This is a genomic window from Pseudomonas sp. KBN10P06128 (assembly GCF_037574945.1).
Classification (GTDB): domain Bacteria; phylum Pseudomonadota; class Gammaproteobacteria; order Pseudomonadales; family Pseudomonadaceae; genus Pseudomonas; species Pseudomonas aeruginosa.
In genome coordinates this window covers 5,339,606-5,393,288 of record NZ_JBBELR010000001.1, presented here as the reverse complement: position 1 = coordinate 5,393,288, position 53,683 = coordinate 5,339,606, and the positions used below count along the sequence as shown (strand labels likewise).

The following is a 53,683-nucleotide window of genomic DNA, read 5'->3' as shown; positions in this document are numbered from 1 at the left end:
GGCTGGTAATCGTTGAGCTGGCGCAGCAGGACCTCGGCGGTCTGCGGCGAACTGAGTGCCGGCTGGCTGAGCGCCGGGTTGGCGATCAGCCGGCCGATGGTCTGCATCGCCTGGGGGGCGACGCTCTCCTGGGAAATCCAGTAGGCGGCGCTGATGAACGCCAGGTTGGCCACCAGCAGCACGGTGGCCAGCAGGATCAGCAGGGCGGCGAGCAGTTTCTGCCCTACGGGCAGGTTGTCGAGGCGCTGGCGCAGGTTCATGGGCTCTGGCGGTCCGCGGCGAAAAGGAATGGCGGGCAGGGTAACGCGCTTTAGCGGTCGGGCAAACCGCGCTGGCGCAGATGGGCCTGGAGGCGGGCGAGCAAGGTTCCCAGGCGCGGCAGCGGTAGTCCCAGGCGCTGCCCATGCTGGCAGGCGTAGCCGAGCAGATAGCCGATTTCCGTGCGCCGGCCGCGGGTGACGTCCTGATGCATCGAGGAATAGTTGGCCGCGGTGGCGTCGATCACCGCCCGGACATCCTCCAGCAGGCTCTTGGCGGCGGCGTCGTAGCCGCTGGCGTGGAGCAACTGGCCGAGTTCGTCGCAAAGCGCGGCGATCTCTTCCGGGTGCTGCCGCAGGCCGCCGTTGCGGCAATCGTGGAGGACGGTCAGCGGGTTGATCGCGCAGTTCAGGGCCAGCTTGCGCCACAGGCGTTCGAGGATGTCGTCGCTCCAGCTGTGCGGGATCCCGGCCTGGGACAGCTGCGCCAGCCAGGCGGGGGCGCTTGTGTCGCGCGGATCGCCGAGCCAGGTGTGCCCGCGGCCGGCGAAGACCACGCGGAAATCGCCATCGCGGAACGCGCCTTCGGTGCTGGAGGCGAACAGGCAGCGGCTGCGCGGCAGGCGGGCGGCGACCGCCTGCTGGCTGCCCAGGCCGTTCTGCAGCAACAGCAGTTCGGCGTTGCCGGCTAGGCGATGGGCCACGCTGGAGGCGGCTTCCTCCGCGTCGTAGGCCTTGCAGGCCAGCAGCAGGCGCTGGATGGGTTGCCCGCCGTCCGGGGTTTCCGCGGCGATCGGGTAGAGGCTGGCCTGGCCGTCTTCCACCAGGCTCAGTCCGCCGGCCTGTTGGTAGCGGCGCAGGCGCTGGCGGTCGCGCAGGATCAGGCGGACGGGCAGGCCGGCGCGCCCGAGGCGCGCGGCCCAGAGGCTGCCGAGGCTACCGGCGCCGAGGATATGCCAGGTCATGGTGGCTACTGCGAATGGCTGACGATAGAGCGAAGTCTAGCGCAGTGCCGGTAGCCGGCAGGTTGCGATCCTGCCGCTGGCATAGGCATCGGGCAACAGGGCCTCGGTGCGCTGCAGCAGTTCGTCGATGCCCAGTGGCAATGCCCCGCTGTCGAGGCCGAGCATGGCGATGCCGGCTTTCAGGCTGATGAAGCCTTCGCTGGTCTTGAAGGCCTTCAGGTTGAGCCCGTCGTGCAGCCGCTTGAAGCTGCTCGACGAGCATTCGTGCAGGTCCTCCACCAGGGTGATCAGGGCGAAATGCTGCTCGTCCAGGCGCACCAGCACGTCCAGCGGCCGGACCAGCTGTTGCAGGCGCCTGGCCACGCCGAGCAGCAGCTCGCGATGGAAGGCCTCGCCGTGCCGCTGGCGCAGGACCGGTGCCTCGGGCATGCCGACCAGCAGGTAGCACAACGCTCCACCGCGGGTTTCCACCTGGCGCAGGCTGTCGGCCAGCTTCTGGCGCAGGTAGCGGGGATTGCCGAGGCCGGTGAGGGTATCCACCAGGTTGCGTTCTTCCATCCGCGCGATGTTTTCGGTGAGCAGGCGGTTTTCCACCAGCAACCGTTGCAGGGTGTTGCACAGGCGGTCGGCTGCGTAGATGCGTGGCACCAGTTGCTCGTTCATCGCGGCCTTGCTGACGAAGTCGTCGACGCCGCGGTCGAAGGCCTCGCCGAGGACGTTCTCGCCCTCCTTGCCGGTGAGCAGGACGATGTAGGTGTAGTGGTTGATGCTTTCGTCCAGTTGGCGGACCCGGGCGGTCAGTTCCAGGCCGTCCATCTCCGGCATCAGCCAGTCGGCCAGGAGCACGCTGACCGGGCGTTGTTCGAGCTGCTGCAGGGCCTCGCTGGCGCTGCTGGCGAAGCGGATGTCCTGGTAGCCGGCCTGGCTGAGGGCGCGGCCGATCATGGCGCTGGAAAACTTGGCGTCGTCGACGACCAGGATGCTGAGATCGGGGTTGGGCATGAACGGACTCGAGAAGAGGATGGGCGCCGGTACGCTGCCGGCAAGGGCCCGGTTCGTCGCGGGAGGCCGGGTCCCGGCCGCGATCGCGCGCGCCATCGGGAAGAAATCGTCGGTCTCCGCCACACCGGCGGGCATTCGCTCGCGAGGGCTCGGTTATAATGGGCGGGCATTTTTTACCGTCAAGCCAGGCGCGGTTCCGTCTGTGAACCCTGTCGCGCCGTCCATCTGGAGAGATGACATGCCTTCGTTCGACGTGGTGTCCGAACTGGACAAACACGAGTTGACCAACGCCGTGGACAACGCCATCAAGGAACTGGATCGCCGTTTCGACCTGAAAGGCAAATGCAGTTTCGAAGCCAAGGACAAGTCGGTGACCCTCACCGCCGAAGCCGATTTCATGCTCGAGCAGATGCTCGACATCCTGCGTTCCAACCTGGTCAAGCGCAAGGTCGACAGCCAGTGCATGGAGATCAAGGATGCCTACCCGTCGGGCAAGGTGGTCAAGCAGGAAGTGAACTTCCGCGAGGGCATCGACAAGGACCTGGCGAAGAAGATCGTCGGCCTGATCAAGGAGCGCAAGCTCAAGGTCCAGGCCGCCATCCAGGGCGAGCAGGTGCGCGTCACCGGCAAGAAGCGCGACGATCTGCAGGAGGCCATCGCCCTGCTGCGCGGCGAATCCCTCGGCATGCCGCTGCAGTTCACCAACTTCCGCGATTGACGAGGTTTTTCGGAACCTCTCGCCATCCCGGGCATCGCAATAGGGAGTAGCGCCGCTGCGACCTCTCCCGCGTTGTCCGCCCCTGTCGGCGCAGCGTCGGTTCGTCCGCGCTGCGCCGATTCGTATCCAGGCCCGGGAACGTCGGCCCACGGCGTCCGGGCAGGAATCTTCAAGCCCGTCCCGTTTCCGTTGCGGAAGGGAGGGGTGTTTTTTCGAGAAATGGAGGTAATGCATGGAATTGAACTACGACCGACTGGTGCAGCAGACCGAGTCCTGGCTGCCGATCGTGCTGGAGTACAGCGGCAAGGTCGCCCTGGCGCTGCTGACCCTGGCGATCGGCTGGTGGCTGATCAACACCCTGACCGGCCGGGTCGGCGGCCTGCTCGCCAGGCGCAGCGTCGACCGCACCCTGCAGGGCTTCGTCGGCAGCCTGGTGAGCATCGTCCTGAAGATCCTGCTGGTGGTCAGCGTGGCTTCCATGATCGGCATCCAGACCACCAGCTTCGTCGCCGCCATCGGCGCCGCCGGCCTGGCCATCGGCCTGGCCCTGCAGGGCAGCCTGGCTAACTTCGCTGGCGGCGTGCTGATCCTGCTGTTCCGCCCGTTCAAGGTCGGCGACTGGATCGAGGCGCAGGGCGTGGCCGGTACCGTGGATTCGATCCTGATCTTCCACACCGTGCTGCGTAGCGGCGACAACAAGCGGATCATCGTGCCCAACGGGGCGCTGTCCAACGGAACGGTGACCAACTACTCCGCCGAGCCGCTGCGCAAGGTGATCTTCGACGTCGGCATCGACTACGACGCCGACCTGAAGAATGCGCAGAACATTCTCCTGGCCATGGCCGACGACCCGCGGGTTCTGAAGGACCCGGCACCGGTGGCGGTGGTTTCCAATCTCGGCGAAAGCGCGATTACCCTGTCCCTGAGGGTCTGGGTGAAGAACGCCGACTACTGGGACGTGATGTTCATGTTCAACGAAAAGGCCCGCGACGCGCTGGGCAAGGAAGGTATCGGCATTCCCTTCCCGCAGCGGGTGGTCAAGGTTGTGCAGGGCGCGATGGCCGACTGAGGTCCGTACGATCCACGAAAAAGGCCGGCGAATGCCGGCCTTTTTCATTCTTGCCTCAGTGCTGCTCGGCGTTCTGGTGGCCCGGCGCCGGCGTCTCGCTGGACGGCGCGCGGCGCAGCCACAACCAGCCGATCAGCAGCAGGGTGGGAATGCCCATCACCGCGGTGACGTAGAAGAAGTGCTCGTAGCCGAGGCTCTCGACCATGGTTCCGGAGTAGCCGCCGATGAAGCGCGGCAGCAGGAGCATGGTCGAGCTGAGCATGGCGTACTGGGTGGCGGAGAACTTCAGGTTGGTCAGGCTCGACAGGTAGGCGACGAAGGCCGAGGCGGCGAGGCCGCCGCTGAAGTTGTCGAGGGTGATGGTCATCACCAGCATCAGCACGTGCGGCTCGAGCGCCATCACCAGGCTGATCACGTCATGGCTGGGCAGGGCCTCGGCGTGCAGCGGGCCGAGCTGGGCGAGCATGGCGAACAGCAGGTTGGTGGCAGCCGAAGCGGCACCGCCGATGAACAGGATGGAGAGGATGCTGAAGCGGGCGATCAGCACCCCGCCGGCGGCGGCGCCGATCAGGGTCATGAGTACGCCGAAGACCTTGCTGACACTGGCGATGACTTCCTTGGAGAAGCCCATGTCGATGTAGAAGACCCCGGCCATCACCCCCATCACCGTGTCCGACAGGCGATAGGTGGAGATCAGGCCGAGCAGCAGCAGGGCCTGCCAGCGATAGCGCTGGACGAACTCGGTGATCGGCGTCAGCACCGGGGCCATCAGCAGGCGTCCGGGTGCCGACAGGCAGGACGCGGCGATCAGCAGGAACAGCGTGCCGCGCGGCCAGGCACCGGAGTAGTAGGCGCGGCACATGGCGGTGACGGTGACGAGGAGGATGATCAGCACCATCACCGAGACCGCCTGGTGGACGAAATCGAACAGCGGCACTTCCTTGCCGCGCGCCGCCACCAGCAGCGGCCTGCGCACGGTGGCGAGCAGTTCGCGGACCGGGCGAATCTGCTGGCGTCCCCATGGCGACAGGCAGATCCCCATGAGCAGCGCGTAGAGGCCGGCGCGCGGCCAGGCGCGGTCGAGGAGGGCGGTGATCATCGCCGGCAGCGAAATCAGCAGGATCAGCAGCAGGAGCACCGAGAGCAGTTGGTGGTTGAAGTCGAAACGCGACGGATTGACGTGGATCGGCACGTCCACCGCCGGCTCGCGGATCAGCAGGCTGGTGACCAGCCCGGGCAGGATCAGCAGGGCGAACAACGCATAGGTCAGGCCCCAGGCCGACTGGCTGTAGTTGAGGCTGGTGGAGCCGAACCATTCGGCGAGAATCAGCGCGCCGGCGCTGGCCAGCAGGATCGCCGCGCGGTAGCCGGTCATGTAGCAGGCAGCGAGGGCGGCCTGGCGGCTATCCTCGGCGATTTCCAGGCGGTAGGCGTCGATCGCGATGTCCTGGGTGGCGGAGGCGAACGCCACCAGCAGGGCCAGGCCGATCAGCCAGGGCAGGTGGCTCTGCGGATTGCACAGGGCCATGCCGAGCAGTCCCAGGGCGATCAGCACCTGCGAGAACACCAGCCAGGAACGGCGCCGGCCGAGACGGCCGACGAAGGGCAGGCGCCACTGGTCGAGCATCGGCGACCAGACCCACTTGAAGGCGTACACCAGCCCCAGCCAACTGGCGAAACCGATGGTATCCCGCGCCACGCCGGCTTCGCGCAGCCACACCGACAGGGTGTTGAACACCAGCATGGTGGGCAGGCCGGCGGCGAAGCCGAGCAGCAGGAGGGCCAGGCTGGCGGGAGACTTGTAGGCGACCAGGGCCTCTCGCCAGGATTGCTGAGTCATGGGGTAACCGTTCCGCAAAAAATAACGCGCACTCTAACCGCTCTACTTCGCTGTAAGCCAGCCATGCCGACGTATGTCCACCCTGTCGTTGTGCAGGAGAACGCCTTCCTCGCGCAAGCGTGCGCGTTGTTCGCGACCGCCGGGACTGTCCGCCGGCAGGCTGATGCGACCGCCGGCGGCGAGAACCCGATGCCAGGGCAGGCGGGTATCCACCGGCAACTGGCTGAGCGTCCTGCCGACCCAGCGGGCGGCGCGGCCTAGGCCGGCCAGTTCGGCCAGTTGCCCGTAGCTGACCACCTGCCCCGGCGGCACCTGCGCCAGCACCAGGTACAGGGCCTCGCGGCGCGCCTGGGCACTTGCCGGGTCGCTGCCGGCCCAGGCATGCTCATCGGTTTTCCCTTTCCTGTCCGCCTTGTGAACGCCCATGTCGCTCAGAGCCCTCTGTTCAATCGTCGTGATGCTCCTGGCCGGCCCCGCGCTGGCCGACACCGTATGGCTGGACAACGGCGACCGCCTGTCCGGCGAGATCGTGCTGATGGACGGCGGCAAGCTGGCGCTGAAGACCCGTTATGCCGGCCAGGTGCTGATCGATTGGAAGGATATCGACACCATCAGTTCCGACAAACCCCTGCTGATCAAGCAGCAGGGCGTATCCGGGCAGCGTAGCCGAACCCTGGAGGCGGCGGGCAAGGGCATGGTGCGGATCGTCGATGGCGGCAGCCATACCGTCCCGCTGGCCAGTATTCGCCAGATGGTGCCGCCGCGACCGCTGGTGGAGGACCTGGTCTGGGAGGGCAATCTCGACGTCAAGCTGGATAGCAAGCGCAACGACAGCGACAAGGACGAATGGAAGCTCAAGGGTGATACCCGGCTTCGCCATGGTGCCTGGCGCCACGTGCTGGCGGGGGAAGTGGAGCGGGAAAAGAAGGACGGGCGCAAGGTCGAGGACAACTGGGAGCTGGACTACGACCTCGATCGCTTCTTCGACGAACACTGGTTCTGGCGCGGCAGCTATTCGCAGAAGCACGATGCGATCGACAACCTGGAGCGCCAGAGCGCGCTGGGAACCGGCCCCGGCTACCAGTTCTGGGACGACGAACTCGGGCGTTTCGACCTGGTCGCCGAGATCAGTCGCTGGCAACTGGAGTGGCGCGATCAGCCGCGCGAGGATTTCACCTCCTATTCGCTGGAGTGGGACTACAAGCGGCTGCTCGCCGGCACCCGGCTGGAGCTGTACAGCAAGGGAACCGTGCTGGTTCCCGGCATCGAGCGGATCGACTACCTGCTCGACAGCGAATACGGCCTGCGCTATCGCCTGAACAGTTGGGCGCGTCTTTCGTTCCTCTATGAACTGGACCAGTTGCGCACCGAGGGGGGCACCCAGTCCGACCGGCATTACCTGATCGGGGTCGGCGTCGGCTGGTGATGCGGCTCACCTTTCGGTCGATCCGGCTGAACTTTACCGCCCGTGCCCCGGTCCTTGCTCTGCCGCCCGGCATTTGGATAATGCCGGCCTCTTCGAACCCAACTCAGTTGATTTGTGCTCATGTTGTCGAGAATCCTGCTGTGCCTCGCTGCCCTTGCAAGTTCCACCTCTGCCCTTGCCGATACGGTCTGGATGAAGAACGGTGACCGCCTTACCGGCAAGATCACCCTGTTCGACGGCGGCAAGCTGCTGCTGAAGACCGACTATGGCGGCGACATCACGCTCAAGTGGGACAAGATCTCCACCTTCGAGAGCGAGCAGAACCTGCTGGTCAAGCAGGATGCCGAGACCGGCGAGCATTCCAAGGGCATCAGGGCCGCCGGGCCGGGCCAGGTGACCCTGGTCAATGGCGAGCCGAAGACCGTGGAGCTGGCCAGCATCCAGCAGATGATGCCGCCCAAGCCGATCCTCCAGGACTGGGTATGGAACGGCAACGTCGATTTCTCGCTGGACCGCAAGCAGGCCGAGAACGATGTGTCCGACTACGACATCGATTTCAAGACCAACGCCCGCCACGGACTCTGGCGCCACAACGTGCAGGGCGAGTACAACCGCGAGAAGAAGAACGGCCTGGTCAGTACCGACAATTATTCCGGCCAGTACGCGCTGGACCGCTTCATCGACGACCACTGGTTCTGGCAGGGCCAGGTCGCCTACAAGCGCGACATGATCGAGGACCTGGCGAAGAAGCGTACCGTCGGTACCGGCCCTGGCTACCAGTTCTGGGACAACGAGCTGGGCGCGTTCTCCATCGCCACCCTGGTCAACCGCAACGACTACGAGTTCGCCGACGGCGAGAAGGAACACTTCTATTCGTCGAGCTTCAAGTGGGACTACAACCGCTACCTGCTGGCCAAGCAGTTCGAGCTGTTCACCAACGGCGAGGTCAGCAAGCCGCTGCAATCCGGCCTGGACTACGAGCTGCAGACCGAGGCGGGGATCCGCTACAAGCTGACCAGTTGGGCTTCGCTGAGCATGAAGGCGGAATGGGACAAGTTCAGCGGCAACGACGGCAACGTCAACCAGCGCCGCTATACCTTCGGCCTCGGGGTCGGCTGGTAAGCCGGCCTGCACGAAAAAGCCCCGCGATAGCGGGGCTTTTTCCTTGCCGGGCCGGGGCCTACAGGCGCAGGCCGCCGTCCAGTTCGAGAACGCGGCCGGTGTAGTAGTCGTTCTCAAAGATGTAGGCCACCGAATGGGCGATCTCCACCGGCTTGCCCATGCGCTTCAGAGGGATGCCGGCGGTCATCTTCTCCAGCGCCTCGGGTTTCATCCCGGCGGTCATCTCGGTCTCGATGAAGCCCGGCGCCACGCCGGCCACGCGGATGCCGTAGCGCGCCAGTTCCTTCGCCCAGACCACGGTATCCGCGGCGACCCCGGCCTTGGCTGCCGAGTAGTTGGCCTGGCCCATGTTGCCGGCGCGGGAGATCGAGGAAATGTTGACGATCGCGCCTTCGTTCTTCAGCTCGATCATCTTCGCCGCCACTTCGCGGGTGCAAAGGAACACACCGGTGAGGTTGACGTCGATCACCGATTGCCATTGGGCCAGGCTCATCTTGCTCAACTGGCCGTCCTTGACCTTGATGGTCAGGCCGTCGCGGAGGATGCCGGCGTTGTTGACCAGGCCGTTGATCGCGCCGAAGTCGCTGGCGACCTGGGCCACCATGTGGGTAACCTGTTCCTCGTCCGCCACGTTGCACACGTAGGCGCGAGCGTCGCCGCCGGCGGCCTTGCAGGCAGCGACGGCTTCGTCGAGACGTTCGCGGTTGAGATCGACCAGGGCCAGCCTGGCGCCCTTGCCGGCGAGATATTCGCCCATTGCCCGACCGAGCCCCTGGCAGCCGCCGGTGATGATGATGACCTTGTCTTTCAATTGCATTGCTTGGAACCCCACGAGCAGTTTCTGGAAGCGGACCTTGCCGGCACCTGCGAACGTACTTTGATATGCCCGTCCGTTTACGACGGATTCTATGCAAGGAGTCATAAATTGAGCGTTGAAGCTGCAAAGAATGCCCGAGAATTGCTGCTCAAGGAATACCGTGCGGTCCTTTCCACCCACTCGAAGAAATGGCCGGGCTTTCCCTTCGGCTCGGTGGTTCCCTATTGCCTGGATGCCGAAGGCCGGCCGCTGATCCTGATCAGCCGGATCGCCCAGCACACCCACAACCTGCAGGCGGACCCTCGCTGCTCGATGCTGGTAGGCGAGCGCGGCGCCGAGGATATCCAGGCTGTCGGCCGCCTCACCCTGCTGGCCGAGGCGCGGCAATTGGCGGAGGAGGAGGTCGCCGCGGCGGCCGAGCGTTACTACCGCTATTTCCCCGAGTCCGCCGACTACCATCGGGTCCACGATTTCGATTTCTGGGTGCTGCAGCCGGTCCAGTGGCGTTTCATCGGCGGTTTCGGCGCGATCCACTGGCTGGCCGCCGAGCGCGTGCCGCTGGCCAATCCGTTCGCCGGAGAAGCCGAGCGCGGCATGGTCGAGCACATGAACAACGACCACGCCGCCGCCATCGCCCACTATGTGGAACTGGCCGGACTGCCGGCGCATGCCGCGGCGCAGCTGGCGGGAATTGATACAGAAGGTTTCCACCTGCGCATCGGCCAGGGCCTGCACTGGCTGCCGTTCCCCGCCGCCTGCGGCAACCCCGGGGCCGTGCGCCAGGCGCTGGTGCAACTGGCCAGGGCCGAGCGCTGGCCGACCGTCGAGCCGGAGCAGGGTTGAATTCTTCCCCGGCTGGCGCCAACTACTGGTGGTACCGGGGGCAAACGGGCCCCGCCAAGGACTCTGAAATGCGCGCTTTCCTCTTTCTGCTGTTGCTCTTCCCGCTGGTCGAGCTGGCCGTCCTGATCAAGGTCGGCAGTGTCATCGGGGTCGGCTGGACCCTGTTCCTGATCGTCGCCAGCGCCTTCATCGGTGCCGCATTGTTGCGCGTGGCCGGTGTGGCCACCGCCTGGCGCGCCCGCGAACGACTGGCCCGTGGCGAACTGCCGGAGCAGGAAATGCTCGAAGGCCTGTTGATCGCCGTCGGCGGCGGCCTGCTGATGCTGCCGGGTTTCATCAGCGACATCTTCGGCATCCTCTGCCTGATTCCTTTCACCCGTCGCCTGATGCTCGGCGGCCTGCGCCGCCGCGTCGAACAGCAGGCGCTGCGCCGGCGCGCCTTTGCCGACGACCTGAACGCCCGCTACGGACAGGGTCCGTCGCGGCCGAACGTCATCGAGGGCGAGTACGAGCGCCGCGATGATTCGCGCAACTGAAAAAAATTTTCACTGCATGCCCTTGAAATGGCTTGTGGCGACCTTATGTAACGGTCACCGCAAGGTCCCTGCCACAAGGGCAGGCTGTCTTACGCGGCTCGCACGTCGAGTCGCAACCCGGCAACGCCGGCTTCAACAAAACCCGCCGGACTTCGATCCGGCCGTTGGAAACCACTGTTTGGGAGAGTTACGACTATGAAGCTTCGTCCTCTGCATGATCGCGTCGTTATCCGTCGCAGCGAGGAAGAGACCAAGACCGCAGGCGGCATCGTGCTGCCGGGTTCCGCCGCCGAGAAGCCGAACCGCGGTGAAGTGGTAGCCGTAGGTACCGGTCGTGTACTGGACAACGGCGAAGTGCGCGCTCTGGCAGTGAAGGTGGGCGACAAGGTGGTCTTCGGGCCTTACTCCGGCAGCAACGCCATCAAGGTCGATGGCGAGGAACTGCTGGTGATGGGCGAGTCCGAAATCCTCGCCGTCCTGGAAGACTGATCGGTCTCACCACTCCGTTTTCACCGAATTCGATTTAGAGGAAAGAGAACATGGCTGCCAAAGAAGTTAAGTTCGGCGATTCCGCTCGCAAGAAAATGCTGGTCGGCGTGAACGTGCTGGCCGATGCCGTCAAGGCCACCCTCGGCCCGAAAGGCCGCAACGTGGTTCTGGACAAGTCCTTCGGCGCTCCGACCATCACCAAGGATGGCGTTTCCGTCGCCAAGGAAATCGAGCTGAAAGACAAGTTCGAGAACATGGGCGCGCAACTGGTGAAAGACGTTGCCTCCAAGGCCAACGATGCTGCCGGTGACGGCACCACCACCGCGACCGTCCTGGCCCAGGCCATCGTCAACGAAGGCCTGAAGGCCGTTGCCGCCGGCATGAACCCGATGGACCTGAAGCGCGGTATCGACAAGGCCACCGTGGCCATCGTCGCCCAGCTGAAAGAGCTGGCCAAGCCCTGCGCCGACACCAAGGCCATCGCCCAGGTAGGCACCATCTCCGCCAACTCCGACGAGTCCATCGGCCAGATCATTGCCGAAGCCATGGAAAAAGTCGGTAAAGAAGGCGTGATCACCGTCGAGGAAGGCTCGGGCCTGGAAAACGAACTGTCCGTCGTCGAAGGCATGCAGTTCGATCGCGGCTACCTGTCCCCCTACTTCGTGAACAAGCCGGACACCATGGCTGCCGAGCTGGATAGCCCGCTGCTGCTGCTGGTCGACAAGAAGATCTCCAACATCCGCGAAATGCTGCCGGTGCTGGAAGCCGTCGCCAAGGCCGGCCGTCCGCTGCTGATCGTCGCCGAGGACGTCGAGGGCGAAGCCCTGGCCACCCTGGTGGTGAACAACATGCGTGGCATCGTCAAGGTCGCGGCCGTCAAGGCTCCGGGCTTCGGCGACCGCCGCAAGGCCATGCTGCAGGACATCGCCATCCTCACCGGCGGTACCGTGATCAGCGAAGAAGTCGGCCTGAGCCTGGAAGGCGCTACCCTGGAGCACCTGGGCAACGCCAAGCGCGTCGTGATCAACAAGGAAAACACCACCATCATCGATGGCGCCGGTGTGCAGGCTGATATCGAAGCCCGCGTCCTGCAGATCCGCAAGCAGATCGAGGAAACCACTTCCGACTACGACCGCGAGAAGCTGCAAGAGCGCCTGGCCAAGCTGGCCGGCGGTGTTGCCGTGATCAAGGTAGGCGCTGCCACCGAAGTCGAGATGAAAGAGAAGAAAGCCCGCGTCGAAGACGCCCTGCACGCTACCCGTGCGGCGGTGGAAGAGGGCGTGGTTCCCGGCGGCGGCGTAGCCCTGGTTCGTGCCCTGCAAGCCATCGAAGGCCTGAAGGGTGACAACGAGGAGCAGAACGTCGGTATCGCCCTGCTGCGTCGCGCCGTCGAATCGCCGCTGCGCCAGATCGTGGCCAACGCCGGCGACGAGCCGAGCGTAGTGGTCGACAAGGTCAAGCAGGGTTCCGGCAACTACGGCTTCAATGCTGCTACCGGCGTGTACGGCGACATGATCGAGATGGGCATCCTGGACCCGGCCAAGGTCACTCGTTCCGCTCTGCAGGCTGCGGCCTCCATCGGCGGTCTGATGATCACCACCGAAGCCATGGTTGCCGAGATCGTGGAAGACAAGCCGGCCATGGGCGGCATGCCTGACATGGGCGGCATGGGCGGCATGGGCGGCATGATGTAAGCCGACCGGCCCCTGTGGTTGGAAAAGCCCCGCTTCGGCGGGGCTTTTTTTATTCCTCAGCGCGGGCAGTCCTGGCGGTAGCCCGGCAGCTCCTTTGCCGCCGGTTCGCAGGCCAGGCGCAGCGCCTGCTTCAGGTCGTCGGGCAGAGTGGCGCGGCTGATCGGCCGCCAGTGCATGCGTTCGCCGAAATAGCGCGCCCAGTGGAATTCGATGAAATAGCTCTGCCGATCCTTGTCGAAGGCGTTCTCGTCCTCGGCGTAGCCGGCCAGGGCGCGGTAGGGATCGTCGCCAAGCCCGGCGAGAGCGTCCGGCAGCGCCTCGGGCGGGATCTCCGCGCCACGCGCATCGTGCAGCCAGACCCAGTGGTTTTCCTGCATCTTCTTCCAGAAGTCGGTGGCCTGGGGTAGCCGGCCGATCACCTTCACCGGTACGCCCTGTTTCGGGTCCAGGCGCCAGAGCGCGCTACTCAGGTGATGGCGATCGGTGAGGTAGAAGCGGCCGCCGGGGCCGATCACCACCGGAATCTCCTTCTTGCGCAAGTAGCGCTCGAGAGCCTTGGGCTTCTTCCCGGCGAGCTTGGCCTGGTCATCCTCGACCTGCAGCAGGCCGACATTCTGCTGGGTCGGGTGGAGGGCCGCGAGCGGCAGCTCGCACCAGCTACCGACAGAGGTTTGCGGCGAGCAATCCTCGGCCTGGGCGGTGGCGGACAGGAACAGGCAGCAAAGCAGCAGGGCTGGGCGCATGGGGGACTCCGGCGAAGGAAGGGGAAAGGTTCCCTAGACTGGCACGCTTCGGGCGATCCGGCGTACTCCGGCCTTTGATAGGTGCCTCGCTTTGTGCCAATCTTGCCGACAGGAGATGGCATTCCTCCTTCAACCGCCCCTGGGGCTGATGATGCCTACGCATGAACCTGGAAAGGCGCGTAGGCGCTCGCCTGCCGCCTGTCCGAATCGCTCCTACAAGGACAGGACTATGTGGAAATCCATTCTCGCCATCGCCCTCGGCGCCGCCCTGGGGGCGTTGCTGCGCTGGTTCCTCGGGCTAAAGCTGAACAGCCTGCTGCCCAGCATTCCCCCCGGCACGCTGCTGGCCAACCTGGTCGGCGGCTATGTCATCGGCGCGGCGATTGCCTATTTCGCCCAGGCGCCGGGCATCGCTCCGGAATGGCGGCTACTGATCATCACCGGGTTCTGCGGCGGCCTGACCACTTTCTCCACCTTTTCCGCCGAGGTCGTCAGCCTGCTTCAGGAGGGCCGCCTGGGCTGGGCCGCCGGGGCCATCGCGACGCACGTCAGCGGCTCGTTGCTGATGACTCTGCTGGGGTTGTTCTCGATGAACTGGATGCTGGGCAAATAGCGCAGCGGGAGGACCGACCATGCAAGGCTATCAACTGACCTTCATCACCCAGCAGGGGCGCTGCCACCAGGGCCAGCCGATCTGCGACTGGCTGCTGCAAGAGGCGCGCCGCCTGGGCGTGCGCGGTGCCACCGCGTTGGCTGCCAGCGAAGGCTTCGGCCAGAGCGGCCGGCTGCATTCGATGCATTTCTTCGAGCTGGCCGACCAGCCGCAGGAAATCCTCATGGCGGTCGATCCCGAGCAGGCAGAACGGCTGTTCGAGTCGATCCGCCAGGCCGGCGTGCGGCTGTTCTACATGAAGGTGCCCATCGAGTTCGGCGTGCTGGGAGCGGACGAACCGTCTCCCTGAACGCGGTTTTCGTCGGCGCCGCCGTTGCGCTGTCCTCGCTTCTCCGGTCGGTAGAGCATCAGGCGGTACAGGCCGAGGCAGATCAGCCAGTCGAACAGCATCGTCCACAGGTTGTGCGAGAGGAAGTGCGCACCTTGCAGCATGCGCGACAGCGACAGCAGGCAGCCCATGGCGAAGGCGAAGGCCAGGGCGTAGCGCGCCAGCCTGGGCTTGCGGTCGCGCAGGGCGAAGAACAGCGCGAACAGGACGAATCCGGACGATGCGTGCCCGCCCGGCCAGCAGCGTCCGGGGTGCTCGGTCGGCGGCCGCGGGCTGAGCAGCGAACTGTAGGTTTCCTCGCCGCCGAACTGCGCCAGGCTCCAGGGGCACTGCACGGCGGTGAGCGCCTTGAGCGGAGTGACTATGCTGGCTGCAAGGCTCATGGCGAGGAACACATAGGCCAGCGGCCTGCTCAGTGCGCGCCATGGCCGGTGGAACAGTCCGGCGATGGAGACCAGCAGGCCGAGGACGCTGATGGCGATCACCAGTTGCTTGACCCGGTCGTGCAGGATGTTCTCCAGGAACCAGCTGTGCCGGCCGATGAAGCCGGCGCCCGGGTCGTACATCAAGTTGGCCAGGGCGAGGTCGAGGGTCACCGGCTCGAAGGCCAGCAGCAGTGCCGCCAGGCCCAGCGGCAGGGCGAGGAACAGCCAGGGGTTGAATGGACGGGAAGGGGAATGGACGGCGGCCTGGGTCATGCGATCTCCAACGCTGGCGTTGACGTTCTCTTGACTTCGACGCTGGTTAAATCCACCGCCGGGGTTCGTGCGCATCCGCAAAGCCGCTATGATCGGCGGCCATGGAAGACGCCATGCAGTCTCTGGTGGCGAGCGTAGAGCCGGTGTGAATCGCCGGTGAAGAATCCGTAAATGCGCGAGAGGCGCTCGATCGGTCTTCCTGCGAAGGAGTGGGACATGCGAATACTGGTGGTCGAAGACAACCGCGACATCCTGGCCAACCTGGCCGATTACCTGTCGCTCAAGGGCTATACCGTGGATTGCGCGCAGGACGGGCTGTCCGGCCTGCACCTGGCGGCCACCGAGCACTACGACCTGATCGTGCTCGACGTGATGCTGCCGGGAATCGACGGCTATGCCCTGTGCCGGCGCCTGCGCGAAGACGCACGGCGCGATACGCCGGTGATCATGCTCACCGCCCGCGACCAGTTGGACGACCGCCTGCAGGGGTTTCGTTCCGGCGCCGACGATTACCTGGTCAAGCCCTTCGCCCTTTCCGAACTTTCCGCACGCATCGAGGCGGTGCTGCGTCGCGCCCAGGGTGGCGGCCGCCGCGAGCTGAGCGTGGCCGATCTGAGCTATGACCTGGACACCCTGGAGGTCAAGCGCGCGGGCAAGTCGCTCAAGCTCAACCCGATCGGCCTCAAGCTGCTCGCCGTGCTGATGCAGAAGAGCCCCCATGTGGTGCGCCGGGATGCCCTGGAAGAAGCGGTCTGGGGCGACGACTGCCCGGACAGCGACAGCCTGCGCAGCCACGTCCATCAACTCCGTCAGGTGATCGACAAGCCATTCTCCGTGGCCTTGCTGCATACGGTGCATGGCGTTGGCTACCGCCTGGCGGAGGAGCCGAATGGAGTATAAGCAGAGCCTCGCCCGCCGGATCGTCATCGCCTTCATGTTGATGACGGTCGCCGTGGGGGGACTGTTCTCCGCCGGCATCGTCGGCGTGGTCCACATCATCGAGGAGCGCCTGATTTCCCGCGACCTGGGCGGCGAACTGGAGCGCATCCTGCGCGACGACCTGGCCCAGGGACGCAACCCGGTGCTCGATCCCGGCATGCGCTTCTTCATCAGCGACGGCCAGGGCTCCTACGCCATGCCGCCGGCGCTGGACCAACTGGATGTCGGTTTCCACGAAGTGTTCGAGGGCGACTTGTCGTTCCATGCGCTGGTGCGCGATATCGATGGTCGCCGTTTCGTCCTGCTGCAGGACCAGAGCGATTTCGAAGCGCGCGAGCAGGTGCTCTACGCCTCGGTGCTGACCGGCTACGTGCTGAGCATCGCCCTGGCCGGCCTGCTTGGCTGGATGCTCGCGCGCAAGGTGATGGAGCCGGTGGTGCGCCTGGCGCGCCAGGTGCGGCATCGCGAACAGTTGCTCGGTCTGGCGCCGCCGTTGGCGCCGGACTACGCCAACGACGAGGTCGGCGAGCTGGCCGCTTCCTTCGACGAGACCCTTGGCCGCCTGCGCGACGCGCTCAAGCGCGAGCAATTGTTCACCAGCGACGTCAGTCATGAGTTGCGTACGCCGTTGATGGTCATCGCCACCTCATGCGAACTGCTGGCCGAAGAACCCAGCCTCGGCCCGCGCGCCCGTGGCCAACTGGAGCGGATGACCAAGGCCACCGAGGAGATGCGCGACCTGGTGCAAACCTTCCTGTTGCTGGCGCGTGCGCAGAAGGGCGAGGAAAGCCTGGCGCCCCACGGTAGCCTGGAGAGCATCGCCGACGACCTGGTCCAGGTCTGGCGCGAACAGGTCGAGGCGCGAGGACTGACCCTGCACTACCGCAACGAAGGTGCCTGCGCCGGCCAGTTCAACGCGCCACTGCTGCGCGCGGTGATGGGCAACCTGTTGCGCAACGCGACCCACTACACCGATGCCGGGAGCATCACGCTGACCCTCGACGAGCATGGTTTCAGCGTCGAGGACACCGGGGCGGGCGTCCCGGAAGAACAACGCGAACGCATCTTCATGCCCTTCGTTCGCGGCAGTTCCAGCTCCGGGCGCGGCGAAGGCCTTGGCCTCGGGCTCTCGCTGGTGAAGCGGATCTGCGCGGCCGAGGGCTGGAGCGTAACCCTCAGCGCGGTGGAGCCGCACGGCTGCCGGTTCGAAGTTTTACTCGATGTTGCTTGACGAAAAATTCACCACCCCTTGACCCGAGCTTGACGGCTGGATTCATACCGTTCGTCTCATGAATCCTGGAGTTCCCGTCATGAACAATCCGCCTGTCGACCTCGACTTTTCTCACAAGTATGATCGCGAGCATGCTGAGGCCTACCTGAAGAAGCATCAGGACGGCCTCGCCCGGAAACTTTCCCACCGGCGCGACGTCCAACTCGCCCGGCACGCGCTGAAGCTCGCGGGGCAGCCCAACCTGGTGCTCGACCTGCCCTGCGGCGCCGGACGCTTCTGGCCGCTGCTGGCGGAAAAGGACAACCGGGTGATCATCGGCGCCGACAATTCCGCGGACATGCTGGCGGTCGCCTGCGCCGGTCAGCCGGACGGTGTGGTGAAACGGGTACGGCCCTTGCAGACTTCCGCTTTCGCCATCGACCTGCCGGACAGCTCGGTGGACAATATCTTCTGCATGCGGCTGCTCCACCACATCGGCGAGGCGGATGATCGACGCGTCCTGCTCCGCGAGTTTCACCGGGTCACGCGGGACAGCGTGATTCTTTCCCTCTGGGTCGATGGCAATTTCAAGGCCTGGAAGCGTAGGCGCATGGAGGCACGGCGGGTAGCGAACGGGGAACAGACCGGCTACCAGAACCGCTTCGTGTTACCAGCCGAAACGGTCGAGCGCGAGTTCCGCGACGCCGGCTTCGTCGTCCAGAAGCATCTCGATTTCATCCCGCTGTATCACATGTGGCGGGTCTATATCTTGCGAAAGGAATAACGATGGCTCCCGATCTGGCATCCCTGCAACGTATCTCCGGCGACTCCGCCATCGACCAGTGGTTGCAGGTACCCGGCAGCTGGGTCGAGGAGCCCAACGAGCGCCGCGGCGGGGCCAGCGGCGTGCAGCGGGTGTACACCGGCGATGGACGGCTGCTCTATCGCAAGCAGCAGACCGGCCACGTCTACCGCGACTGGCAGCGCCCTTTCGGCTATCCCACCGCCATGCGCGAGCGCGATGCGCTACGGGCCTTCGAGTCGCTTGGTATTCGCGTGCCGCGCCTGGTCTATTCCGGCTGCCGCAAAGTCGACGGACAGTGGCAGGCGCTACTGGTGACCGAAGCCCTGGAGGGTTTCTCCAGCCTCGACGAGTGCTATGCGCGCGGTGACCAGGACCGCTGGGGCGAAGCGAAGCACCAAAGAATTCTGCAACAAATCGGCGCTACCATTGCCCGGATGAATCTCGCCCACTGGCAGCACGGTTGTCTCTATCCGAAGCACATCTTCGTCCGCGTCGAGGGCGAGGCCATCGAAGTAGCGCTGATCGACCTGGAGAAGAGCCGCCGCCGCCTTACGGTGAACAAGGCGTCCCAGCACGACCTGAAGCAGTTGAAGCGCCGTTCGTCGTGGACTGGCGCGCAGTGGCAAGCCTTCATCTATGGTTACCAGACGGCGTTTGGCAGCGCCATCAAAGGGTTGCAGACATGAAATTAGAAATCACTCGAGGTTTGTTGCTGGTCGGCGCTCTCGCCGTGGCTACAGCCGCGGCTGCCGCCTGGCACGAACCCGCGCCGAACGTGGTGCAGATGAGCGGCGGTCATGAGTACTGCCCGACGCCTTCGGTGCTCAAGGCCGAGCGGCCGACGCGCCAGGAGGTCCAGCCGAACAAGGACATCCTGCTGCTGATGTTCGGTCTTTCCCAGGGGGGAGCCAGCCTGTCGCGCTGAGTCTCCTTGTCGAAGAAGCCCCGCCTTGGCGGGGCTTTTTCATGGGCGATGAGATCGTCGGAGGCATGGGCCGAATAAGGACCAGGCCTCATGCGCCACCTTGCCGCGGCGCGCCAGGCTTGCCCTAGGCGACCTGGAACACGTGCTTGAGGTAGTGGATGAAGTCAGGGTCCCGGCATTGCGCCTTGCCGGGCGTATCGGAGATCTTCGCCACCGGATGGCCGTTGCAGGCGCTCATCTTCACCACGATGTTCATCGGCTCGACGCCCGGCAGGTCGCAGGTGAAATGCGTGCCTATGCCGAAGCTGACGTTGATCCGGCCCTGCAACGCGCGATAGATCTTCAGGGCCCGCGGCAGGTCGAGGCCGTCGGAGAACACCAGGGTCTTGGTCAGCGGGTCGATGCCCAGCTTGAGGTAGTGGGCGATGGTCTTTTCCGCCCACAGCAAAGGGTCGCCCGAGTCGTGGCGGAGGCCGTCGAAGAGCTTGGCGAAATAGAGGTCGAAGTCGCGCAGGAAGGCATCGGTGGTGATGCAGTCGGTCAGCGCGATGCCGAGCAGCCCACGGTATTCGCGGACCCAGCAGTCCAACGCGGCACTCTGGCTGTCGATCAGGCGCGGACCGAGCTGCTGGTGGGCCATCAGCCATTCGTGGGCCATGGTGCCGAGGGGCTTGAGGTCGAGCTTGCGTGCCAGGTGGACGTTGCTGGTGCCGACGAAGCAGCCCGGAAAGTCATCCTTCAGACCGCTCACCACCGCCTCGTGGACCCGATAGGAGAAGCGGCGGCGGGTACCGAAGTCGGCCATCTTGAAGCCGGCCAGTTCCTCGGCGCTGGCCTCCCGGCGCAGCCAATCGAACTTTTCCTGCAGGCGTTCGCGCGCCTGCTCGACGGTGGCGGCCGGGTAGCGGGCGCGGTTGCGCACCTCGCTGATCATCGCCAGCAGCGGCACTTCGAAGAGGATCACGTGCAGCCAGGGGCCTTTCAGGCGCAGGAAGAATTCGTCGTTCTCGATGCCGGTCTGCACGTAGCGCGGGTTGAAGCGGAATAACCCGAGGAAGCGGATGAAGTCCGGCGCGAGGAAGGGAATCCGTTCGAGGAAGGCCAGTTGCTCGTCGCTGATCGCCAGGCCCGCCAGGTATTCCAGTTGTTCGCGGATGGCCGGCAGGTACAGGCGCAGGTCTTCCTGGTTGCGGCAGCGGAACTCCCACTCCACCTCGGCGTTGGGATAGTTGTGCAGCACCGCCTGCATCATGGTCAGCTTGTAGAAGTCGGTATCCAGCAGGTTCTGCACGATACGTTCGGAAAAAGCGCTCTCGGCCATGCTCGTCTCACCACTGCGTTTCAGCGGGCAGTCTACTGGAGGCGGCTGCCGGCGGACATAGGATCGCGCCCGGAGGGCTGTGGGATGGGGCGACAGCACCGGCGGACAGCGCTGTTGTCGCTATCCGCCGTTTCCGATCAGTGTGCGTTTGCCGCTTGCGTCACGCCTGGCGGGGCATCCGGCCTGGCCACCAGGGTGTAGATGCACGGCAGGACGAACAGGGTGAACAGGGTGCCCACCGACATGCCGGTAGCGATCACGATGCCGATGTCGAAGCGACTGACCGCCCCGGCGCCGGTGGCGAGGATCAGCGGGATCACCCCGAGCACCATCGCCGCGGTGGTCATCAGTACTGGCCGCAGGCGGATCGCGGCGGCCTGCTCGATGGCCTCGCGACGCCCCAGCCCCTGTTCGTGGCGCAACTGGTTGGCGAACTCGACGATCAGGATGCCGTGTTTGCTGATCAGGCCGATCAGTGTCACCAGGCCGACCTGGGTATAGATGTTCAGGCTCGACACGCCGAGGAACAGCGGTATCAGCGCACCGCAGATCGACAGCGGCACGGTGACCATGATCACCAGCGGATCGCGGAAGCTTTCGAACTGTGCGGCGAGGACCAGGAAGATGATCGCCAGGGCCAGTCCGAAGGTGACCAGCAATGCGCTGCCTTCCTGCACGTATTGCCGGGAAGCGCCGGCGTAGTCGACGGCGAAGCCGCGCGGGGCTTCCTCGCGGGCGATCTGCTGAACCGTCTCGATGGCCTCGCCCATGCTGACGATGGGGAAGCCGGAGATGATCGCCGAGTTGAGCTGCTGGAACTGGTTCAGTTGCCGTGGCCGTGCCCGTTCGTGGGTCTCGATCAGGGTCGAGAGGGCGACCAGTTGGCCGTTGCGGCTCTTCACGTAGTAGCTGCCGAGCCAGCCGGGATTGTCGCGATAGGGGCGTTCGACCTGGGCGATGACCTTGTAGCTGCGCCCGTCGATGGTGAAGCGGTTGATCTCGCCCTCGCCGAGCAGGCTGGCCAGCGCCACCCCCAGGTCCTGCATGGAGACGCCCATCTGCGCGGCCTTCTCGCGGTCGATGTCGACCACCAGCTCGGGTTTGTCGAACGCCAGGTCGAGATCGAGGAAGGCGAACTTGCCGGACTCGCTGGCGCGCTGCTTCACCCGTTGCGCCACTTGCAGCAGCGACTCGTAGTCGTTGGCGGTGTTGAGCACGAACTGGAATGGCAGGCCCTCGCCGGTGCCCGGTAGCGACGGCAGGTTGAAGGCGAAGATCTGCACGCCGGGAATCTCGTTGAGCTTCGCCTGCACCGCATGGAGCAATTCCATCTGGCTCTTTTCGCGTTCGTCCCAGGGCTTGAGCAGCATGCCGCCGATGCCGGCCTGGACGCCGTTGTAGCCGTTGATCTGGAACGCCGAGTAATACTCCGGGAAGCTGCGGAAGATGCCTTCGAACTCGGCGGTGTAGCGATTCAGGTAGTCGAGGTTGGCGGTCTGCGGCGAGTTGGTCATGAGGAACACGATGCCCTGGTCCTCTTCCGGCGCCAGCTCCTTCTTGGTGAACATCAGCAGTACCGGGATCAGCGCCAGTACCAGCACGGCGAACACCAGGACCACCGGACGGGTGTCCAGGGTGCCGTGGAGGGCGCGCTGGTAGCGTCGCTTCAGGCCCTCGAAGATCAGGTCGAGGCGATGCGCCAGGCCCGAGGGATTCTCCTCGTGGCGCAACAGGCGCGAGCACATCATCGGCGACAGGGTCAGGGCGACGATCCCGGAAATGATCACCGCGCCGGCCAGGGTGAAGGCGAATTCCTTGAACAGGGCGCCGGTGAGGCCGGTGAGAAAGCCGATCGGCGCGTAGACCGCGGCGAGGGTGATGGTCATGCTGACCACCGGTACGGCGATCTCCCGCGCGCCCTCCAGGGCGGCCTCGAAGGGCGGCTTGCCCTCCTCGATGTGGCGGTGGATGTTTTCCACCACCACGATCGCGTCGTCCACCACCAGGCCGATGGCCAGGACCATCGCCAGCAGGGTCAGCAGGTTGATCGAGTAGCCCATGGCCTGCATGAAGAACAATACGCCGATCATCGACAGCGGAATGGTCACCACCGGGATCAGTACCGAACGGAACGCGCCGAGGAACAGGAACACCACCACGATGACGATCAGCACCGCCTCGCCGAGGGTCTTCACCACTTCGTCGATGGAGGCCTGGATGAAGCGCGTGGCGTCGTAGGCGATGGACACCTTGAGGTTGGGCGGCAATTGCTCTTCCAGTTCGGGCATCTTCGCCCGCACTTCCTTGATCACGTCCAGCGGGTTGGCGCTGGGCGTGCCCTTGATGCCGATGTAGACCGAGGGAATCCCATTGAACGAACTGATCGCGTCGTAGCTGGCGGCGCCCAGTTCGACCTGTGCGACATCACCCATCAGCACCCGGCGGTCGCCGTCGGTCTTCACCGGGATGGCGGCGAAGGCCTGGGGCGACTTGAGGTCGGTGGAAGCATTGACGCTGGTGACCACCAACTGGCCCTTCACCTCGCCGGCGGCGGCGAGGAAGTTGTACTGCTGCACCGCCTGGTTGATCTCGCCGGCGGTGACGCCGAACGCGGCCATCTTCACCGGGTCCAGCCACAGGCGCATGGCGAACACCTGGTTGCCGAGGATCTCCGCCTCGGCGATACCGGGCAGGGTCGCCAGCTTGGGCTGGATCACCCGCGACAGGTAGTCGGTGATCTGCGGGTTGTTCATCTGCTCGCTGTAGAAGCTGATGTACATCAGCGCCGAGGCGTCCGCGGCCTCCTTCTGCAGCACCGGGTCCTCGGCGTCCGGCGGCAGCTGGCTCTTCACTTCGTTGGACTTGGCCAGCAGCTCGGTGACCAGGCGATCGGTATTGGCGCCGATCCGCGCGTAGATGGAGATGGTCGAATAGTTCTGCCGGCTCACCGAGGTCATGTAGTCGATGCCTTCGGCGCTGGCCAGGCTCTGCTGCAGCGGCTGGGTGATGTAGCCCTGGATGGTCTCCGCGTTGGCTCCGGCGTAGAGCGTGGTCACCGTGATCAGCGCGTTCTCCATTTGCGGATACTCGCGGATCACCAGCTTGCTGAAGGCCTGCATGCCGAGCAGGACGATCAGCAGGCTGACCACGCTCGCCAGGACCGGACGACGGATGAACGGATCGGTAAAAGCCATGTTTCAGTCCCTTGGCAAGCCTTCCGCCACGGAGCGGGAAGGCGCGCGACTCAGTGCTCTTGCTGGAGGTCCCGCTCGGCGACGATGGCCACCGCGGCGCCGTTGTCGAGCTTCAGTTGCCCGGAAGTCACTACCTGCTCGCCGCCCTCCAGGCCTTCGAGCACCACCGCCAGGCCTTCGCGGCGTTCGCCGATCCTGACGAAGCGGCGCTCGACGACCCGTTGCGGCTGGCCCTTGTCGTCCTTCGACACCTGGCCCTGCTCGTCCTTCTTCTGCCCGACGACGTAGATCGAGTCGCCGTAGAGGGTGAAGGTGATCGCCGTCTCCGGCACCACGACGCGTTGTTCCTCGCCAGGCAACATCACCTCGAGGTTGGCGAACATGCCCGGCAGCAGCTTGCCGTCCGGGTTCTCCAGGGCGGCGCGGACCTGCAGGTTGCGGGTCTCGTTGTCGACCTTGGGGTTGATGGCGGCGATCTCGGCGTCGAACACCTGGCCGGGGTAGGCGGAGACCCGGACCTTCACCAACTGGCCGCGGCTGAGCAGGGGGAAGTCCTGCTCGGGCAGGTGGAAATCCAGGAGCAGGGTGGAAAGGTCCTGCAAGGTGGCGATCGGCGTCCCGGGCGAGACGTAGTCGCCGACGTCCACCTGGCGGATGCCGATGGTCCCGGCGAAGGGCGCGAGCACGCGCTTCTTCGCCAGTGCCGCCTTCAGTTCGGCGACGGTGGCGCTGGTCTTGGCCCACTGCGCGGCGAGGCGGTCGAATTCGCTTTTCGAGATGGCCTTGCTGCCGATCAGTTCGCGGCCGCGCTGGTACTCGGCCCTGGCCAGGCCGAGATCGGCCTCGGCAGTGCGCAGGGTGGCTTCCTCGACGTCGCTTTCCAACTGGATCAGCGGTTGGTCCAGCTTCACCTGGTCGCCGGAAAGGAACAGTACGTCGCGTACCGTGCCGGAGACTTCGGCGGTTAGGGTCACGCCCTGGAACGCCTTGAGGCTGCCGATGGCTGGCAGGCGGCTCTGCCAGGGACGCTTTTCGGCCAGGCTGGCGGTCACGCTGATCGGCGGTTTCGGTGCGCTGAAAAGGGCGATCTGCTGACGGATGGAGTAGACCTTGTAGCCGGCGAGAATCGCCACCACGGCGATCACCGCGGCGAGCATGATCAACATGCGGCGGAGCAACATAATCCTGGTCCCTGGTATGCCGAGAGCGCCCCGTTTCGGGGCGAATCCGACACATTACGTGCAGCTTTCAAGGCTTGTCAAAGCACAGGATTGGCGAAAGATTTCAAGCGTGTTGCAGGTCGCTTCCGACTTTCGCGGACCGGTATGGCGAGAGGTTGACGCCGCGCTCTCAGGCCAGGTGCAAGTGGTTGTCCCAGAGGCCGGAAGGCAGCTCCAGCGGTTGCGCGGCGATGCGCTCGCCCTGGCAGTCGTAGAAGCGGCAACGGCCCTGTCCGGACGTGACGACGAAGCCGTTCTTCACCGCGCCCACGCCGGCGCAGTCCGGCAACGGCGCGTCGAGGCGTACGGCACCGCTGTCCAGGTCCCAGATGAAGAAACGGTTGCCGCGCGGGGCGGTCAGGGCCACCAGGCGCAGGTCGTCGTGGATCGCCACGCTGGCGGTGTACTGGGCCATCGCCAGGCGCTGCTCCTCGGCCACCGGGAAGGCTTCGAAGGGACGGCCGGGGCGCTTGATCGCCAGCAGGTCGGCATGTTCGTGGGCATCGCCCATGAACTGCTGGCCGGCGACGATGGTGCCGTCGCGACCGATCGCCAGGTGGCGGACGCTGTTCATCTGCTGCGCCAGGGTTTCCTTGGACAGCAGGTTGCCGTCGCGGCGCATCAGCACCAGGCTGGGCTCCATGGCGTCGAGGTTCATCTCGACCCGGCTTTCCGCCTCGGTGCGAATGCCGCCGTTGGCCACTACCAGGGTCTCGCCGTCGGGCATCCAGGAAACCTGGTGCGGCCCGAGGCCGTGAGTAGAGATCTCGCCGCTGTGCTGCAGTCGCTCGCCGTCGAAACGGTAGACACCGAGCACGCCGCGACCGGGATCGGTAGTGTCGTTCTCGGTGGCGTAGAGCCATTCGCCGCTCTGGTGGAACACGCCGTGGCCGTAGAAGTGGCGGTCTTTCTGCGAGACCAGGGTCTGCAGCAGGCGACCGTCGTTCAGGTCGATCAGGTAGCTTTCGGTGCCTGGCCGGCGGGCGACGAACAGCGCCAGCGGCAGGCTCGGGTGCTGGACGATGTCATGGCAGCGCTGGGCCACGCGGGTGGCGAACTGGCACTTGCCGTCCAGGCGGTAGCCCACCGCGTAATGCTGGCCATCGGCGTCGTCGCGCGCCGACAGCACCAGCGGTTGGCTACCCTGGCGGCTGAAGCTCCAGCCGCCGAAGGACAAGGCGCCGAGCAGCAGGCTGCCCAGGCCGATCACATGACGTCGCAGCATGGTGCCGACCTCAGTCGCCATCGTTGGCGTTGAAGCCCAGTTGCACGCCGAGGGCGCGGGCCAGGTCGCCTTCGTGCAGGCGGTGGACCACGTTCAGGCTGTCATAGAGGGCGTTGAGCTGGTTGCGCCCGTCTTCGCTGGCGAGCAGTTCGGAGAGCGGTTTCTGTTCCAGCGCCGCCAGCTTCGCGTGGCTGTCGGCGTAGGCGGCGTCGATCTTGCCGGCCAGGGCCTTCTGTTCGGCCGGCAGCAGGGTCTTCAGGCCCTTGCCGTCGATACCTTCCCAGAGCGCCTGGGCGCCGCTCAGGCTGGCGTCCAGGCTGGCCAGCGAGGCGTTGCTGCGCCAGGCCTCGGCCTGGTAGGGCTGGGGAATGCCCTTGCTCTGCCGGCCCAGCGGAGTACCGAGTTTCTTCTTCAGCATGTCCAGGGCGGTGACCTGGACCCGCAGCAGCTCGGCGATCGCCTCGTGGGCGTCGGCGTAGCGGTCGTTGGGGAACTTGCTCATCTGGGTGAGCATGCCGCCGTCGTTCTTCCAGCGCGCCAGGATGTCCTGGGCCAGTTGCTGCTGGTGGGTGCCGATGGCTTCCAGCAACGGGCAATAGCGGGCCTTGGTGGCGGCGTCGGCGAGGTCGATCTTGCTGTCGAAGAGGATGTATTCGTAGGCGGAGAGCCCCTGCACCACCACGCTGGCCTTGGCCAGGGCCGCGGCGTCGACCTGCGGGTTGTTCTTCAGCAACTGTTCGACCTGGCGCCCGACCAGATCCTTCTTGTCCGGCCAGAACTGCACCTGCCAGGCGCGGTTGCCCTCGGCCAGCGGGCCGATCAGCAGCGGTTGCAGCTCGGCCCAGGCCTTCTGCGCGGCGTGGAACGCGTCGCGGGCCTTGGCCAGGTCTTCCTTGCCCTGGCAGTAGGCCAGGGCGCTGCTGGCCAGGGCCTGGTCGGCCTCCACCCAGCGGCTGTAGGTCGGCAGGATCACCTGTTGCGCCAGGGCGGCACTGGTGACGGCCTGCGGGTCTTGCGGCGAACAGGCGCCGAGGGCGATGGCGAGGCTGGTCAAGAGCAGTCGTGGGCGGAACATGTGGGCTCCTCAGAGTGAATTCAGGAAGGCCAGCAGGGCGCTGCGCTGGTCGGCGTCGAAGCCGAGCACGTGCCGCTTGGCCGCTTCGGCTTCGCCGCCGTGCCAGAGGATCGCCTCCAGCAGATTGCGGGCGCGCCCGTCGTGGAGGAACTGGGTGTGACCGTTGACCGTTTCGGTCAGGCCGATGCCCCATAGCGGCGGGGTTCGCCAGTCCCGCCCGCTGGCGAGAAATTCCGGGCGATTGTCCGCCAAGCCGTCGCCCATGTCATGCAGCAACAGGTCGGAATAGGGACGAATCCGTTGGTTGGCCAGCTCCGGCTCGCTGGCGTCGGAACCGGTAGTGAAGGCGGGAACGTGGCAGGCCACGCAGTTGGCCTGGGCGAACAGGCGCTTGCCGGCCAGCACCTGCGGGTCGTCCACCTTGCGCCGCGCCGGGACCGCCAGGTTGCGGCTGTAGAACAGCACCTGGGCGAAGATGTTGTCGCTGACTTCCGGCTCGCCGCCGTCGGGCGCCCGGCGGCACTCGACCTGGGCGGCGCTGCAGTCGTCGTGGGGCAGCAGGCTGCTGGTCAGGCCCATGTCGTTGGCGAAGGCGTGCGCGTTCTGCTGCGGGATATCCGGCTGGCCGGCCTTCCAGCCGAAGCGGCCGAGCGCGGTGCGCTGCCGTGCGGCATCCCAGACCTGGTTGGCGCGCCCGCGGATACCGTCGCCGTTGCGGTCGTCCGGATCGGCATTGGCCAGGATCGCCTCTTCGGGAATCGCCTCGAGCAGGCCGAGGCCGATCATCGGCGGGGCGACGCGGGCGGAAAACATCGTCTGCGGATGCATCGGCCCATAGCCGAGCTGGCTGATCCGCAGGATCGGCTTGCGCAGTTCGACCTCGGTGCCGTCCTCGAACCTCACCTTCATCGGCTCGTAGTCCATCCGCACCTTGCCTTCCGGGGCGACGCCGGGAATGCCGACGTCCTGCAACTGGCCGCCGTAGGTCGGCTCGGGAATCACCCCCTGGTGCAACAGGGTCTTGCCGTCCGCAGGGCCGGCCGGGATCGACAGGCGTACCAGCATCGACACCGCGCTGACCGCGTCCGCTCCCGGCGGGTGGCCGCGGCCGTCCTTCACATGGCAGTTCTGGCAGGCGTTGGTATTGAACAGCGGTCCCAGACCGTCGCGCGCGGTGGTGGAGGAAGGGGCGATGACCCAGGGGTTGCGGAAGAAACTGTTGCCCACGCTGAAGTCCAGGCGCCGGCTCGGGGCGAGGTTGGCGGAGGGCAGGGAGAAGGCGTTGCGGTCGCTTTGCAGCACCGTGGTCGCGCCCCCGGACAGGTGTTCACCGGGCTCGGCGCGCAGCGGTTCGTCGTCGGCGCCGCATCCGCCCAGAAGGAGCGCCGTCAGGAGACAGGCGAGCGGCATGGAAGGTGACGGCAACGACATCGGCGAACATCCCGGACTGCGTGGAAACAGCCCGCAAGCTTACCAGTTGGAGCTAATCAAAATAAGAGGGATTTGCGTTTGTAAAGGCCCGCGAAGTCCGCTTTCGAGGCCCTGAAACGCAGCGTGCGGCCATGGGCCGCACGCTGTTGGCGCAGGAAGGAATCAGAACTCGTGGTCGGCGTTGTCCGGCTTCAGGTCCTGGATACCCAGCTTGCCCGCGGCCTGCTCGATGGCGCCGGTCTGCTTGACCAGGGCGGCGATGGCGTCGCGGATCTTCTGCTGGCCGTCCTTGTTGTCCGGAGCGATCATCTGGTCGAAGTGCACGCCATCCTTCTCGGCGCTGTCGACGATGGCCTGCAGCTTGGCCTCGGTGTCGGCCAGGTCGGCCTTCAGGGTGTCGTTGGCGGCGGCGTCGGCCTTGGCGACCAGGTCGGCCAGGCTCGGGCCCTTGACCACGCTGCCGTCGATGCGCTTGTACTCGCCGAGGTAGATGTTGCGGATGCTCTTGCCGTTGAAGAACAGGGTGTGGTGGGTGTCGTCGCTGAAGCAGTCGTGCTCGTCTTCGGTGGAGTTGGCCTCCAGCGCGACCTTCATGCGCTCGCCGGCCAGTTCGCCGAGGGACAGGCTGCCCATGCCGAAGAACATCTTGCGCAGGCCGGTATCCACCGGTTCGGCCTCCAGCTTGGCGCGGTAGTTGTCGGCGACGCCGGCTTTCCACTGTCCGGCCATGTATTCGAGGTCGCTGACCAGCAGGTCGGTGACGGCCTTCAGGTAGGCGGCGCGACGGTCGCAATGGCCGCCGGTGCAGTCCTTGCCCTGGGCATAGTCGGTGGCCGGACGATTGCCGGCGCCCGGACCGGTGCCGTTCAGGTCCTGGCCCCAGAGGAGGAACTCGATGGCGTGGTAGCCGGTGGCGACGTTGGCTTCGGAACCGCCCAGCTCGTTCAGGCTGGCCAGTTTCTCGCCGGTGATTTCCTTGACGTCGATCTTGTCTTCGCCGACCTGGATCTCGGTGTTGGCGACGATGTTGGCGGTGGCGCCGGGGTTGCCCAGGGCGTGCTGGTAGTCCTTGGCGACATAGTCGATCAGGCCTTCGTCCAGCGGCCAGGCGTTAACCTGTCCTTCCCAGTCGTCGATGATCGCGTTGCCGAAGCGGAAGGCTTCGCTCTGGGAGTAGGGGGTACGAGCGGCGAACCAGGCTTCCTTGGCGGCTTTCAGGGTCTCCGCGTCAGGCTTGGCGAGGAACGCGTCGATGGCTTTCTGCAGGTCCTTGGCGGTGCTCAGGGCATCGGCGAAGGTGGCTTCGGCGAGGTCCGCGTAGTTCTTGATCACTGCCTTGGCGGCGGCCTCGTCGACCTTGGCGGCCGGGGCGGCGGCGGGCGCGGCGGGCTGCGTGCTGGCCGCCGGTGTTGCGGGCGCTTCGGCTTTCTTGTCGTCGCCGCAGCCGGCGAGGGAGATGGCGAGGGCCAGCAGACTGGCGGTGGCCAGGGGCATACGAGTCATGGCGGATTCCTTTGCTTTATTGGTGGCGTGCCGAAGCGGCGTGCGCTTGTCGGAAACACCCGCGAGGGCGTTAAAAAACCGCCACATAATGCGAAAGATTTGCATTTTTGAAAAGGGCGCAGCGTGATCGCCGTCGTGCCTGGACATGTCGGGCGCAGCTAGAATGCCAGTATCTTCGTCCGGAGCTCCGTCCATGAGTCTGACCGCTATCGCTTTCTGGGTTGTCCTGCTGCTGCTCGCCGGCTACGCGGTGGTGCTCTACAACGGCCTGGTACGGCTGAAGCACGCCGTGGGCAAGGCCTGGGCCAACATCGACGTGCTCCTCAAGCAGCGCCATGACGAGCTGCCGAAGCTGGTCGAGGCCTGCAAGCAATACATGCAGCACGAGCGCGCCACCCTGGAGCGGGTCATCGCCGCCCGCAACGCCGTCGCCAGCGCCCGCGAGCGCGCCGACGTGAATGCCCTGGGCAAGGCCGAGAGCGGCCTGCGCGCCGGCCTGGGGCAGCTCTTCGCGCTGGCCGAGAACTACCCGCAGCTCAAGGCCAACGAAAGTTTCCAGTTCCTTTCCCAGCGCATCAGCGGCCTGGAGAACGGGATCGCCGATCGCCGCGAGCTGTACAACGAGGCGGTGAACCTGAACAACGTGCGCATCGAGCAATTTCCCGACCTGCTGATCGCCCGTGTCGCTGGCTTCAAGGCCGCCGAGCTGTTGCAGTTCAGCGAGGCGGAGAAGGCCGACGTCGATCTCAAGGCCCTGTTCGGCTGAGATGGACTTCGACCTGCGCTGGCTGTTCATCGCCGCCAGCCTGGGGCTCTGCGCCTGGGCCGGCTGGCAGTTCGTGCGCCGCCTTGCCCGGGCGCGCCTGCTCGGCGACGTACCGACCTCGCGGATCCGTTCGGCGGCGCAGGGTTTCGTCGAACTCTACGGGGTGCTCGAGGAGGGCCCGGAAGGCCCGCTGCAGGCTCCCTTGACCGGCAAGCCGTGCCTGTGGTGGCGCTACCGCATCGAAGTCGAGGAAAAGCGCAGCGGCCGCGAGAAGGCCTGGCGCACCGTCGACAAAGGTGCCAGCAAGTCGCCATTCGGCTTGCGCGATGCCACCGATGCCTGCCTGGTCGACCCACGCGGCGCCGAGGTGCGACCCTTGACCCAGCAGCGCTGGGAGGCTTTTCGCGAAGCACCGATCGATACCCTGCGACTGCTGGAGAGCTTCGGCTCCCTGGTCGGCGGAGAGCGGCTCTACCGCTACACCGAGGAGCGCCTGCACGCCGGCGAGCCGCTCTATGCGCTGGGCGAATTCCGCAGCAGCGGTGGCGGTCGCCAGGGACTCGATGCCGAACGGGCGCAGGGGGCGGTCATCCGTGAATGGAAGGGCGATTTCCACGGGCTGCTGGCGCGCTTCGACAGCGACGGCAACGGCGAGTTGGACGAGCGCGAATGGAACCGGGTGCGCCTGGCGGCACGGCTGGAGGCCGAGGACCGGCATCGGGCAAGCAGCGCCGCGCCGACCCGCCACCAGCTCGGCAAGCCGGGGGAGGCGCATCCTTTCATTCTCTCCAGCCAGGGCGAGGACGATCTCGCCGTGCAACTGCGCCGCCAGGCGGCGGGGGCCGCGTTGCTCTGCCTGGGCAGCGCGCTATTGGCGGGCTGGCTGTTCAGCCGCCTGTTCTGATCAGGGCCGTTCGCTGCTGGTGGCCTGGCTCAGGCGTCGCGCCTGCTTGAGGTACTGGGTCAGCTCCCTGGCCGGCAGCGGCTTGCTGTACAGGTAGCCCTGACCTTCGTTGCAACCTTCGGCGATGATGTACGCCTCCTGCTCGGCGGTTTCCACGCCCTCGGCGATCACCTGCATGCCCAGGCTCTTGCCGAGCTGGATGATGGCGCGAACGATGGTCGCGTCGTCCTCGTCCTGCAGCAGGTCCTGGACGAAACTCTTGTCGATCTTGATCTTGTCCAGCGGCAGGCTCTTCAGGTAGCTCAGCGAGGAATAGCCGGTGCCGAAATCGTCGATGGCGATCAGCGCGCCGGCGCGGCGCAGGCTGAGGAGGTGCTGGGCGGCAGTGGAGATGTCCTCCATCAGGCCGGTCTCGGTGACTTCCAGCTCCAGGCTGCGCGCCGGCAGGCGGTAGACCTGCAGCAGGTTGCTGACCACCCGTGGCAGGGCGTTGTGGTGGAGCTGCACGGTGGAAAGATTGACCGCCATGCGCAGGTCGTCGAAGCCCTGGTCGTGCCATTCGCGCAATTGCCGGCAGGCCTGGTCGAGCACCCACTCGCCGATGCTGAAGATGCTGCCGTTCTGTTCCGCCAGCGGGATGAACAGGTCCGGCGGGACGAAGCCGTGCAACGGATGTTGCCAGCGCAGCAGCGCCTCGACGCCGACCACGCGGTGGTCGCGGTAGTCCACCTGCGGCTGGTAGACGAGGTGCAGCTCGTGGCGCTGCAGGGCGTCGCGCAGGTCCTTTTCCAGTTCCCGGCGGCGACGCATCTCGCTGTCCACGCTGGCGATGTAGAACTGGTAGCGGTTGCGCGAGCGGGTCTTGGCCAGGGTCATGGTCTGCTCGGCCTTCTGCAGCAGTTTCTCCGTGGTCTCGCCGTCCTCGGGGAACAGGGTGATACCGATGGTGGCGCGCAGGCGCACCTCGTGCTGGTCGATCTCGAACGGCGCTTCCAGGCCGTCGAGGATGCTCTGCGCCAGTTCGGCCGCCTCGTAGGGTTGCTCGATGTCGGCCTGGACCAGGGCGAACTGGTCGCCGCCCAGGCGCGCCAGCGAACCGAGCCGCGCGCTGTGCCCGCGCAGGCGGTCGGCGAGGGCGATCAGCAGCTGGTCGCCGAGCTGGTAGGTGTACTGCTCGTTGATCCCCTTGAAATCGTCGAGGCCCAGGCACAGCACTGCCACCCGGCGCTGCTGGCGGCCGGCGCCGTCGAGGATCTGGTCGAGTTGCTGTTGCAGCAACTGGCGGTTCGGCAGGCCGGTGAGGAAGTCGTACTGGGAAATGCGCAGCAGGTTGTCCTCGGCCTCGCGACGCAGGTGGCTGTTGCTTTCGATCGAGGCGAGCAACTGGTTGGCGGTGGTCACCCAGAGCCCCAGCTCGTTGCGTTCGTGCCCCTTGAGCAGCGGCAACTGGTGCTGGCTGGGGCGGTCGGGATTGATGCTGACCAGGTGCTCGATGATCTTCGACAGCGGCTTGGTCAGCATCCAGTGGTAGACCAGGAACAGCACCAGGCCCATGGCCAGGGCGCGGAGAATGCCGGAGATGAAGATGATTTCCGAAGTGGTGACGAAGTTCTCGCCGTAGGGCGCGGTGTCCAGGGTGATCTTCAGGTCGCCGTAGTATTCGCTATAGGGCGGGCGGCCGATCAGTCGAATGCTGAAGGTGCGTTCCTGGCCGAGGATCGGGTCGGTCAGCCAGCGCGTCGGCAGGTCCAGCAGCGGCCTGGATTTCTCCGCCAGCATCGGCTCGCCGGGATGGCCGATGCTCGCCTGGCGCACCGCCTCGTGCTGGAACAGGCCTTCGAGGACCTGCATCGCCATTTCCCGGTCGAGGCTGTAGACCGCCTGGGTGGAAGGGTCGCGGACCATCGCGAGGATGCGTTGGGCGTCGCTGCTCACCGCCTGCTTGGCCTTGTAGGCGTCGAAGACGATCTGCGCGCAACTGAGCACTACGCCAACGGCCAGCGCCGCCAGTAGCACGACACGCAGCAGCTTGAGCGAGAGGCTGTGTCGGGAGTCCAGTTTCAAGGGGCCTTCCTTGTTCGTCGCCAGGGCGAAAGACAAGCCGGTAGGAAGAGCTTGTTTACCTCAAGAGGCTATCACGAGCGAAGGTCTACCAGTTCCTGAGGGTAGACGATGGCTCCTGGACCGCAGATTAAAACGAAAAAGCCCGGCGAATGCCGGGCTTTTTCGTGGTTCTGATCAGACTCAGGCAGCGAAATTCTTCGCTACGAAGTCCCAGTTGACCAGGTTCCAGAACGCCTCGACGTACTTCGGACGCAGGTTGCGGTAGTCTATGTAGTAGGCGTGTTCCCACACGTCGCAGGTCAGCAGCGGGGTGTCGCCGCTGGTCAGCGGGTTGCCGGCACCGATGGTGCTGGCCAGGGCCAGGGAGCCGTCGGCCTTCTTCACCAGCCAGCCCCAGCCGGAACCGAAGGTGCCGACGGAAGTCTTGGTGAACTCTTCCTTGAACTTGTCGAAGGAGCCGAAGGCGGCGTTGATGGCGTCGGCCAGGGCGCCGGTGGGCTGGCCACCGCCGTTCGGGCTCAGGCAGTTCCAGTAGAAGGTGTGGTTCCACACCTGGGCGGCGTTGTTGAAGATGCCGCCGGAGGAGCTCTTGACGATCTCTTCGAGGCTCTTGCCTTCGAACTCGGTGCCCGGGATCAGGTTGTTCAGGTTCACCACGTAGGTGTTGTGGTGCTTGTCGTGGTGGTATTCCAGGGTTTCTGCGGAAATGTGCGGCTCAAGGGCGTTCTTTTCGTAAGGCAGCGGCGGCAATTCGAAAGCCATGGTGTCTCTCCTATTCTTCCTCAGGTCAGGACTGGCGCGGCTAGCGCGCGACCGGTTCACGGGGCCGGTCCGATGCCTGTCCGGGAGCCCGTCCTGGATCCCCGGGGGGACGTTCGGCGGAGCGCTCCGGAAAGGGCGCCGGGTGCGACTCGGAGCCTAGGCTCCCAGTGCCGCGAACTCCGGATCATAGCACCCGTGTCGGGGCATATCCACGCAGCAACTGTAGGGGCAAAGGCCGGCGGCGGCGCGCTGCGACGGGCTTCTGCAAGCTCGCCGGCGAACACCGCCGCATTCTCTCTGGACTGCCTGGCGGCGCGAGGGTTCGCTCGGGAAGACGGAAACCGCGTTATCCCCGGAACAGCAGTTGCGCGGCCATGCCCAGCATCATGGCCGCCACCATCAGGTCGAGCAGGCGCCAGGTGGCCGGGCGCGCCAGCCAGGGGGCCAGCCACGCCGCGCCGAGGGCGAGGGCGAAGAACCACATCAGCGAGGCGCTGGCCGCGCCGAGGGCATAGGCGCCCGGCGCGGCCTGCTGGGCGCCGAGCGAACCGATCAGAAGTACGGTATCGAGATAGACGTGGGGGTTGAGCAGGGTGACCGCCAGTGCCGCCAGAAGCACCGCCTTGCGCGAGCGTGGCCCGGTTTCCGCGGCGTTGCCGAGGGCGTCCGGGCGCAACGCGCGAAGCAGCGCCTTGAGCCCGTACCAGGTCAGGAAGGCGATCCCGCCCCAGCGGGCGATGGCCAGCAGCGTCGGGTTTTCCAGCAGCAGCTTGGCCAGGCCGAACACGCCGAGGCTGACCAGCACCGCGTCGCAGAACACGCAGAGCGCGGCCACCGAGAGGTGATGCTCGCGGCGCAGGCTCTGCGCGAGGACGAAGGCATTCTGCGCGCCGATGGCGATGATCAGGCCGGCAGCCACCAGGATGCCGTTGAGATAGCTCTGCCACATGTCAGTGTGCCTCCGCCGCCAGCCGCTGGAGCACGGCGAGGGCGCGCCGGCCCTCGTCGCGGGCGACGAACAGGTGGTCGTGGAAATAGCCGGCCATCACGTTGCAACTGATCCCGGCTTCGGCCAGCGCCGTGGCGAAGGCGGCGGTCAGGCCCACTGCCGCCAGCGAGGAGTGCACCGTCAGGGTGATCCAGGCCGCCACGTATTCGTAGGGCAGGCCCAGGCGTTCGGCCTGCCGGCGTTCGAGCACCAGGGTCAGGCCCTCGCGCTCGCGGAAGCTGGCGAGCGGCTCGGCGCCGTTCGGCAGCGCGCCATCGGCGCAGGTACAGAACACATAGTCGCCGGGATTGAGTTCGGGAGTGAGCGTGCGCAGCAGGGTGCGCAGCGAGGTTTCGCCAGCCATGGTCGGTCCGCGTCGGGTGGATCGGAAAAGTGCTGGCGAGTGTGGCCGCGGGCGGTTTATAAGGAAAACGAATCCTGCTGATCTCTCATTAGGAAAACTGATTTTGTTCGACTACAAGTTGCTCGCCGCGCTGGCCGCGGTGGTGGAGCAGGGCGGTTTCGAGCGCGCCGCACAGGCGCTGGGGCTATCGCAATCGGCGGTATCGCAGCGGATCAAGCTGCTCGAGGCGCGGGTCGGCCAGCCGGTCCTGGTGCGCGAGACGCCGCCGCATCCCACCGATCTCGGGCGCCGCCTGCTCAACCATGTACAGCAGGTGCGGCTGCTGGAGGGCGACCTGCAGCGCTGGGTGCCGAACCTGGATGAAGGCGGTGCCCCGGAACGCCTGCGCATCGCTCTCAACGCCGATAGCCTGGCGACCTGGTGGGCCGCCGCGGTGGGCGATTTCTGCGCCGAGCGGCGGGTGCTGCTGGACCTTGTGGTGGAGGACCAGGAGGTCGGGCTCAAGCGCATGCGCGCGGGCGAGGTGGCCGGCTGCGTCTGCGGTAGCGCGCGGCCGGTGGCCGGCGCGCGTTCGCTGCTGCTCGGAGCCATGCGTTATCGCGGCCTGGCCAGCCCGGATTTCATTGCCCGGCACTTTCCCCGCGGGGTCGAGGCGGCCGCCCTGGCCGGCGCGCCGGCGATCGTGTTCGGCCCGGACGACCTGCTGCAACACCGCTTTCTCAAGGACCTCGGCGTCGAGGGCGGTTTCATCCACCACCTCTGCCCGTCCTCGGAAGGTTTCGTCCGCCTCACCGCCGGCGGTCTCGGCTGGGGCCTGGTGCCGGAGCGCCAGGTGCAAGGCGAGCTGGCGCGCGGCGAACTGGTCGAGTTGCTGCCCGGCCAGGTCATCGACGTACCGTTGTACTGGCACTACTGGCGCAACGGCGGCGAACTGCTCGCGTCGCTCACCGAGCACCTGCTCGCCCGCGCCGGCGACGGCTTGGTGCGGGTGGCAGGCTGATCAACCGATGACGGTGATTCGTCCGGAGCCGGGCAACGATTCGACGCAGCGCGCGCCGAGCAACCGCGATGGCGTGAAGTAGCCGCCGGGACCCTGGTAGTCCAGCAGGTGGCGCACTGCCAGGAGCACGCCGTGCAGGGTCAGGTCGTACACGTTGGCCGTCTCCAGGCGCGCCGTGCGGCGTTCGCCGCGGGCGTTGCGTGCCTCGCCCCAGACCCAGGTGCGCAGACGCTCGCGGGCCGCCTGGTCGGGGCCGGCGATGCGTTTGTCGACCTGCCCCTTGAGCCAGTCCTGGACCCGTTGCCGACCGAGCAACGGACGCAGCGGGTCGATCAGGCGCATGCCCAGGGCCAGCAGCGGCGGCGCCGGCAGGTAGACCTCGATGTCCGGGATGCCGGTGCTGTAGTAGGCGGTGGCCACGTCGCCCCAGGGAATCGTCACGGCGTGCCGCAGGCCGCGGCCGAAATCGATGTCGCGGCGCTTGTAGCCCAGGGGCACGTCGCGCAGGCGGCCATTCTCGCGGATCTTGCCGCCGAACTTGAGGCCTTCGACGCTGGTCTTCGCGGTTCCCGTCGAAAGCCCGCTGCCGGTGTCGAAGCCCAGCGCCAGCCGTTGCGCGTCCGGCAGCGCCTCCTTCAGGCAGGCGGCCAGGCAATCGGTGGGGATCACATCGAAGCCGACGCCCGGGCAGACCACGATGCCGGCCTCGCGGGCCTCGGCGTCGCCGGCGTGGGCCTGCTCGAACACCGCGATCTCTCCAGTGATATCCACGTAGTGGGTGCCGGCGGCGCGGCAGGCGGCGATCATCGGCGTGCTGGTGGCGGAGAACGGACCGGCGCAATGGGCCACCACCTTCACCTGGTCCAGGGCTTCGCGGCAGGCCTGCGGATCCCCCAGGTCGAAGACCCGGCACTCCAGCCCGAGTTGGCTGCCGAGGGCGTGCAGGGCGGCCGGGTTGCGTCCGCCGAGGAGCGGCGTCAGGCCCTCGCGCTGCGCCTGTTCGGCGACCAGCCGGCCGGTGTAGCCGTTGGCGCCGTAGATCATCCAGTGACTGGCCATGGTGCGTCTCCCAGCGTGCAGGTGGCTTTCAGGTTAGACCTTGTAGCGCGCAGCGCCGCTTCTGTCGCCCAACGCAAGTCGTGCCGGCGGCCCGCAAGGTCGTTGTTCTGGCATGCTGTGCCAGTGGTGGTGCGGCTCCGGCTTGCTAGAGTCGCGGCACAAGAAGGACAACGGGAGAAACGCAATGCGGATTCTGGTAACGGGGGCGACGGGCTTCATCGGCGGGCGTTTCGCTCGCTTCGCCCTGGAGCAGGGCCTGTCGGTACGGGTCAGCGGTCGTCGTGCGGACGCGGTGGAGCATCTGGTGGCGCGGGGCGCCGAGTTCGTTCCCGGCGACCTCGCCGACCCGGCGCTGGTCCTGCGCCTCTGCGAGGATGTCGAGGCGGTGGTGCATTGTGCCGGCGCGGTCGGAGTCTGGGGGCCGCGCGAACGCTTCCTGGCGGCCAACGTCGGGCTTGCCGAGAGCGTCGTCGAGGCCTGCATGCGGCAAAAGGTGCGGCGCCTGGTGCATCTGTCGTCGCCGTCGATCTATTTCGACGGGCGCGACCACCTGGACCTGAACGAAGAGTACGTACCCCGGCGTTTTTCCGACCATTACGGGGCGACCAAGTACCAGGCCGAGCAACTGGTGCTCAGCGCCCGCGACCTGGGCCTGGAAGTGTTGGCGCTGCGTCCGCGCTTCGTGGTCGGTGCCGGCGACACCAGCATCTTCCCGCGAATGATCCAGGCCCACCGCAAGGGACGCCTGCGGATCCTCGGCAACGGCCTGAACCGGGTCGACTTCACCAGCGTGCACAATCTCAACGACGCGCTGTTCAGTTGCCTGCTGGCCGGCGAGCCGGCGCTGGGCAAGGTCTACAACATCAGCAACGGGCAGCCGGTACCGTTCTGGGATGCGGTCAACTACGTGATGCGCCAGCTCGACCTGCCGCCGGTCGGCGGTCACCTGCCGTATACCGTCGGCTATGGCCTGGCGGCGCTCAACGAAGGCGTCTGCCGGATCCTGCCGGGGCGCCCGGAGCCGGTGCTGTTCCGCCTGGGCATGGCGGTGATGGCGAAGAACTTCACCCTGGACATCAACCGCGCCCGCGAATACCTCGACTACGACCCGCGGGTCAGCCTGTGGACCGCGCTCGACGAGTTCTGCGCCTGGTGGCGCGCCCAGGGACTCTGATCAGCCGCGCAGCGGGCCGGCGTATTGTCGGCTCGGCGCCTGCGCGGGCAACAGGGAAGGTTCCGCCAGCGGCAGCGCGACCCCGCTGAGCCTGCCGAGGCGCTGTCCCAGCTCCCGCGTCGTCGCATCGCCGGAGCGGGCGCAGGCCGCCTGCATCGCGGCGACCGCGTCGCGTTGCTGGAAGTGGATATCCAGCGCCTGTTCCTCGCGCAGGCGTCGGCGCACGGCGCGCATGCAATCCAGCAAGGATTTGTTCAACTCCATGCATCCTCCGGCTCTCGAATCTGCCTGGCAAACCCCAGGCAAGCGACGTGCCATGCGGGCCGCGGGCCAGCGCCGGCGTGCGGGGCGGGGAACCGGCGGCGGCCCGCGGCGGTCTGTGCCGGACAGCGTTCGCTCCGTCTTGGGGCGCACGGCTTCGCGGTGGAGCGCCCCGGTCCGGCAATTTGCTTCGAGCAGACGCTGAAGGGGCGGGGCCGAACCGATATAATGCGCCATTCGGCCCTTTCTCCAGGCCTCCGGCAGGATGCCGTTCCCTTTCACAGGTTTTCACCATGCGTAACGATGCTTTCGACGAACTCGACGATGTGCCCAGCCTGACCACTGATGCCGCCGACCGCGACGAATTCGGCCACCACCCGCGGCACGTCTACGAACCGGAGCAGCGCCGGGTCGTCGACACCAAGGAGCGCCGTCCGGCCTCTACCGGCCCGCTCTGGGCCCTGCTCGGGGCGATGCTGATCGCCCTCGCCGGGGTGGGTTGGTGGAGCCACCAGCAAATCAGCCTGATGGAACAGCAGTTGGTGGCGACCCAGGAAAGCTTCGTAAGGATCAGCGAGGAAGCCGCCGGGCGCCTCGACGACATTCGCGGCAAGGTGGTCGCCAGCGAGTCCAGCGTCACCAGCGAACGCGAGGCGCTGCGCCTGCAGGTCAAGCAACTGCAGGAGAAACTCGGCAGCCAGGAACGCCAGCAGGCCGATGTGAGCAACCAGTTCGGCGGGCAGGGCAAACGCCTCGACCAACTGGCCAGCGATCTCAAGGCCCAGCAGGAAAGCGCGGCGCAACTGGTCGCGCAACTGGACGGCAAGCTGCAGACACTGGCCGCCGAACAGGAGAAGCTGAAAGCCCTGCAGGTCGAACTGGGCAAGACCAACGAGCAACTCAAGGCCCTCGGCGGCGATGTCGCGGCGCTGAAGAAGCAGGGCAACCCGAGCCAGACGATCAAGGGTATCCAGGACGACCTGCTGGTATTGCGCAGCCAGCTCGACAATCGCCCGGCCCAGGGCGGCAATACCGCCGAGTTCGACGCCTTCCGTACCCAGGTGATGCGCAACATCAACACCCTCCAGGCCCAGGTGCAGAACCTGCAGCAGCAGCTCAATACCCGCTGACCCCTTGCGCCGCCAGCCGCCCCGTCGCACCGGGCGCTGGCGGCGACAGTTCGCCGCGCCCGGCGAAAATCCCCGCTTCCATTGCTCTGGATCAGCGAATCCGCTGCTCCTCCGCTCCGATACTGCGTCCTTAAGCGAGCCTTAAGTGAGAGTCGTTTAGATTCTCGATCACCGGCCAGGGAGGCCATTGGTCCCTTCCTCCGCCTGGAATCCGCCATGAGCGCATTGCAACCGTCCCGTTCCTACCGCATCACCGGTTATTCCCCCGCCATCAGCAACGGCTATCGCCAACGCCTGTTCTCCATGGGGCTTCTGCCCGGCGCGGCGCTGCGCGTGGTGCGCATCGCCCCGCTGGGCGACCCGGTCCAGGTCGAGACCCGCCAGACCAGCCTGGCGCTGCGGCGCAAGGACCTCGCCCTGCTGACCCTCGTCCCGCTCGACTGACCCCGCCCGGAATCCCCATGACCGCATTGACCCTCGGCCTGATCGGCAATCCCAACTCCGGCAAGACCACCCTGTTCAACCAGCTCACCGGCTCGCGCCAGCGGGTCGGCAACTGGGCCGGCGTCACCGTGGAGCGCAAGGAGGGTGCGTTCCACACCGCCCGCCACGCGGTACGCCTGGTCGACCTGCCCGGCACCTATTCGCTGACCAGCGTTTCCGCCCAGGCCTCGCTGGACGAGCAGATCGCCTGCCGCTACATCGCCAGCGGCGAAGTCGACGTGCTGGTCAACGTGGTGGATGCGGCGAACCTGGAGCGCAACCTGTACCTCACGGTGCAGTTGCGGGAGATGGGCATCCCCTGCATCGTCGCGCTGAACATGCTCGACATCGCCCGTAGCCAGCGCATCCGCATCGATATCGACGGTCTGGCGCGGCGTCTCGGTTGCCCGGTGGTGCCGCTGGTGTCCACCCGCGCCGATGGCATCGACGAGCTGAAGGCGGCCATCGACGAGTTGCAGGTCCCGCAGGCGGCGCTGGCGGTGGACTACCCGCCGGCCATCCAGGCGCAGGTCGGCTACCTCCTGGAAACGCGCGCTCCGGCGGCCTCGGCCATCGAGCCGCGCTGGCTGGCGTTGCAGGCGCTGGAAGGCGACATCTTCAACGGCCCGGCGCTGGGCTTGCCGCCCGCCACCCTGGAACAGGCACGCCGGGGCTGCGGCGAGGAGCCCGAGCTGGCGATCGTCGATGCGCGCTACCGGCTGATCGGCGAGATCTGCGCGGCGGTCTGCGACCACCAGCAGGCGCAGCCGCACCGGCTGACCCAATGGCTCGACCGGATCGTCTTGAATCGCTGGCTGGGCCTGCCGATCTTCCTGCTGGTGATGTACCTGATGTTCTTCTTCGCCATCAACATCGGCGGGGCGCTGCAACCGATCTTCGACAAGGGCTCGTCGGCGATCTTCATCGATGGCATCCAGTGGCTGGGCATTCGCTTCGGCCTGCCCGACTGGCTCACGGCGTTCCTCGCCCAGGGCATCGGCGGCGGGGTCAACACGGTGCTGCCGCTGGTACCGCAGATCGGCTTGATGTACCTGTTCCTCTCGCTGCTCGAGGATTCCGGCTACATGGCCCGCGCGGCCTTCGTCATGGACCGCCTGATGCAGGCGCTGGGCCTGCCGGGCAAGTCGTTCGTGCCGCTGATCGTCGGCTTCGGCTGCAACGTGCCGTCGATCATGGGTGCGCGGACCCTAGACGCGCAGCGCGAGCGGCTGATTACCATCATGATGGCGCCGTTCATGTCCTGCGGCGCGCGCCTGGCGATCTTCGCCGTGTTCGCCGGGGCCTTCTTCGGCCAGGGCGGCGCGCTGGTGATCTTCTCCCTGTACCTGCTCGGCATCGTCGTGGCGATCCTCACCGGGCTGCTGCTCAAGCACACCTTGATGCGCGGCGAGGCCTCGCCGTTCGTCATGGAGCTGCCGCTGTACCATGTGCCACACCTTAAGAGCCTGCTGCTGCAGACCTGGTCGCGCCTGCGCGGCTTCGTGGTGCGGGCCGGCAAGGTGATCATCCTGGTCAGCCTGGTGATCGGCGGCCTGAACAGCATCACCCTCGACGGCAAGCCGGTGCAGGGCGACATCGGCCATTCCGCCCTGGCCAGCGTCAGCCAGCGTCTCACTCCGCTGCTGGCGCCGCTCGGGGTGCAGCCGGACAACTGGCAGGCCACCGTCGGCCTGGTCACCGGGGCGATGGCCAAGGAAGTGGTGGTCGGCACCCTGAACACCCTCTACACCGCCGAGCAGATCCAGGGCGAGGCCTTCGACTACGAAGGCTACGACCTGCCCGGGCAACTGCGCGACGCCCTGGTCGAGACCTGGGACGGCCTGGTCGATACCTTCAGCCTCAGCGTGCTGGCCAACCCGGTGGAGGCGAGCATGGCCGACGGCGACATGGAGACCGGCTCGATGGGCACCATGGCGAGCAAGTTCGGCAGCCCCATCGCGGCCTACAGCTACCTGGTCTTCGTCCTGCTCTACGTGCCCTGCGTGACCGCCATGGGCGCGATCGCCCGGGAAAGCAGCAAGGGCTGGATGGCTTTCTCGGTGCTCTGGGGGCTGAACGTCGCCTACTCGCTGGCGACCCTCTGCTACCAGGTCGCCACCTTCGCTGCGCACCCCGAGCGTAGCGTCCTGACCATCGCCGTGGTGCTGGTCTTCAACCTGATCCTGATGACCTGCCTGCGTCTGTTCGGTCGCGAGCAGGTACTGCAACTGCCAGGCCGAATGGCCGATGCCCCGAGCGGGCAGGGAGGATGTCACTGATGGCGACACTCATGCAGATCCGCGCCGCCCTGGAAGACGGCCAGGCGCGTGGGCTGAAACAGCTCAGCCGCCAGGTGGACGCGCCGCCGGCGCTGGTGGAGGCGATCCTGGAGCGGCTGATCGCGCTCGGCAAGGTCGAGCGGGTGGCTGCGCAAAGCTCGGGCGGTTGCGGCGGCGGTTGCAAGGGCTGCGCCCAGCGCGATCCGTGCGCGGAACCGGAGCCGTATTTCCGCCTGCGCTAGACGGGAAAAGCACAGAGCCCGCCACGGCAAGCGTGGCGGGCTCTTTCCTGGCTGGCGCGATCAGGCCAGGGTCGGATAGTCCAGGTAGCCTTCGGTACCGCCGGTATAGAAGGTCTCCGGGCGCGGCGGGTTCAGTTCGGCGCCCTGGCGCAGGCGTTCGACCAGGTCCGGGTTGGCGATGAAGGGGACGCCGAAGGCCACCGCATCGGCGTCGCCCTTGGCCAGGATGGCGTTGGCGCTGTCGAGGGTGAACTTCTCGTTGGCGATGTAGGGTCCGCCGAAGGCTTTCTTCAGGGCTACGCCGATGCTGTCGTCGGCCTGCGCTTCGCGGGCGCAGATGAAGGCGATGCCGCGCTTGCCCAGCTCGCGGGCGACATGGCTGAAGGTTTCCAGGCGGTTGGAATCGCCCATGTCGTGGGAGTCGGCCCGCGGCGCCAGGTGTACGCCGACGCGCTGGGCGCCCCATACGGAGATCGCCGCGTCGGTGACTTCCAGCAGCAGGCGCGCGCGGTTCTCGATGGAGCCGCCGTAGCGGTCGGTGCGCTTGTTGGTGCTGTCCTGGAGGAACTGGTCGAGCAGGTAGCCGTTGGCGCCGTGGATCTCCACGCCGTCGAAGCCGGCGGCCTTAGCCCGCTCGGCGCCCTGGCGGTAGGCCTCGACGATGTCGGCGATCTCCTCGGTGTCCAGCGCGCGCGGGGTGACGTAGGGACGCTTCGGGCGCACCAGGCTGACGTGCCCCTCGGCGGCGATGGCGCTCGGCGCCACCGGCAGCTCGCCATTCAGGTAGAGCGGGTCGGAAATCCGCCCGACGTGCCAGAGTTGCAGGAAGATGCGCCCGCCGGCGGCGTGCACCGCCTTGGTCACGTTGCTCCAGCCACGGACCTGGTCATCGGACCAGATGCCGGGGGTGTCGGGATAGCCTACGCCCATCGGCGTGACCGCGGTGGCCTCGCTGAGGATCAGGCCGGCATCGGCGCGCTGGGCGTAGTACTCGGCCATCAGGGCGTTGGGCACGCGGCCTTCATCGGCGCGGCAGCGGGTCAGCGGCGCCATGACGATGCGGTTGGGCAGCTCGAGGTCGCCGAGCACGATGGGATCGAACAGAGTAGCCATGGAACATCCTCCACTAGGGAATAGACGGACAGGGGATCAATCGAGGACCGGCTGCGCCTGGGCGCGGCCGTTTCCGGAAAAGGCGATCAGGGTGGCCAGCAGCGCCAGCGCGGCCAGCGCGGCGGCGGCCAGCGGCACGCGGGTCAGGCCCAGGCCGTGGTCGATGACGCTGCCGCCGACCCAGGCGCCGAGCGCGTTGCCGACGTTGAAGGCGCCGATGTTCAGGGTCGCCACCAGGTTCGGCGCGGCATGCCCGACGCGGACCACGTTGACCTGCAGCGCGGGCACCGCGGCGAAGGCGGCGGCGGCCCAGAAGAACAGGGTGATTTCCGCCGGCAGCAGGGCCTGGCTGGTCCAGCTGAACAGCGCCGAGACCAGCGCCATGGCGGCGAACACCGCGGCCATGGTGGTGCCCAGGCGCCAGTCGGCGAGGCGGCCGCCGATCACGTTGCCGACGGTCAGGCCGACGCCGATCAGCAGCAGGGTCCAGGTCACGCCGCGCGGGCTGACCCCGGTGACTTCGCCGAGCAGCGGCGCGACGTAGGTGAACAGGGCGAACATCGAGGCGGCGAACAGCACGGTGGTGCCCAGGGCCAGCCACAGCGACGGGTTCTTCAGCGCGGACATTTCCTGGCGCAGGTCGACCTTCTCTTCCTCGCGGTCGTTTGGCAGCACCCTGGCCAGGCCGACGAAGGCGGCGATGCCGATCAGGGTCACCACCCAGAAGGTCGCGCGCCAGCCGGCTTCCTGGCCGAGCGCGGTACCCAGCGGCACGCCGAGCACGTTGGCCAGGGTCAGGCCGGTGAACATCAGGGCCACGGCGGAAGCGCGGCGGTTCGGCGCCACCAGGCTGGCGGCGACCACCGAGCCGATGCCGAAGAAGGCGCCATGGCAGAGCGCGGTGACGATCCGCGCCAGCATCAGCAGGCCGTAGTTGGCGGCCACCGCGCAGAGCAGGTTGCCGACGATGAAGATGCCCATCAGCGCGAGCAGGGCTTTCTTGCGCTCCAGGCGGGCGGTGGCCATGGCCATCAGCGGGGCGCCGAAGGCCACGGCGAAGGCGTAGCCGCTGATCAGCCAGCCGGCGCTGGGAATGGATACCCGCAGGTCGCCGGCGACCTGCGGCAGCAGGCCCATGATGACGAATTCGGTGGTACCGATGGCAAAGGCGGATAAAGCGAGGACGAGAAGAGACGCCGGCATCGGTCGAGCTCCTGGACTGCGAGGTAGTGGGGTGGAAGCGAGTGCTGCTTACAGCTCGTCGCCGAGTTGGTCGAGGAAGGCCTGGATGGTCTCCTCGTTGCGCTTGAAGAAGTTCCACTGGCCGACCCGGCGGCTGGTCACCAGACCGGCGCGTTGCAGGGTGGCCAGGTGCACCGACACGGTGGACTGGGAGAGACCGGTACGCTGGTCGAACTTGCCGGCGCAGACGCCGATCTCGAACGGGTGATCCTGCTCGACGAAGTACTTCTCCGGTTCCTTCAGCCAGCGCAGCATGTCGCGTCGCACCGGGTGGGAGAGAGCCTTGATGATTTCGTCGATGTCCAGTGGCATGGCGGTGGTCCGTTGGCCGTCCATATCGGGTTGGGACGAACTATATATCGGTGTGGGACGATATGGGGATCGATTGCGACGATAGTCGCTATCGACAGGGCTGATGACGATGATCGAAACGACCGTTCCGTCCCTGGGGTAAGCTAGCCCGCATGAACTACCTCGCGCATCTCCACCTCGGCGGCCCGCAACCGGCCCAACTGCTCGGCAGCCTGTACGGCGACTTCGTCAAGGGCCGCCTGCAGGGACAATGGCCGGACGAGATCGAGCGGGCCATCCAGTTGCACCGGCGCATCGACGCCTTCACCGACAGCCACCCACTGGTGCATGCGGCCAAGCGGCGCTTCCCGCTGGAGCGCCGGCGTTTCGCCGGCGTCCTGCTGGACGTGTTCTTCGACCACTGCCTGGCGCGCGACTGGAACGACTACGCCGACGAACCGCTGCCGCAGTTCGTCGAGCGGGTCTACGGCACCCTGCGCACCGCCTCGCCGCTGCCGGAGCGCCTGGCGCGCATCGCGCCGCGGATGGCGGCCCAGGACTGGCTGGGCAGCTACCGCGAGTTCGCGGTCTTGCGCGAAGTGCTGGGCGGTATGTCGCGGAGGCTGTCGCGACCGCACCTGCTGGACGGTTCCTGGGAAGAACTGGCCCAGCGCTACGATGACCTGAGCGCGGATTTCCGCGCCTTCTACCCGCAACTCCAGGCTTTCGCCCTGAGCCAGCGCTGAGCCTGGCGCAGCGGCCATTGGCCCGGCCGGCGGAATCACCTATCAATTGTTTCAGTCCGAAGCATCCGCTTGATGCACATCAACCGGCAGCGGTCGCGTCGATCGTTCAATGGGGCCGACGTTCAACGCTCTGCCAATGGAGGTGGAAGATGAAACGAATCCTGGTGGCGACCGACCTGTCCTCGCGTTCCGAGCTGGCGGTCATGCGCGCCGCGGCGCTGGCCAAGGCGAGGAATGCCGAACTGACCGTGCTGAACGTGCTCGACGACGACCAGCCGCCGGTGCTGATCGCGCCGCAACGGCTGGCCATCGCCAACCTGCTGGAAGTGAACGGACAGGCCCTGAAGGAGCGCCTCGGCGTCGAGTCCAAGGCGATCGTGCGGGTCGGCGATCCGGTGGTGGTGATCAACGCGGTGGCCGAGGAGATCGGCGCCGACCTGCTGGTGATGGGCGCGCACCGGCACACGCCGCTGCGCGACCTGTTCATCGGCACCACCCTGGAGCGGGTGGTACGCAATGCGAAGATCCCGGTGCTGCGCGCGGCCGGTGCGCCGGAAGAGGAGTACCGCCGGGTGCTGCTGGCTCTGGACTTCTCGCCGACCTCGACGCGCGCGGTGCAGATGGCCGGCCAGCTCGGCTTCCTCGACGCCGCCAGCCTCACCGCGCTGCATGCCTTCGAGCCGTTCGCCAAGGGCATGATGCGTTATTCGGGGATCAAGGAAGACCGCGTCGAGCATTACGTCGACCAGGAGGAACTCAAGGCCAACGTCGAGCTGCGCGACTACGTCGCCGGCCTGGGGCTGGGCCGCGAGGACATCCAGTTGCGCGTCGGCGAAGGCTTGCCGATCAACGTGATCATGACCGAGGTACGCCGCCAGGCGCCGCAGTTGACGGTGCTCGGCACCCAGGGCCTGACCGGCTTCCGCCGCGCGCTGATCGGCAGCGTGGCCGAGGCGGCCCTCGGCGACCTGCCGTGCGACGTGCTGGCGGTGCCGCCCAAGCGCGATTAGGCGGCGCGTCGGGTTTGCGTAGGGGCGGCAGTGCCGAACAGCGCCAGGCGCACCGCCTGCTGGGCCTGGCGGGCCAGCTCGGCGCGGTCCAGGCCCTGGCTGGGGATCGGTTCCAGCAGCTGGATATGCACGCTGCCGCGCTCGCCGCGCAGCAGGCGGCCGAGGTGGCTGAGCAGGTCGTCGTCGCCGATGAACGGCGCCTGCGCATCGGGCACGCCGTCGCGGCGGTAGCTGATCGCCACCGGCTGCACCGCCACGCCGGCTTCCAGGGCGCTGGCCATCAGGCGACCGTGGAAGGTGCGCAGGCTTTCGCCGTTGGTGGTGGTCCCTTCCGGGAAGATCAGCAGGTTGCGTCCGCGGTGCAGCTGTTCGGCCAAGCGCTGGTTGATCAGCCGGCTGTCGCCCGAGCCGCGGCGGATGAACAGGGTGCCGGCCTTTTCCGCCAGCCAGCCGGCCAGCGGCCAGGCACGCACCTCGGCCTTGGACAGGAAGGTCAGCGGCGCCAGGGCGCCGAGCAGCGGGATATCGGTCCAGGACACATGGTTGGCTACCCACAGCATGGGTTGCCGGGGCGCTTCGCCGCTGACCCTGACCTCGAAGGGCAGGGCCGCGCAGAGGCGCGCCAGCCACCAGCGGGTCAGGCGCTGGCGCAGCGGCGTGACGTCGGCGCCGGGCAGCCGCTCGCGCAGGCTGACCCAAGCGGCCAGGCCCAGTCCGAGCGCGACCAGCCCGAGCAGGCGGGCGCTGCGCAGCAGCAGGCGCAGCCGCGCCATCAGACCGCCGCCTTGAAGTGGCGGGCGTAGCGCGGGCAGAGTTCGTCGCGCTTGAGCAGGATGAACACGTCGGCGACCTGGAAATCCGGGTCCCAGCAGGGCTCGCCGCAGATCTTCGCGCCCAGGCGCATGTAGGCCTTGAGCAGCGGCGGCAGCTCGGCGGTGAGGTTTTCCGGGACGTCCAGCGGCGGCAGAGGGTTCTTCGGCTCGGCCTGCAGGTAGTCGGTGCACAGGTAGCGTTCGCGCAGCCGCTGCATCACCGCCTTGGCCTGCATACCGCCGTCGCGCATGGGAATGCTGGCGCAGCCCATCAGGTAGCGGTAGCCGCCCTCGTTGAGGACCTCGGCGAGTTCGCCCCAGAGTACCGCGATGGTGGCGCCGTTGCGGTATTCGGGAGCGACGCAGGTGCGGCCGATCTCCAGGACCGGGCCGTGCAGGGCGTCGAGGCCGGAGAGGTGGAACTCCTCTTCGCTGTAGAAGCGCCCGAGGCGTTCGGCGGCGCGATGGTCGAGCAGCCGGGTGGTGGCCACCAGGGCGCCGCTGTCGAGGTCGCGGACGCCGATGTGTGCGCAGTGACGGTCGTAGTCGTCGCGGTCGAGGCCGTCTTCGGCGCCTTCGAGCTTGGCGTCGAACTCGGCGCTGAATACGCGGTAGCGCAGGGCCTGGGCCTCGCGCAGGGCGCGGGCGCCGTTCAGGCGCTCGGCCTTCAGGCGGCGTCCGGCGACGGGTTCGCGGGTAATGGCGGTCTGGGTCATGCCTGGGCCTCCTTGGGCCGGCGCCGCGGGTTGCGGCCGCTCGGCTTTGCTGTGCAAGCTCAGGCTAGGAAGGCGCGGTGTCACCCCTGTGACAGGGGCGTGATGCTTGTATGACATTGTCGCCGGATGTAACGCGCCGTTGTTCAACGCTGGCACCCTCGGCAGGATGCCGGTTCCGACACATTCCACACTGGAGTCCGCCATGTCCTGGCAACGCTTGCTCGGCCCGCTCGACCGCCTGCCCACCGAAGGCTCCCTGGAAGACTGGCACGCCGCCGCCCTGGCGCGCGCCGACGGTCTTGGCACCCTGGAGCGGGCGGTGCTCGGCGGACGATTGGCGGCGAGTCCGGGCCTGGCCTTCCTCGCCGGCTACCAGGCGGCCCTGCGCGCGCTCTGGCCGGCGGCGCCGGAAGGTCTCGGCGCGCTGTGCGTGACCGAGAAGCGCAGCGTGCGCCCGGCGGATCTGCAGACCCGCCTGGAGGGGCTGGTCCTGCATGGACAAAAGGATTTCGTCACCGCTGGCGACAGCGCCTCCTGGTGGCTGGTGGCCGCCCGCGACGAGGCACCGGGGCAGCCGCCGCGACTGTCGATGACGGTGGTCCTGGCCGGCGCCCCGGGGGCGCGCCTGGAGGCGTTGCCGGCGCTGCCGCTGATGCCGGATGTGCCGCATTCCCGCCTGTTGCTCGACGGTGCCCATTGCGAGCGCCTGCCCGGCGATGGTTGGGACGACTACGTCAGGCCGTTCCGCCTGCTGGAGGATGTCCATGTGCTGGCGGCGCTGGTCGGCTGGCTCTATGGGGTCGGCCATGAATGCGGCTGGCCCTCGCCGCTGCTGCTGCGCCTGGCCGGCATCCTCGGCGGCTGCGCCGAGGTCGCGCGGCATCCGGTCGCCTGCGTCGGCACCCAGGCGGTACTGGCTGGGCTGTTCGAACAGTTCTCGGCGCTGGAGGGGCAACTGGATGCCGCCTTCGCCGCCAACGCCTCGACCTGGGAGGCATTGTGGCAACGCGATCGCGGCTTGCTGGCGATTGCCAACGGGGCCCGCAAAGTTCGCCTGGAGAAGGCCTTGACCCGCCTCGGGCTTGACCCAGGTCAGTGAGGCGCCGCGCCGCAGGCGCTTACCCTGCGCAGCATCCGGCGAGGAATGCTCCTCGGCGCCTGCACAGAGTAGATTTCACCGACCATGCGACGCGAACCGATCGTGCTGTTCGACAACGGCAGCCACCAGTGCCTGTGTTTCGATGACCTCGTCAGCGGCGAAGGGGTCCAGTCCAACCAGTTCCTGATCGTCGACAACGGCCAGTACCTGCTGCTCGATCCCGGCGGCGACCTGACCTACACGCCGCTCTCGCTGGAATTGTCGAAACGCTTTCCGCTGCAGGAGCTGGACTACATCTTCGCTTCGCACCAGGACCCGGACATCATCGCCGCCCTCGACAAGTGGCTGCTGCACACCCGCGCCCGGGTGATCTGCTCCAAGCTGTGGGCGCGCTTCCTGCCGCACCTGACGGCCAACTACCTGGCGGTCAGCCATGGCATCAACACCTACGACCGGGTCATGCCGTTGCCCGACCGCGGCCAGGCGATCGCTCTCGGCGACTGCTCGTTGAAGGCGATCCCCGCGCATTTCCTGCATTCGGTGGGCAACTTCCAGCTCTACGACCCGGTGAGCAAGATCCTTTTCTCGGGCGACATGGGCGCCTCGCTGGTGGACGACGCCGCGCCGGTCAGCGATTTCGCCGCGCATATCCAGTACATGGACGGATTCCATCGCCGCTACATGGCGGCGAACAAGATCTGCCGCCTGTGGGCGCGGATGGTCCGGGACATGGATGTGGAGATGATCGTGCCGCAACACGGGCGGCCCTTCGTCGGCAAGGAAATGATCAGCGCCTTCCTCTACTGGATCGAGAACCTCGAGTGCGGCATCGACCTGCTCGGTCCGGACGACTACCGCATGCCCGGCTGAGTCCGCGCTTCCTGGCGTCATCGACGCCATGCTAGGGTTGCCCCTCGACCGTCGAGAGGGCCCGCCGATGCCCGCTTTGCCGTTGTCCCGCCGCGCCCTCGCCGCGCTGGCCCTGGTATTCGCCCTCCCTGCCCTGGCCGAAGACTGGCCCGACACCGACTGGCCCCGTGCCCAACAGCCCGCGGGGCCGGCGCTGGAGGCATTCGAGCGCTATGCCTTCGGCCGTCGCGACGATGTTCGTCGCAAAGGCATCCGTACCGACGCGGTAGTGGTGATCCGCGACGGTCGCCTGCTCTATGAGCGCTACGCCGGCCCGAGCCGTGCCGAGACCCCGCACCTTACCTGGTCGGTGAGCAAGAGCCTGCTCGCCACGCTGCTCGGCGTCGCCGAGGGCGAAGGGCGCTTCCAGCTCGACGACCCGGTGGCGCGCTACTACCCGCCGTTCGCCCGTCATCCCGAGGTGACGTTGCGCCACCTGCTGAACTGGTCTTCCGGGCTGGACTGGCAGGAGGACTACGAGTTCGCGCCATTGAAATCCTCCGTGGTGGCGATGCTCTACACCCGTGGGCGTGACGACATGGCCGGCTTCGTCGCCGAGACCCCGCCGGCCCGGCCGCCGGGCCGGCGTTTCCGCTACTCCAGCGGCGACAGCAACGTGCTGGCGGCGGCCCTCCACGGCATGCTCGGCGCGGACTATGCCGAGTACCCCTGGCGCGCGCTGTTCGAGCCGCTGGGCATCCGTTCGGCGGTATGGGAGCGAGACGCCGCCGGCACGTTCGTCGGCTCGTCGTACGTCTACATGAGCGCCCGCGACCTGGCGCGCGTCGGCCTGCTGATGCAGCGCCACGGGCGCTGGCGCGAGCGGCAACTGCTGCCGCTGGCATGGGTCGAGTTCAACCTGACGCCCTTCGCCCGCTACCGGCCGAGCGCGGAAGAGGAGGGCGAGGCGGTGCCGGGCGGCCAGTGGTGGTTGAACCGTGCGGTGAAAGGCGCGCGGGCGCCCTGGCCGGACGTCGCCGAGACCGCCTTCGCCGCGCTCGGCCACTGGGGCCAGGCGCTCTACGTGCTGCCCGAGGAGAAGCTGGTGATCGTGCGCTACGCCGACGACCGCGACGGGCGTTTCCGTCACAACGAATTCCTGCGCCTGGCGCAGGCGGCGTTCGCCGGGGAGGCGCGGCCATGATCCGTCGCCATCCCTTGCTCTTCCTGTTCGTCCTGGGGCTGCTCGCCGCCCTCGCGTGGGCCTGGCAGAACCGCATCCACCTGGCGGCCTTTCCCGCCATCATCGGCGCCTACACGGCCAAGGAGTACTGCTCCTGCCGCTACGTGATGGGGAACTCCGCGGACTATTGCCGGGCCTATACCCAACAGTACGTGCCGATCAGCGGCTTCTTCGACGACGAAGCCCGCCGCCGGGTGACCGCCCGCGGCCTCGGCAGTACGCAGACGGCCGCCTGGCTGGGCCCGCGCGAGGGATGCCGGCTCATGCCCGAGGCGGACAGGCTGCCGGACTGACCGGCGGCGCATGTCGGGGCGCGGGGCGAGGGACGGCGCCGGCCCGAAGCCGGAGGTGGAATGCCTGTTGTATTGTGTGTCCTGTTGTTGCTCCTCAGCCCGCTGCTGTCGGCGGCGGAATGGCAACTGGAGCCGGATTACTCGCGGATCAGCTTCGTTTCCGTGAAACGCGCGAAGATGGCCGAGGTGCAGCGCTTCGACCGTCTCAGCGGCCAGATCGACAAGCAGGGCGTCGCGCGCATCGTGGTGCCGCTGGGCACCCTGGACAGCGGCCTGGCCCTGCGCGACGAGCGAATGAAGGACAACTTCTTCGAAACCTCGCGCTTCCCCGAGGCCACCGTGGAGAGCCGCCTGGACATGGCCGGCTTCGACGACCTGCGGGTCGGTCAGTCGCGGGTCGAGAAGCTCGACTTCACCCTCGACCTGCACGGCCAGCAGCGCCGCCTGAAGGCCGACGTGCTGGTCACCCGCCAGGGCGAAGGGCTGGTCCAGGTGGCGACCCTGGAGCCGGTGCTGCTGAAGCTGCTCGACTTCGACCTGGAAGAGAAGCTCAAGCCCTTGAAGGACATGGCCAATATTCCCTCGATCACTCCCGAGGTACCGGTGTTCGCCGTGCTGAACTTCCGCGAAGTGCCGCCGGAACAGTTCTGACGCGCCGGCGCAGGGCGGCGCGGGCCTTGGGTTCCACCCAGTGGAACCGCCTTCCGTTGTCCTTCGCCGCGCGC

56 protein-coding genes and 1 riboswitch (1 of these 57 only partly in view) are annotated in these 53,683 nt (G+C 66.8%); of the genes, 30 read left to right on the top strand and 26 right to left on the bottom strand.

Annotation, left to right across the window (positions count from 1 at the left end):
* The 3 genes in view from VQ065_RS25220 to VQ065_RS25210 are tightly spaced (at most 50 nt apart) and all read right to left on the bottom strand, a layout consistent with a single transcriptional unit that may run on beyond the window.
* A protein-coding gene (locus VQ065_RS25220) for a sensor histidine kinase (RefSeq protein WP_003094087.1) crosses the window boundary here: on the bottom strand, positions 1–260 show its start. It extends 1,837 nt beyond the left edge of the window; the window shows 260 of its 2,097 coding nt (coding positions 1–260); it begins with the start codon at positions 258–260; the stop codon falls past the left edge of the window.
* Between the two features lie 50 nt (positions 261–310).
* Positions 311–1,222, bottom strand: a complete 912-nt coding sequence (locus VQ065_RS25215; RefSeq protein WP_003094086.1) for a putative 2-dehydropantoate 2-reductase — start codon at positions 1,220–1,222, stop codon at positions 311–313.
* 36 nt (positions 1,223–1,258) lie between these two features.
* Positions 1,259–2,359: a GGDEF domain-containing response regulator gene (locus VQ065_RS25210; protein ID WP_003110161.1), complete on the bottom strand. Its 1,101-nt coding sequence runs from the start codon at positions 2,357–2,359 to the stop codon at positions 1,259–1,261.
* 103 nt (positions 2,360–2,462) lie between these two features.
* Between VQ065_RS25210 and VQ065_RS25205 the strand changes: the two genes are divergently transcribed.
* Together VQ065_RS25205 and VQ065_RS25200 are read left to right on the top strand one after the other, a co-directional pair.
* Complete coding sequence (locus tag VQ065_RS25205) at positions 2,463–2,942, top strand: YajQ family cyclic di-GMP-binding protein (RefSeq protein WP_003094081.1); 480 nt, start codon at positions 2,463–2,465, stop codon at positions 2,940–2,942.
* Between the two features lie 232 nt (positions 2,943–3,174).
* Entirely contained in the window at positions 3,175–4,011 is an 837-nt protein-coding gene (locus tag VQ065_RS25200; RefSeq protein ID WP_003094078.1) for a mechanosensitive ion channel family protein, read from the top strand.
* 55 nt (positions 4,012–4,066) lie between these two features.
* Here the strand turns inward: VQ065_RS25200 and ampG are convergent, their stop codons facing one another.
* Together ampG and VQ065_RS25190 are read right to left on the bottom strand one after the other, a co-directional pair.
* Positions 4,067–5,851 (bottom strand): MFS transporter AmpG, encoded by a 1,785-nt coding sequence (gene ampG / locus VQ065_RS25195; RefSeq protein WP_003094076.1) that lies wholly within the window; start codon positions 5,849–5,851, stop codon positions 4,067–4,069.
* Between the two features lie 42 nt (positions 5,852–5,893).
* On the bottom strand, positions 5,894–6,277 hold the full coding sequence (locus VQ065_RS25190) for an MGMT family protein (RefSeq protein WP_003094074.1): 384 nt from the start codon (positions 6,275–6,277) through the stop codon (positions 5,894–5,896).
* Between VQ065_RS25190 and VQ065_RS25185 the strand changes: the two genes are divergently transcribed.
* Together VQ065_RS25185 and VQ065_RS25180 are read left to right on the top strand one after the other, a co-directional pair.
* A complete protein-coding gene (locus VQ065_RS25185; protein ID WP_003120893.1) occupies positions 6,276–7,277 on the top strand; it encodes a DUF481 domain-containing protein in 1,002 nt (333 codons plus the stop codon). The two genes, VQ065_RS25190 and VQ065_RS25185, sit on opposite strands and share 2 nt — an antisense overlap.
* Positions 7,278–7,391: 114 nt before the next feature.
* Positions 7,392–8,399 carry a DUF481 domain-containing protein gene (locus VQ065_RS25180; protein WP_003134709.1) on the top strand — a complete coding sequence of 336 codons (1,008 nt, stop codon included), beginning with the start codon at positions 7,392–7,394 and terminating at the stop codon, positions 8,397–8,399.
* Between the two features lie 58 nt (positions 8,400–8,457).
* On the opposite strand, the gene VQ065_RS25175 is transcribed toward VQ065_RS25180, so the two are convergent.
* On the bottom strand, positions 8,458–9,216 hold the full coding sequence (locus VQ065_RS25175) for an SDR family oxidoreductase (RefSeq protein ID WP_003094072.1): 759 nt from the start codon (positions 9,214–9,216) through the stop codon (positions 8,458–8,460).
* Between the two features lie 108 nt (positions 9,217–9,324).
* Here VQ065_RS25175 and VQ065_RS25170 point away from each other — a divergent pair, with 108 nt between their 5' ends.
* The 4 genes from VQ065_RS25170 to groL all read left to right on the top strand — a co-directional run bounded on the left by VQ065_RS25170 (position 9,325) and on the right by groL (position 12,778).
* Complete coding sequence (locus tag VQ065_RS25170; protein WP_003094069.1) at positions 9,325–10,059, top strand: HugZ family pyridoxamine 5'-phosphate oxidase; 735 nt, start codon at positions 9,325–9,327, stop codon at positions 10,057–10,059.
* Between the two features lie 68 nt (positions 10,060–10,127).
* On the top strand, positions 10,128–10,595 hold the full coding sequence (locus tag VQ065_RS25165) for an FxsA family protein (RefSeq protein WP_003094066.1): 468 nt from the start codon (positions 10,128–10,130) through the stop codon (positions 10,593–10,595).
* A 195-nt stretch (positions 10,596–10,790) separates the two neighbouring features.
* The gene (locus tag VQ065_RS25160) at positions 10,791–11,084 is read left to right on the top strand and encodes a co-chaperone GroES (RefSeq protein ID WP_003094064.1); all 294 of its coding nucleotides are present in this window, start codon (positions 10,791–10,793) and stop codon (positions 11,082–11,084) included.
* Between the two features lie 50 nt (positions 11,085–11,134).
* Entirely contained in the window at positions 11,135–12,778 is a 1,644-nt protein-coding gene (gene groL, locus VQ065_RS25155) for a chaperonin GroEL (protein WP_003094059.1), read from the top strand.
* A 56-nt stretch (positions 12,779–12,834) separates the two neighbouring features.
* Here groL and VQ065_RS25150 read toward each other — a convergent pair whose 3' ends face one another.
* Positions 12,835–13,521 carry a ParB-like protein gene (locus VQ065_RS25150; RefSeq protein ID WP_003094054.1) on the bottom strand — a complete coding sequence of 229 codons (687 nt, stop codon included), beginning with the start codon at positions 13,519–13,521 and terminating at the stop codon, positions 12,835–12,837.
* Positions 13,522–13,623: 102 nt separating this feature from the next.
* Positions 13,624–13,686, top strand: a riboswitch (Fluoride riboswitch).
* A gap of 64 nt (positions 13,687–13,750) precedes the next feature.
* Between VQ065_RS25150 and crcB the strand changes: the two genes are divergently transcribed.
* Together crcB and VQ065_RS25140 are read left to right on the top strand one after the other, a co-directional pair.
* Complete coding sequence (gene crcB, locus VQ065_RS25145; RefSeq protein ID WP_003094051.1) at positions 13,751–14,134, top strand: fluoride efflux transporter CrcB; 384 nt, start codon at positions 13,751–13,753, stop codon at positions 14,132–14,134.
* A gap of 19 nt (positions 14,135–14,153) precedes the next feature.
* On the top strand, positions 14,154–14,483 hold the full coding sequence (locus VQ065_RS25140) for a DUF190 domain-containing protein (protein WP_003094048.1): 330 nt from the start codon (positions 14,154–14,156) through the stop codon (positions 14,481–14,483).
* Here the strand turns inward: VQ065_RS25140 and VQ065_RS25135 are convergent.
* A complete protein-coding gene (locus VQ065_RS25135) occupies positions 14,426–15,220 on the bottom strand; it encodes a phosphatase PAP2 family protein (RefSeq protein ID WP_003094044.1) in 795 nt (264 codons plus the stop codon). The two genes, VQ065_RS25140 and VQ065_RS25135, sit on opposite strands and share 58 nt — an antisense overlap.
* 216 nt (positions 15,221–15,436) lie before the next feature.
* On the opposite strand from VQ065_RS25135, the gene VQ065_RS25130 reads away from it, so the two are divergent.
* The 5 genes from VQ065_RS25130 (at position 15,437) to VQ065_RS25110 (ending at position 19,099) form a co-directional block, all read left to right on the top strand.
* The gene (locus tag VQ065_RS25130) at positions 15,437–16,120 is read left to right on the top strand and encodes a response regulator transcription factor (protein ID WP_003094039.1); all 684 of its coding nucleotides are present in this window, start codon (positions 15,437–15,439) and stop codon (positions 16,118–16,120) included.
* Entirely contained in the window at positions 16,110–17,390 is a 1,281-nt protein-coding gene (locus tag VQ065_RS25125) for a sensor histidine kinase (RefSeq protein ID WP_003094037.1), read from the top strand. The genes VQ065_RS25130 and VQ065_RS25125 overlap by 11 nt, the downstream gene beginning before the upstream one ends.
* Positions 17,391–17,469: 79 nt before the next feature.
* The gene (locus VQ065_RS25120) at positions 17,470–18,153 is read left to right on the top strand and encodes a class I SAM-dependent methyltransferase (RefSeq protein ID WP_003094031.1); all 684 of its coding nucleotides are present in this window, start codon (positions 17,470–17,472) and stop codon (positions 18,151–18,153) included.
* Positions 18,154–18,155: 2 nt separating this feature from the next.
* Complete coding sequence (locus tag VQ065_RS25115; RefSeq protein WP_003094029.1) at positions 18,156–18,860, top strand: lipopolysaccharide kinase InaA family protein; 705 nt, start codon at positions 18,156–18,158, stop codon at positions 18,858–18,860.
* Positions 18,857–19,099 carry a hypothetical protein gene (locus VQ065_RS25110; protein ID WP_012077171.1) on the top strand — a complete coding sequence of 81 codons (243 nt, stop codon included), beginning with the start codon at positions 18,857–18,859 and terminating at the stop codon, positions 19,097–19,099. The genes VQ065_RS25115 and VQ065_RS25110 overlap by 4 nt, the downstream gene beginning before the upstream one ends.
* 124 nt (positions 19,100–19,223) lie before the next feature.
* Here the strand turns inward: VQ065_RS25110 and pncB are convergent, their stop codons facing one another.
* From pncB to VQ065_RS25075, 7 genes are all read right to left on the bottom strand, one after another.
* On the bottom strand, positions 19,224–20,420 hold the full coding sequence (gene pncB / locus VQ065_RS25105) for a nicotinate phosphoribosyltransferase (protein WP_003094025.1): 1,197 nt from the start codon (positions 20,418–20,420) through the stop codon (positions 19,224–19,226).
* 137 nt (positions 20,421–20,557) lie between these two features.
* Positions 20,558–23,614: a multidrug efflux RND transporter permease subunit MexW gene (mexW, locus tag VQ065_RS25100; protein ID WP_003094023.1), complete on the bottom strand. Its 3,057-nt coding sequence runs from the start codon at positions 23,612–23,614 to the stop codon at positions 20,558–20,560.
* 50 nt (positions 23,615–23,664) lie between these two features.
* A complete protein-coding gene (gene mexV / locus VQ065_RS25095; RefSeq protein WP_023098825.1) occupies positions 23,665–24,795 on the bottom strand; it encodes a multidrug efflux RND transporter periplasmic adaptor subunit MexV in 1,131 nt (376 codons plus the stop codon).
* Positions 24,796–24,964: 169 nt separating this feature from the next.
* Positions 24,965–26,059 carry a DUF1513 domain-containing protein gene (locus VQ065_RS25090; protein WP_003094019.1) on the bottom strand — a complete coding sequence of 365 codons (1,095 nt, stop codon included), beginning with the start codon at positions 26,057–26,059 and terminating at the stop codon, positions 24,965–24,967.
* A 10-nt stretch (positions 26,060–26,069) separates the two neighbouring features.
* Entirely contained in the window at positions 26,070–27,134 is a 1,065-nt protein-coding gene (locus VQ065_RS25085) for an imelysin family protein (protein ID WP_003094017.1), read from the bottom strand.
* Between the two features lie 9 nt (positions 27,135–27,143).
* Positions 27,144–28,565, bottom strand: a complete 1,422-nt coding sequence (locus VQ065_RS25080; protein ID WP_003094015.1) for a di-heme oxidoreductase family protein — start codon at positions 28,563–28,565, stop codon at positions 27,144–27,146.
* 162 nt (positions 28,566–28,727) lie between these two features.
* Entirely contained in the window at positions 28,728–30,068 is a 1,341-nt protein-coding gene (locus VQ065_RS25075) for an imelysin family protein (RefSeq protein ID WP_003112765.1), read from the bottom strand.
* 193 nt (positions 30,069–30,261) lie between these two features.
* Between VQ065_RS25075 and VQ065_RS25070 the strand changes: the two genes are divergently transcribed.
* A complete protein-coding gene (locus tag VQ065_RS25070) occupies positions 30,262–30,834 on the top strand; it encodes a LemA family protein (protein WP_003094011.1) in 573 nt (190 codons plus the stop codon).
* A gap of 1 nt (position 30,835) precedes the next feature.
* Positions 30,836–31,738 (top strand): GIDE domain-containing protein, encoded by a 903-nt coding sequence (locus VQ065_RS25065; protein WP_003094009.1) that lies wholly within the window; start codon positions 30,836–30,838, stop codon positions 31,736–31,738.
* On the opposite strand, the gene bifA is transcribed toward VQ065_RS25065, so the two are convergent.
* The 4 genes from bifA to VQ065_RS25045 form a co-directional block, all read right to left on the bottom strand.
* Positions 31,739–33,802: a cyclic-di-GMP phosphodiesterase BifA gene (bifA, locus tag VQ065_RS25060; protein ID WP_003094007.1), complete on the bottom strand. Its 2,064-nt coding sequence runs from the start codon at positions 33,800–33,802 to the stop codon at positions 31,739–31,741.
* Positions 33,803–33,982: 180 nt separating this feature from the next.
* A complete protein-coding gene (gene sodB / locus VQ065_RS25055; protein WP_003094005.1) occupies positions 33,983–34,564 on the bottom strand; it encodes a superoxide dismutase [Fe] in 582 nt (193 codons plus the stop codon).
* Between the two features lie 346 nt (positions 34,565–34,910).
* Entirely contained in the window at positions 34,911–35,513 is a 603-nt protein-coding gene (locus tag VQ065_RS25050) for a LysE/ArgO family amino acid transporter (RefSeq protein WP_003094003.1), read from the bottom strand.
* Position 35,514: 1 nt separating this feature from the next.
* Positions 35,515–35,916: an ACT domain-containing protein gene (locus VQ065_RS25045; protein WP_003094000.1), complete on the bottom strand. Its 402-nt coding sequence runs from the start codon at positions 35,914–35,916 to the stop codon at positions 35,515–35,517.
* Between the two features lie 97 nt (positions 35,917–36,013).
* On the opposite strand from VQ065_RS25045, the gene VQ065_RS25040 reads away from it, so the two are divergent.
* Entirely contained in the window at positions 36,014–36,916 is a 903-nt protein-coding gene (locus tag VQ065_RS25040; protein ID WP_073660235.1) for a LysR family transcriptional regulator ArgP, read from the top strand.
* On the opposite strand, the gene VQ065_RS25035 is transcribed toward VQ065_RS25040, so the two are convergent.
* A complete protein-coding gene (locus VQ065_RS25035) occupies positions 36,917–37,975 on the bottom strand; it encodes a saccharopine dehydrogenase family protein (RefSeq protein WP_003093996.1) in 1,059 nt (352 codons plus the stop codon).
* A gap of 184 nt (positions 37,976–38,159) precedes the next feature.
* On the opposite strand from VQ065_RS25035, the gene VQ065_RS25030 reads away from it, so the two are divergent.
* Positions 38,160–39,149 carry an NAD-dependent epimerase/dehydratase family protein gene (locus tag VQ065_RS25030; RefSeq protein WP_003093995.1) on the top strand — a complete coding sequence of 330 codons (990 nt, stop codon included), beginning with the start codon at positions 38,160–38,162 and terminating at the stop codon, positions 39,147–39,149.
* On the opposite strand, the gene VQ065_RS25025 is transcribed toward VQ065_RS25030, so the two are convergent.
* Positions 39,150–39,413 carry a hypothetical protein gene (locus tag VQ065_RS25025; protein WP_003093992.1) on the bottom strand — a complete coding sequence of 88 codons (264 nt, stop codon included), beginning with the start codon at positions 39,411–39,413 and terminating at the stop codon, positions 39,150–39,152.
* A gap of 290 nt (positions 39,414–39,703) precedes the next feature.
* Here VQ065_RS25025 and VQ065_RS25020 point away from each other — a divergent pair, with 290 nt between their 5' ends.
* From VQ065_RS25020 to VQ065_RS25005, 4 genes are all read left to right on the top strand, one after another.
* The gene (locus tag VQ065_RS25020; RefSeq protein ID WP_003093989.1) at positions 39,704–40,540 is read left to right on the top strand and encodes an ATPase; all 837 of its coding nucleotides are present in this window, start codon (positions 39,704–39,706) and stop codon (positions 40,538–40,540) included.
* A 216-nt stretch (positions 40,541–40,756) separates the two neighbouring features.
* The gene (gene feoA / locus VQ065_RS25015; RefSeq protein WP_003093986.1) at positions 40,757–40,984 is read left to right on the top strand and encodes a ferrous iron transporter A; all 228 of its coding nucleotides are present in this window, start codon (positions 40,757–40,759) and stop codon (positions 40,982–40,984) included.
* Positions 40,985–41,001: 17 nt separating this feature from the next.
* A complete protein-coding gene (feoB, locus tag VQ065_RS25010) occupies positions 41,002–43,302 on the top strand; it encodes a Fe(2+) transporter permease subunit FeoB (protein ID WP_003093984.1) in 2,301 nt (766 codons plus the stop codon).
* Entirely contained in the window at positions 43,302–43,544 is a 243-nt protein-coding gene (locus VQ065_RS25005; protein ID WP_003093982.1) for a FeoC-like transcriptional regulator, read from the top strand. Before feoB ends, VQ065_RS25005 begins: the two co-directional genes overlap by 1 nt.
* A gap of 60 nt (positions 43,545–43,604) precedes the next feature.
* Here VQ065_RS25005 and VQ065_RS25000 read toward each other — a convergent pair whose 3' ends face one another.
* The 3 genes from VQ065_RS25000 to pyeR are packed head-to-tail and all read right to left on the bottom strand — an operon-like array spanning position 43,605 to position 46,211.
* Positions 43,605–44,657, bottom strand: coding sequence for an alkene reductase (locus VQ065_RS25000; protein WP_003093980.1), 1,053 nt, complete (start codon positions 44,655–44,657; stop codon positions 43,605–43,607).
* Positions 44,658–44,693: 36 nt separating this feature from the next.
* Positions 44,694–45,860: an MFS transporter gene (locus tag VQ065_RS24995; RefSeq protein ID WP_014603575.1), complete on the bottom strand. Its 1,167-nt coding sequence runs from the start codon at positions 45,858–45,860 to the stop codon at positions 44,694–44,696.
* Positions 45,861–45,908: 48 nt separating this feature from the next.
* Complete coding sequence (gene pyeR, locus VQ065_RS24990; protein WP_003093978.1) at positions 45,909–46,211, bottom strand: ArsR family transcriptional repressor PyeR; 303 nt, start codon at positions 46,209–46,211, stop codon at positions 45,909–45,911.
* 152 nt (positions 46,212–46,363) lie between these two features.
* Here pyeR and VQ065_RS24985 point away from each other — a divergent pair, with 152 nt between their 5' ends.
* Both VQ065_RS24985 and VQ065_RS24980 read left to right on the top strand, forming a co-directional pair.
* Positions 46,364–46,936, top strand: coding sequence for an acyl carrier protein phosphodiesterase (locus tag VQ065_RS24985; protein WP_003093976.1), 573 nt, complete (start codon positions 46,364–46,366; stop codon positions 46,934–46,936).
* A 149-nt stretch (positions 46,937–47,085) separates the two neighbouring features.
* Entirely contained in the window at positions 47,086–47,946 is an 861-nt protein-coding gene (locus VQ065_RS24980) for a universal stress protein (protein ID WP_003093974.1), read from the top strand.
* On the opposite strand, the gene olsA is transcribed toward VQ065_RS24980, so the two are convergent.
* Together olsA and olsB are read right to left on the bottom strand one after the other, a co-directional pair.
* Positions 47,943–48,719, bottom strand: coding sequence for a lyso-ornithine lipid O-acyltransferase (gene olsA, locus VQ065_RS24975; RefSeq protein ID WP_003112769.1), 777 nt, complete (start codon positions 48,717–48,719; stop codon positions 47,943–47,945). The genes VQ065_RS24980 and olsA overlap by 4 nt on opposite strands.
* Positions 48,719–49,474 (bottom strand): L-ornithine N(alpha)-acyltransferase, encoded by a 756-nt coding sequence (gene olsB, locus VQ065_RS24970; RefSeq protein ID WP_003093970.1) that lies wholly within the window; start codon positions 49,472–49,474, stop codon positions 48,719–48,721. Before olsB ends, olsA begins: the two co-directional genes overlap by 1 nt.
* Before the next feature lie 202 nt (positions 49,475–49,676).
* Here olsB and VQ065_RS24965 point away from each other — a divergent pair, with 202 nt between their 5' ends.
* The 5 genes from VQ065_RS24965 to VQ065_RS24945 all read left to right on the top strand — a co-directional run bounded on the left by VQ065_RS24965 (position 49,677) and on the right by VQ065_RS24945 (position 53,609).
* A complete protein-coding gene (locus VQ065_RS24965) occupies positions 49,677–50,573 on the top strand; it encodes an acyl-CoA dehydrogenase family protein (RefSeq protein ID WP_003093969.1) in 897 nt (298 codons plus the stop codon).
* 84 nt (positions 50,574–50,657) lie between these two features.
* Positions 50,658–51,443, top strand: coding sequence for an MBL fold metallo-hydrolase (locus tag VQ065_RS24960; protein ID WP_003093967.1), 786 nt, complete (start codon positions 50,658–50,660; stop codon positions 51,441–51,443).
* 67 nt (positions 51,444–51,510) lie between these two features.
* Positions 51,511–52,626: a serine hydrolase domain-containing protein gene (locus VQ065_RS24955; protein ID WP_003093965.1), complete on the top strand. Its 1,116-nt coding sequence runs from the start codon at positions 51,511–51,513 to the stop codon at positions 52,624–52,626.
* A complete protein-coding gene (locus tag VQ065_RS24950; protein ID WP_003093963.1) occupies positions 52,623–52,958 on the top strand; it encodes a hypothetical protein in 336 nt (111 codons plus the stop codon). Before VQ065_RS24955 ends, VQ065_RS24950 begins: the two co-directional genes overlap by 4 nt.
* Positions 52,959–53,018: 60 nt before the next feature.
* A complete protein-coding gene (locus VQ065_RS24945) occupies positions 53,019–53,609 on the top strand; it encodes a YceI family protein (protein WP_003093959.1) in 591 nt (196 codons plus the stop codon).
* Positions 53,610–53,683: the final 74 nt, after the last annotated feature.

What these genes read in the sequence shown, in the direction of transcription:
- VQ065_RS25215 (WP_003094086.1), bottom strand. Translation starts at nt 1,222, where the DNA reads ATGACCTGGCATATCCTCGGCGCCGGTAGCCTCGGCAGCCTCTGGGCC.
- VQ065_RS25210 (WP_003110161.1), bottom strand. Translation starts at nt 2,359, where the DNA reads ATGCCCGCCGGTGTGGCGGAGACCGACGATTTCTTCCCGATGGCGCGC.
- VQ065_RS25205 (WP_003094081.1), top strand. Translation starts at nt 2,463, where the DNA reads ATGCCTTCGTTCGACGTGGTGTCCGAACTGGACAAACACGAGTTGACC.
- VQ065_RS25200 (WP_003094078.1), top strand. Translation starts at nt 3,175, where the DNA reads ATGGAATTGAACTACGACCGACTGGTGCAGCAGACCGAGTCCTGGCTG.
- ampG (WP_003094076.1), bottom strand. Translation starts at nt 5,851, where the DNA reads ATGACTCAGCAATCCTGGCGAGAGGCCCTGGTCGCCTACAAGTCTCCC.
- VQ065_RS25185 (WP_003120893.1), top strand. Translation starts at nt 6,276, where the DNA reads ATGTCGCTCAGAGCCCTCTGTTCAATCGTCGTGATGCTCCTGGCCGGC.
- VQ065_RS25190 (WP_003094074.1), bottom strand. Translation starts at nt 6,277, where the DNA reads ATGGGCGTTCACAAGGCGGACAGGAAAGGGAAAACCGATGAGCATGCC.
- VQ065_RS25175 (WP_003094072.1), bottom strand. Translation starts at nt 9,216, where the DNA reads ATGCAATTGAAAGACAAGGTCATCATCATCACCGGCGGCTGCCAGGGG.
- VQ065_RS25165 (WP_003094066.1), top strand. Translation starts at nt 10,128, where the DNA reads ATGCGCGCTTTCCTCTTTCTGCTGTTGCTCTTCCCGCTGGTCGAGCTG.
- VQ065_RS25160 (WP_003094064.1), top strand. Translation starts at nt 10,791, where the DNA reads ATGAAGCTTCGTCCTCTGCATGATCGCGTCGTTATCCGTCGCAGCGAG.
- groL (WP_003094059.1), top strand. Translation starts at nt 11,135, where the DNA reads ATGGCTGCCAAAGAAGTTAAGTTCGGCGATTCCGCTCGCAAGAAAATG.
- VQ065_RS25150 (WP_003094054.1), bottom strand. Translation starts at nt 13,521, where the DNA reads ATGCGCCCAGCCCTGCTGCTTTGCTGCCTGTTCCTGTCCGCCACCGCC.
- crcB (WP_003094051.1), top strand. Translation starts at nt 13,751, where the DNA reads ATGTGGAAATCCATTCTCGCCATCGCCCTCGGCGCCGCCCTGGGGGCG.
- VQ065_RS25140 (WP_003094048.1), top strand. Translation starts at nt 14,154, where the DNA reads ATGCAAGGCTATCAACTGACCTTCATCACCCAGCAGGGGCGCTGCCAC.
- VQ065_RS25135 (WP_003094044.1), bottom strand. Translation starts at nt 15,220, where the DNA reads ATGACCCAGGCCGCCGTCCATTCCCCTTCCCGTCCATTCAACCCCTGG.
- VQ065_RS25130 (WP_003094039.1), top strand. Translation starts at nt 15,437, where the DNA reads ATGCGAATACTGGTGGTCGAAGACAACCGCGACATCCTGGCCAACCTG.
- VQ065_RS25125 (WP_003094037.1), top strand. Translation starts at nt 16,110, where the DNA reads ATGGAGTATAAGCAGAGCCTCGCCCGCCGGATCGTCATCGCCTTCATG.
- VQ065_RS25120 (WP_003094031.1), top strand. Translation starts at nt 17,470, where the DNA reads ATGAACAATCCGCCTGTCGACCTCGACTTTTCTCACAAGTATGATCGC.
- VQ065_RS25115 (WP_003094029.1), top strand. Translation starts at nt 18,156, where the DNA reads ATGGCTCCCGATCTGGCATCCCTGCAACGTATCTCCGGCGACTCCGCC.
- VQ065_RS25110 (WP_012077171.1), top strand. Translation starts at nt 18,857, where the DNA reads ATGAAATTAGAAATCACTCGAGGTTTGTTGCTGGTCGGCGCTCTCGCC.
- pncB (WP_003094025.1), bottom strand. Translation starts at nt 20,420, where the DNA reads ATGGCCGAGAGCGCTTTTTCCGAACGTATCGTGCAGAACCTGCTGGAT.
- mexW (WP_003094023.1), bottom strand. Translation starts at nt 23,614, where the DNA reads ATGGCTTTTACCGATCCGTTCATCCGTCGTCCGGTCCTGGCGAGCGTG.
- mexV (WP_023098825.1), bottom strand. Translation starts at nt 24,795, where the DNA reads ATGTTGCTCCGCCGCATGTTGATCATGCTCGCCGCGGTGATCGCCGTG.
- VQ065_RS25090 (WP_003094019.1), bottom strand. Translation starts at nt 26,059, where the DNA reads ATGCTGCGACGTCATGTGATCGGCCTGGGCAGCCTGCTGCTCGGCGCC.
- VQ065_RS25085 (WP_003094017.1), bottom strand. Translation starts at nt 27,134, where the DNA reads ATGTTCCGCCCACGACTGCTCTTGACCAGCCTCGCCATCGCCCTCGGC.
- VQ065_RS25080 (WP_003094015.1), bottom strand. Translation starts at nt 28,565, where the DNA reads ATGTCGTTGCCGTCACCTTCCATGCCGCTCGCCTGTCTCCTGACGGCG.
- VQ065_RS25075 (WP_003112765.1), bottom strand. Translation starts at nt 30,068, where the DNA reads ATGACTCGTATGCCCCTGGCCACCGCCAGTCTGCTGGCCCTCGCCATC.
- VQ065_RS25070 (WP_003094011.1), top strand. Translation starts at nt 30,262, where the DNA reads ATGAGTCTGACCGCTATCGCTTTCTGGGTTGTCCTGCTGCTGCTCGCC.
- VQ065_RS25065 (WP_003094009.1), top strand. Translation starts at nt 30,836, where the DNA reads ATGGACTTCGACCTGCGCTGGCTGTTCATCGCCGCCAGCCTGGGGCTC.
- sodB (WP_003094005.1), bottom strand. Translation starts at nt 34,564, where the DNA reads ATGGCTTTCGAATTGCCGCCGCTGCCTTACGAAAAGAACGCCCTTGAG.
- VQ065_RS25050 (WP_003094003.1), bottom strand. Translation starts at nt 35,513, where the DNA reads ATGTGGCAGAGCTATCTCAACGGCATCCTGGTGGCTGCCGGCCTGATC.
- VQ065_RS25045 (WP_003094000.1), bottom strand. Translation starts at nt 35,916, where the DNA reads ATGGCTGGCGAAACCTCGCTGCGCACCCTGCTGCGCACGCTCACTCCC.
- VQ065_RS25035 (WP_003093996.1), bottom strand. Translation starts at nt 37,975, where the DNA reads ATGGCCAGTCACTGGATGATCTACGGCGCCAACGGCTACACCGGCCGG.
- VQ065_RS25030 (WP_003093995.1), top strand. Translation starts at nt 38,160, where the DNA reads ATGCGGATTCTGGTAACGGGGGCGACGGGCTTCATCGGCGGGCGTTTC.
- VQ065_RS25025 (WP_003093992.1), bottom strand. Translation starts at nt 39,413, where the DNA reads ATGGAGTTGAACAAATCCTTGCTGGATTGCATGCGCGCCGTGCGCCGA.
- VQ065_RS25020 (WP_003093989.1), top strand. Translation starts at nt 39,704, where the DNA reads ATGCGTAACGATGCTTTCGACGAACTCGACGATGTGCCCAGCCTGACC.
- feoA (WP_003093986.1), top strand. Translation starts at nt 40,757, where the DNA reads ATGAGCGCATTGCAACCGTCCCGTTCCTACCGCATCACCGGTTATTCC.
- feoB (WP_003093984.1), top strand. Translation starts at nt 41,002, where the DNA reads ATGACCGCATTGACCCTCGGCCTGATCGGCAATCCCAACTCCGGCAAG.
- VQ065_RS25005 (WP_003093982.1), top strand. Translation starts at nt 43,302, where the DNA reads ATGGCGACACTCATGCAGATCCGCGCCGCCCTGGAAGACGGCCAGGCG.
- VQ065_RS25000 (WP_003093980.1), bottom strand. Translation starts at nt 44,657, where the DNA reads ATGGCTACTCTGTTCGATCCCATCGTGCTCGGCGACCTCGAGCTGCCC.
- VQ065_RS24995 (WP_014603575.1), bottom strand. Translation starts at nt 45,860, where the DNA reads ATGCCGGCGTCTCTTCTCGTCCTCGCTTTATCCGCCTTTGCCATCGGT.
- pyeR (WP_003093978.1), bottom strand. Translation starts at nt 46,211, where the DNA reads ATGCCACTGGACATCGACGAAATCATCAAGGCTCTCTCCCACCCGGTG.
- VQ065_RS24985 (WP_003093976.1), top strand. Translation starts at nt 46,364, where the DNA reads ATGAACTACCTCGCGCATCTCCACCTCGGCGGCCCGCAACCGGCCCAA.
- VQ065_RS24980 (WP_003093974.1), top strand. Translation starts at nt 47,086, where the DNA reads ATGAAACGAATCCTGGTGGCGACCGACCTGTCCTCGCGTTCCGAGCTG.
- olsA (WP_003112769.1), bottom strand. Translation starts at nt 48,719, where the DNA reads ATGGCGCGGCTGCGCCTGCTGCTGCGCAGCGCCCGCCTGCTCGGGCTG.
- olsB (WP_003093970.1), bottom strand. Translation starts at nt 49,474, where the DNA reads ATGACCCAGACCGCCATTACCCGCGAACCCGTCGCCGGACGCCGCCTG.
- VQ065_RS24965 (WP_003093969.1), top strand. Translation starts at nt 49,677, where the DNA reads ATGTCCTGGCAACGCTTGCTCGGCCCGCTCGACCGCCTGCCCACCGAA.
- VQ065_RS24960 (WP_003093967.1), top strand. Translation starts at nt 50,658, where the DNA reads ATGCGACGCGAACCGATCGTGCTGTTCGACAACGGCAGCCACCAGTGC.
- VQ065_RS24955 (WP_003093965.1), top strand. Translation starts at nt 51,511, where the DNA reads ATGCCCGCTTTGCCGTTGTCCCGCCGCGCCCTCGCCGCGCTGGCCCTG.
- VQ065_RS24950 (WP_003093963.1), top strand. Translation starts at nt 52,623, where the DNA reads ATGATCCGTCGCCATCCCTTGCTCTTCCTGTTCGTCCTGGGGCTGCTC.
- VQ065_RS24945 (WP_003093959.1), top strand. Translation starts at nt 53,019, where the DNA reads ATGCCTGTTGTATTGTGTGTCCTGTTGTTGCTCCTCAGCCCGCTGCTG.